Below are 57,671 nucleotides of genomic sequence, written 5' to 3' on the forward strand. Positions count from 1 at the left end.
AAAAGCAAAAGCCAGGCGCACGGCTTTGCTTAGTTTGTTATTTGTGAACATTTTGATCTCCCTGGATCACTTTGTAAAAAGTAATTCTTATTTTATAGTACTCGGTGCTTGTCTAGCCCGAACAAAAATCAATGGCAGGACGCCCTGCCATTAACCCTGTCCAATATGCATATCGATTCAGCAGGGGTCAATAAAAAGTTCAGTTGTTCGTCGCAAATTTCAGGAAACTATCTCTAAAGCCGCACTCAATTCCGCTGTTAAGCTATCTTTTGAGTCATATACTTAAAAACAAACCAAAATTTTGGCAAATAAAAGCAGTATTGTGTTGAATGTAAGCGCGCCAAGGTGTTTTACATTATGTATACAGTAGCCGCACAAACCAAACCCAAACTACACGAAATTGTTGTTGGCCCGATAACGCTAGCCGGCTTTCAGTCGCACCTCGGCATATCAGTTCAACCGGGCGTTTTCCAGGCAAAAAAAACCGGCCAGTATACTGGCCGGTGATAATAATAATCCTTGTCCTACTTAGCAGTAGGATTTCAGATATTAGAACTTCATACGAACACCCGCATACATGCGGCGGCCGATTGGATCGTACACACTGGCATTAGTCTCAGTACCGGTGCTATTTCCTGGTAAACCAGAGATAATTGGACGAGGCTCTTTATCGAACGCATTCTGTAAACCAGCATATAACTCATAGTTATTAGACGGTTTATAAGAAACGTTGATGTCATGATAAGTCGTCGCGCCTACCCCAACTGATTCCGGAGCTAAGTCATACCCAGCTAAAAATTGATCGTCTAAGTAAGAGTGACCAATAAACGTTGTATTCCAAGAAATACTAACATCGCCGATTGTATAACCCATCGTCAGATAAAACTTATCTTCCGCTGCACCTACTTCACCAGCAAACGGGTCTTTCGCTGAACCCGGTAACGGGATCTCATAGCCATCTAACAGGTGAGTGTAAGATAAGCGAGCGTTGAAACGACCGGCCAGATCAAAATCTTCCAGATTTTTACCATAACTTACTACTAAATCGACACCTTCAGTCGCTAAGCCACCACTGTTACTTACACCAGCGTCGATGAACTCAAGTGAACCGGCACTGTTTGCGCCTTGAGCGGTTGGACGACGGGTAATAAATGAACACAGTGACGGGTCACCAGCGTAGCATTGATCAAGAATAAACTGTCTTGGGGTAGAAACTATCGCATCTTCAATCTCAATGTCGAAATAGTCGACATTGAAGTCGAAGTCGCCCAGTACACCTTCTGGTGAGAAAGTGAAGCCAAACGTCCAGGACTTACCTTTTTCTGCTTCCAGATTCGGGTTACCGCGGTTGAAACCACTGACACCTTGCAGATCAGCTTGATTCAGGGTGAATGAACCATTGGCATCGATATTTGCCTGAACACCTGGTGCTGCACGACAGGCTTCCGCTGTAGCACCCGCAGTGCTATCAGTAACACCTAAACAAGGATCAGTTAAGCCGGTAGGGAAATCCTGGGTTGGCGGTGAGAACAGCTCATCTACGTTAGGTGCGCGCACAGATTGTGCACGAATAGCACGGAAACGCAGTTCTGGAATAGGCGCCCAGTCCAATGCTACGTTCCAGCTGGTGGTATTGCCTACTGTAGAGTAATCAGAAACACGCACTGCACCACGCAGATTTAACTGGTCTGCCAAAAACACGTCAGCTAATAAAGGCACATTAACTTCGGTGTAAAATTCAGTTACATCGAACTCGCCTTCAGTACGCGGTATCGCATTACCCGCATTTAAACCTGCCTGTTGTAACGGGTCAAACTCGCTACGTGAAAACTCTTCGCGATATTCACCACCAAAAGCTACACCTATCATACCAGCGGGTAATTCGAACACCTCGCCAGAGATATTAAAGCCGGCATATTTTTGTGAAGCAAAGGTTGCCAGCAAGCCAGGGGCAGCAATATAATTTACCGCTTCGTCAGACAGCGCACCTGCGCCATAAACGTTTGCAGGGACACAACCTTGCGCGCGCGCAGTTGCATCACGACACATTAGGCCGCCTTGACCATCAGGCACAACTTCTAAAGCACTGCGGAAGTTTAGTACGTTAACCTGACCACTTGAAACCTGAGCTTCTTTTGTTTGACCATAGCCAACATAAGCATCAGCAAACCAACCATCAACAATCTCACCGTCTACACCGGCTACTAAACGGAAGGTATCACGATCTGCTACGTTACCACGATTAGCAACATCAGCCAGACGACGCGTAAAGAATATATCGCGTAAACCATCACCATCTTCATCAACTGCCGCGTTAACTATCGCTTGCGGAATAAGAGGATTGACGGTGACAAACCGATCATAAGAACCTGTTGCATTTTGGACAAAAGATTCAAACTCAATCGGCATTTGACCGCCACTGTTCTGATAAAGCGCTTCAGTATCGAATGGGAATGGCTCTAATTCAGTTATCGTCTGGCTTGACGCATAGGTTCCTTCTACAAAAGAAGACCAACGGTCTGACAGCTCATAGGTGGCACTACCACTTAACAAATAACGTTCTGTAGGTACTGCAATAGTACGAACACCATTACGGTTAAAACCATCTGTAGCGGCCCACGGACGAATAGTGCCGTCATCGTTAAAGGTAAACTGGCTATCGCCAGCGAAGAACCGGCCAGCAGGTACATAGCTTGAAAACAAAGGCACAGCATTGAACATATCTTCAGCTAAGCCAGTGAAAAAGGCACCTTCAGACGCGACATCAGTTGCTGACCGTTCACGATCTCTTGAAAAAACTGCACCTTGATCGGTATAGGCAGCATGCAACATTGCATTGCCCCGGCCATTGGCAGAAGTTACGCCAGTGGTAAACTGGATTTGCGTTTCTTTCGAATCGCCTTCACTGCTTTCACCATACTGCACGTCGAATTCAACACCTTCGAACTCTTTTTTCAGAATGATATTAACAACACCCGCAACAGCGTCAGAACCGTAAACCGCCGAAGCACCACCAGTCATGATTTCCACCCGGTCAATAAACTGGGCAGGAATGGTGTTTAAATCAACTGCCATTGAGCCTGGAACACCCGTTACATAGCGACGACCATTTACCAGTACTAACGTACGTGCAGTACCTAAATTACGTAAATCTACGGTTGACACACCAGCGCCAGACGTTGAAAAGTTTGAGTTGGTCCGGCTGATTGCTGGCGCACCAAACGCAGGATTCTTCAGCAGCAATTCTTGGATATTGGCAACACTTGACGTATCAATATCGCTTCCATCAATTACCTGAACAGGCGAGAAACCTTGTAAATCGGTAGAGCGCAACCGTGAACCGGTAACTTCTATCCGTTCAACCTTTTCAAGAACATCTTCTTCAGCAGCATTAACAGCAGCTGTAAAAGACGCTGTTGACACAGCACCAAAAGCAATGGCTAAGCGCACAGCCTTGCTTAATTTATTATTTAAATACATCTAGTTCTCCTTGGAACACTATTTCTAGTGAGGCTATCTTTTTATAATGACAAGAATGTCTCAGAGTAAAATACTAACCTTAAATAAGGAACGTAATTTCCAACCGCGCGCAATAATAAACGTATCGTTTCGCCAGAGTCAATGTTTCACTAAACTTTTACAAAAGGTTGCAAATGAGGCTTTAGATGATGGGCAACTTGCAGACAAAAAAAACGGCTGGAGAACCAGCCGTTTTTACACTGTTGATAATTAACTTAGAATTTTACACTTAAGCTTGCTTTGTAAGTACGACCTAACATGTCGTAGTACGCAGGGAAGGTGTTGCCGGTATTGTAAGCAGTAGAAGCCGCTTCACCGCCGACAACTGGTGCGCTCTTGTCTAACAAGTTGTCAACACCAAAACTTACACTTATGCCATCGGTAATGAAGTAGTTGGCATACAGATCAAAATAACTGTATGAACTGATTTCACGGAATGGTTCAAAGGTAGCCGCTTGTTGCGCTGGCTCACGCTCAATCGAGCCTAAATAGCGCCACAGCACCGACACTGACAAATCTTCATAATTCCATGTAGTACGCTGAGTGGCACGCAGTTCATGCTGAGGATCACAGTTTGTACCGTAGTAACCGTTACAATCAATAACTTCAGATACCGGAGAACTTAAGCTTTCAACTTCAAGGTATTTATTAATATTACCGCTGAAATCCAGAGAACCGTAGCTATCCAAATCGAAACCGAAGTTAAATGCAACTTCAATACCGCTGGTCTGCAAGTAAGATAAGTTAGTTGTATAAGCTTCAACACCAGAACCGGATATTGTTAAGCCGCCACCAATACGATTAATTTGCGCGCATTGAGAGGCATTTCCTAACACATAACACCCGTCCAAAATCTCTTGAGGGGTATTGGTACCGATGTAACCATTGACATCAATATCGTAATAATCTACTGAAAGTTGAGCCCGCTTAACTAAATCAAACTCTGGGGTCCATACGAAGCCGACAGTCATGGTATCAGCGGTTTCAGCATCTGGTAACGCATTAGGGTTAGAGCCTGATAACACGTTAATTTGACCACTAACGATGTCATCAACTGCGCCAACCTGAGCTGCAGTCATACCAGTTGATATACAACGGGCTTGCAGTGTAGCGTCAATATTACCGGCATTAGCAACTGAACACGGATCTTGGTTTGCGTTGTCAAGACCTGAAGTTAATGGCGCAAACAATTCGCCCACGTTTGGCGCACGAGTTGCCTGTTGCTTCATTACACGAAGCAATAATTGATCTGCCGGACGCCAGGCCAGACCTAACTTCCAGCTACCAACTTCGCCGACGGTATCGTAATTAGCATGGCGATAACCAAATTCCAGCTCAAGGATGTCAACCATAGTTGTATTTTCAACTAACGGTAATTTACCTTCCGCGAAAATTTCATTTACCTTAAATGAACCACCAACAGGCAATGAGTTACCACCCGCACCACCCAGACAGCTTGCAGGGGCAAGTTTTAAACATTCATCCGGGTTAAAGTTGGCGATTTCTTCACGATATTCATAACCAAAACTCATCGCCAGTGATGACTCAGCTAATGGCGAAACAACCGACTCAAAAGGTCCGTCGATAATGGCAGAAAATACACGCTGTTGATATTCAGTTGTTGAAAATGCCGTGGCTGACGCATAAGCCGCCATCTCAGGCGTAATGGTACCAAAGCCACCAAAAATATTTAATGGTACACAAGCAGAACCACCAGTTTGACATTCAGTTTCAGACACCGCATTTAACGCATTTGCGATATTTGCCACGTTGGTATAACCGGCATTACTATTTACCCGATTCGTTTCACCGTGTTGAATTGAAACATCATATGCCCAGGTATCGCTAATAAAGCCTTCCATACCAAGCACTAACTGGAACTGATCCGTATTAAATGAGGTAGAACGGGCACCAAGTTCTGGCGTACGACGGTTTGCACTCATCAATAAGGAGTCAGCACTGTCAACGACACCATTTTCATTTAGATCACGCCAGGTTTCCAAGCCAGGTCCATTTAATGCGCCGATGTTAGCATTGGCGCCGGTCAGAATCGCATTTTGTGCCTGGCTAGATAAAAACGGGTTAGCCATCGGGATCCAGAAGGTAGAACCGAAAATACCTGACGGTGCAACCTGCTGACGAACTGATGTATTAGTAAAGTTGAACGTACCATATGCGGTATGTTCGTCAGTAATATCATAGTGCGCCATCGCAGTTGCGCTGTAACGCTTGGCTGGTGTCTGGTAGTAGTTATACGGGTTAAAGTTAAACGCACTACAGGCAGGGCCAAGCACCAGAGTATTGTCATCGCGGAACTGACCGCCTACAGCAGGCACACCCACTACACCGACCCGGGTAGGGATAGTAGTACCACTACCACCGCCAGGTGCTACCACGTTTTCTGTGCTACCACCACATAATGGGTCAGTAGGAGGAGTAGGAGCAACACCACCTAAAAAGTTAGAATAGTTTGCACCGCTCGCAGTTGCGATACCATAATTACCTAACGAACGTTGGCCAAGCAGCAAAGAATCACGATCTAACCAGCTGAATGAAACGACTGCGTTACCGCGATCGTCATCAAAATTACCGCCTAGGGTTAATGCCATGTTGTTAACAAAAGCGTCAGCTTCTGCGGTACGCGAATGAGATACGTCTAATTCTACGCCTTCAAAGTTCTTTTTCAGCACGACGTTAATCGCACCGGAGATAGCATCGGAACCATATACAGCTGACGCACCACCCGTAACGATATCGATGCGATCAATCAGCGCGGTGGGAATAGAAGAGGTATCAACACTACCGGCAGTATTGTAAGGCACCATCCGTTTGCCGTTCATCAATACTAAGTTACGGTTTGAGCCCAGTCCGCGTAAGTTAACTGTTGCTGCGCCGCCGGTTCCGTTGTTTACGTTACTGTTATCGCCTGGTAACGACGCAGGCATATTACGGAATATACGCTCAATTTCCGGCTGCTGTTGCTGCTCAATCTCAAGCTCGCCAATTGTTGAAATAGGACTGGTTGAAACCGCATTGGCGCTTCTGATCCGGCTACCTGTAATTTGAATTTTTTCGATTTGTTGCTCAGCTGCAGCGTCTTCCTGCGCGCTAACTACAGCAGAATTCATTGCGAGCGTTGACACCGCTCCGAACGCAATTGCCAAGCGCACTGCTTTCGCTATTTTAGTATTTGTATACATGTTCGCTCCCTGGATCACTATCTTGCTAGTGATTCTATTTTTCAAAGTATTTTCAAGTTGCATGGCATGCCATTTAACTCAAATCCAACACTATTTGACGCAAGATGATAATAAACAGTATTTTTCTCAACGGTCAACAGCTTTTACTGAACATTTTAGCGACAATGTTGTCGTGCCGTTGCGATGCGCAATATTTTAACAATCCTTTAATCAGGGCTGATTTGCACCAAAATGGTATCAAAAACGGTTTATCACGCCGTTTACTGGCCTATTTCCGATAAATTAGCCTGATTATCGGCCATTTAATGCCCGACCAACATCGTATTTACCGTACAAAAAGTAAACATTTTTGTACGAATTCAGTTATCCGCTACATAAGCATTTTCAATGGTGTCTGAACCATTAGGTAATTCGTCAGCATAAATCTTAAGTTTCAGGTCTGCTGAACACTTTGCTAAATCATCTAATGCTGTATAGAATCAAAAAACTGTACGTCTATACAGGCAAACTGCCAACTTATGTCAACCGAACAGATGCTCTCTGAATCGTTAAAACAGCAAATTCGAGACGCCCAACAAAAGCTGAAATCTGCTTTACCCAATTATCATAACCGGCCAGGACAAAATAAACTTATTGCCGAAATGGCTAATATTGTGGCGGGTCAATATCATCGCCACGACCGGATTGGTTTGATTGAAGCCGGCACCGGCACCGGCAAATCTCTGGCTTATTTGCTGGCAACGCTGCCGATAGCACTGGCCCGCAAAAAAAAACTGGTGATCGCCACTGCTACCGTTGCCTTGCAGGAACAGCTGGTCAATAAGGATATTCCTTTTTTTCGCCAGCACAGTGAAATTGCGTTTGAATATAATCTGGTAAAAGGTCGGGCCCGTTACGCCTGTATTGAACGTCTGAAACAACAGTTAATACAACCGGATTTGCTGACCAGAAGTGAGCGAAACAATTTCTCCATATTAGAAACACTATATCAGGCATGGCAACAACGTAGCTGGCTGGGAGACAAGGATACACTGCCGCTGGCAGTCGATGATGCTGTATGGCATAGCATCTGTGCCGATCCTTATCACTGCAGTAAAAACGACAAGCGCCATCAGCATTGCCCGTTTCATCTGGCCCGGGCAGAGATCAATGATGCCCAGTTACTTGTTGTCAATCATAGCTTGTTGCTGGCAGATTTAGCCGCAGGCAACGCCATTATGCCGCCTCCGGAAGACTGTATTTACGTGATTGACGAAGCCCACCACCTGCCGGCATGTGGACGTGATTATTTTGCCGCGTTTGCTCAGCTAAGCCAGCCAAGCATTTGGTTGGATAAGCTCGGGCAGCTAAGTAATCAGTTGATTCAAAGCTTACCCGAGACCAGTTTAAAAGATTTACTTAAACTGGACGATTATCGTAACGAATTGCTCGGCTTACTAAAGCCAGTGGTAAAAAGTCTGAGTGACTGGCAAAGCCGCTGGTTTACAGAAACCAGCCAGACAGAGTATCGGTTTGAACACGCTGCACTGCCAGCATTATGGCAAACACAAGCCGAACCTATTGCCAGCTGCGCCCTGAAAACGTTGGCTGTGCTTGATAAAGTCAGTTCTGCTGTGGGTGAGGTAGCGTTAACCCCCGGCAAACAAAAAAGTCAAAGTAAGCTTCTGCAGGAGCTAAGCCAGCTGGCGCAGCAACTGGAGCAACAACACGCGTTATGGCAACTGTATGCCCAACCTCAGGCTGAACCTGCTTATCAGGCTCGCTGGGTAGTTCGGGACGAGCAACAACAGTTAACCGCTCATGCCTGTCCGTTAAGTGTTGCCCATACCCTGGAGCAACTGCTGTTCTCTCAGGCTTATGCCGGCATTTTATGTTCAGCAACCCTGACCGTTTTAAACTCGTTCGACCATATAAAATACGAGCTCGGTCTGAACGATCACCCCGGATTACAAATGGTGCGGGTCGACTCCCCTTTTGCTTATCAGCAAAACGGCGTCATTGTGTTACCAAAAATGCAATACGAGCCCACAGCCAGCGCTTATACTGATGAGCTGATAAGCATCCTGCCTGACTACCTTACTAAGGATCAGGGGACACTGGTGCTGTTTGCTTCTTACTGGCAAATGCAACAAGTCGCTGAGGCATTACGCACGAAAGGCTTTTCATTACTGGTTCAGGGGAAAGCATCCCGCCAATCGTTACTGAGCTTACACCATGAAAATTGTCTACACGACAAAACCAGTATTTTATTCGGCACTCAGAGCTTTTCAGAAGGACTGGACCTGCCTGGTAAACTGCTGACCAACCTGATCATTACCAAGCTACCCTTTGCCGTGCCCACCTCGCCGCTGGAAGCGGCGATGAGCGAGGCGGTAACTCGTAAAGGAGGAAATCCGTTTGTGCAACTGGCAATCCCCGCAACCGCGAGGAAACTGGTACAGGCTTGTGGTAGACTGCTGCGACAGGAACAGGATCAGGGCCGGATTGTTATTCTGGACCGCCGCCTGGTAACAAAATCATATGGCAAAGCCATGCTCGATACCCTACCGCCGTTTCGGCGTCAAATTGAATACTAACTAAATTGATAGCCATAACAATGAATACAGACAGGATATCACCAGGTGCTAACTGAACTGCTGCCCGCCACCAATTTATTGCTAGTTCTCTGTGCAGTTGCTTTTGTCGCCGGCTATATTGATGCTATTGCCGGTGGCGGCGGTTTATTAACCGTGCCAGCATTATTAACGGCGGGCTTACCGCCGCACCTGGTACTGGGCACCAACAAACTGGCTGCCACCTTTGGCTCACTTACGGCATCTGTCACGTATTACCGGAAGCGATTATTTAATCCACGATACTGGCGCCGTAGTATCGGGTACACAGCGATCGGTGCCTTACTTGGCACACTGGTGGTAGACCAGCTCAGTACTGAACTTCTGGAAAAACTGCTACCGCTGCTGATCTTGCTAGCAGCAATTTACACCCTGTTTAACCGAATTCAGCCAGATGACCGACTGCAATTACCGCCACAGAACCCTAAGCTATTCTGGCAACAGCGGTTGCAAGGTTTAACCCTCGGTTTCTATGACGGTGTCGCCGGCCCTGGCACCGGTGCCTTCTGGATGGTCTCGAGTATGGCGATGTATAAAATAAACTTGTTGCTGACCAGCGGTGTTGCCAGAACCATGAATTTTGTCAGTAATGGTTTTTCACTGGTGGCTTTTATGGCGCTGGGCCATGTTAATTATGTTTTGGGCATTGCGATGGGGTTATGTCTGATGCTCGGTGCATTTCTTGGCGCACACAGTGCTATTCGCTTTGGCAGCAAATTTATCCGGCCAGTATTTATCAGTGTCGTTATCGCCATTGCTCTGCGTTTAGCCTGGCAAGCCTGGAGCAATACATGAGTGCTCTGCAGTTGTTAGCTGGCCAGCTGAACGAGTTGTATCAGCGGGCATCTGCGATAGACGCGAAGCGTCAGCCAGGCAAACCGCAAGACTGGTTTGAAAGTGGCCTGTTTAGTTGCCACTCGCCCGATCTTGCCGATTATGTTGCGGATGCGATGCGCAATCTGAAGCGGTTGAGTGATAATCAATCGACACTTTCACCGGCGAGTCAGCAGCGATTAGCCGAGCATTTAGCCGCTCAGGTGGATGCGTTGACCCGAGCTTTCAGCAACCAGCAAACCCGCAGTAAATTTCAACGCAGTATTAAATTACCTAAGCAGCAGGGCACTTGGCAATCTGCCAAGCCGGCAACAGAGCCCAGCAGCACGGTAGATCTTTATCAGCAATTGACCGATTTTCAGCAGTTTGAGCGCCGCCTGTTAGACATGATTGAACAAGCCGAGCGTTATCGTGGCGATGATACTGCTAACCGTATTCTGGCACTGCATGCCAGGCTCGGCCGCTGTCGTCGGGCGGTAAGTGAGGTAGAGCAGGCAATTTTAAAACATGAACGTCAGGCTCCCTGATGGCACTGATGTCTCCCGGCCTGATATATCACCCATGCTACAGTGCGCTCAGTCTGCCAGAGCGTCACCGCTACCCCATAACCAAATATCAGGCCTTGTTTCAGGCCTTGCTGGCCTCTGGCGTGATGCCAGAGGCATTCAGTACCCCAGAACCTATTGTTGCCTCTGCGCTTAACTGCATTCATGATAGTCATTATATCGACAGTATCTGCAATGGCACCATTAGCACGCAGGCTATGCGCCGGATTGGTTTCCCATGGTCACAAGCCCTGGTTGACCGCTCTTTGGTATCTGTGGCAGGCAGCCGGCTTTGCGCCGAGCTGGCGTTAGCACGCGGTATCGGGCTGCATTTAAGTGGCGGTTATCATCACGCCAGGCGAAGTGAAGGTGCCGGGTTTTGTGTGTTCAACGATCTGGCGTTTACCGCACAATGCATGCTGGCTCAAGGTGTAAGTAAGGTGTTAATTTTTGATCTGGATGTGCACCAGGGCGATGGAACCGCCGGTATTTTTAGTACTGAGCCAGCGATCATTACCGCGTCGATTCACTGTGAAAAAAACTTTCCGGCCCGTAAAATCAGTTCCGATTGGGATATTGGCCTGGCTAAGCATTGCAACGATACCGAATACCTTGAAACGGTTAACCAAAGCCTGGAAACCTTACTAAACTGGCATCAGCCTGAGCTGGTCATCTATGACGCTGGTGTTGATATTCATCAGCAAGATGAATTGGGCCTGCTTAATATCTCGACTGAGGCCGTTTACCAGCGGGATCTGCTGGTGCTTAGTGCCTGTCGTAATCGTGACATACCGGTCGCAGCAGTAATAGGCGGGGGTTACCAGCGAGATGTTGCCGCCCTGACCCAATTGCATTTACAGTTGTTTAAGGCGGCATTTACTGTTTGTGATTTACCGTTCGGGTCCAAAATAGAAACCTAATTTACGTTTAATCTGGTCGGGTAATAGCGGTAAGTCAGATTTTGGCAGTAAAAACGTTGCCATATTAAACAGATCGGTAAAGATTCGGTTCTTTTCAGTAGTTCGTTTTAAATAGTCGTGGCCTGAGGAACCGCCCGTTCCTATTTTTGTACCAAGCATTCGCTGAACCATCATAGCGTGCTTATAACGCCATATGGTCAGGTTTTCATCAATCTCAGTTAAACAGGTCAGCAACTGAAACGGCAAATTAAACACCGGTTCTTCCTGATAAAGACTGATAAATAATGCCGAGAGCATCGCACGTTGGCTAAGCCGGAATGTCCCCTGCTCTTGCAACTCCTGATATTTTTCTTTATCGAGTAACGCGGCAAACTTCGCTCTGGTGCGCTGAATTTCTGCCAGCTGTAGTTGACGATCCTGCTCGGCTATCTGCTCAATACCCGCCACTGTGCTGGCATCCTCATCTAACATTTGGGCGGTGGCATTGTGATACATCTGCCAGAAACTAAAATCGTCAAGCTGAAGAAACGGCATCCGTTCCAGCCATTTTTCGATCCTTTCGAATAAACTTGGCTGTGTTTCCAGTGATTCTAAAAACTGGCGGTCTTTTTCATTGAGCCGACTGTAAAAAGAGTTTTTATCAAAATCAATCCGATATTCGCTTTTCAGGCCAAGGCCTATTTCCAGCATTTTAAACTGCACGCTCTGAAAGCCTGAAGCTGGCACCAGATAATCCCGAAACGACATGAAATCTTGCGGAGTCATTGTTTCAATGACGGCTATCTGCTGATTCAGTAATTGCTGAACCGTAATCACGCGTTTTAACTTGTGAACAATACCGGTTAACTGCTGGTCTTTCACTTCCGCTTCTGCAAATACCGCCATTACTGCTTTTAACTCATGCAGAATTTGCTTAAACCACAATTCATATACCTGATGTACCACGATAAATAGGGTTTCATCATGCGCTTCGTTGCCGTACTTTAGGCTTTCTGGCGCCTGAGCGGTGAGTATTTTATCCAGTTGCAGGTAATCGCCGTAGTAACAGGGGCTGGTATTCTTTTGCATTGCAGTTATCCGCTAGTCTTGACCCGGGCATTGTAACAGCGTGCTTGGTTAACTCAATCTTTAGGTGGTGTTTTTAGCTAAAGCTGATTATGCTTTGGCCTGACACTTTAGCAGACAGAGGCCCTTATGAAACTGGATGATGATATTCATAATTATTATGAAAAACTGTTACTTGACCATATTGTGGAGCTACAACTGGACCGCAACAAAGACAGTGAATATCTGGCAGATTTATGCTGTATATCGTTAAATTTGCTGCCGCCCCGCTATATCCGGTATGAAGTGGATATGTCGTTTTACTTACCACAAAGTGAACGCTTTGAAATGCAAATGAAAGTGAAAGAAGCCGTCAACAGAGCCCGACAGTTTCTGGATGACAATAAGTGACGCGTTGCAGGTAATATCACGTGTCTAAAAACCCAGAACCTAGTCCGAATACTAACGCCGGTTTAGCCAATGCGCCGGCGCACGTTAAACTGGCCGTTGACTTAATTATGTTGTTAGAACAGCAGCAAATAGCAGACAGCGACATTTTAGCAGCGCTTGCTATTGTTACTGCAGATTATCAGAAAAAACTCAGGGTGGGTGGCAACTCCACCAGCCACATCCCGGCACCTGCATCATAAGCTGTGGCTGCTTCCTTCCGGACCTGACCAGGTTAACCTACTAGCATTGCGAGAGGACCAATGGAGTTACCATTGAATGCCGGACGGTAACACCTGACCGGCAGGCCCGCATTATGCGCAATGGCCTGCCAGGTTTCAAGTAATTTAGCCACCACCCCGCTTTGTTGCTCAATGTTTAAACAATACGGCAACTGCTCATCCGCGAATTCACTCGGAAGTTTCCAATACAGCCAGATATTTTTTTGCGACAGCGCGTAACCGCTGATGATTATCAGGACCCAAGCGGATAACTTGCTTTTCCAAATCACTTAAGCTTTCTACTGCAGGGTCAGCATAAGTGTAAGCGACTGATTTACGCACCAGCGTGGTATCAACTGACAGCGGCTCAATCGCTAAAAATGCTGATAAAGCTTGCTGTAAGCGCTGTTTAAAGCTCAATTCAGGATAACCCAGTTCACCAAAAACCTGCTCAAACAAGGGCTGGTACCGCTTAAACACCGGTAACATTTGCTGTGGATCGACACTTTCCAATAACCGTATGTAAGGTTCATATCGTTGGTAGCTTGCCGGATCGATCTGATAGGTCTGGTTTTCTGGATCGGCGATGGTGACAAGGGGCTGGTCCAGCGGAACTAATACCGGATGCTTTGCAACCAACTGTTTTTGCGCCATATTATCAATAGTAACAACCAAGTTGCGAATCATGTTTTGGGTGTTAATTAGCCCTGCCAGACCAGGCTGCCAATTAAATTTCAACACGTCTTGTTTTACTACCGGATCAGATGCTTCTAAAGGTGGCAACGGCTCAGGTTCAGTTACCGGCACGGCAACTACTGACTCAGCTTCATGCTCTGTTTCCGTATCGGCTACCTGATCGACTACAGGCTCTTCATCGGGTACCGACAACACTGGGTCATTAACCACTTCTCCTGGCACCGTTACCGGCACAATAATGTCAGGCTCTGGTTGTTGGGTTGGTTTAAATAACATCCACAGTGCCAGTAAAATAACAATAACAACTGCTGCAATGCCTGCATAATACAGCTGCTGCCCGCTACCCGATGGTTGCGCGGTCATAAGTGACTCCTTGTTAGTGGCTAAGATATATTGCAATATAACAACAAAGAGCAGTATACATCAGAAAAGTTCAATATAACTATGGTACGACAACGACCACTGAACGGAAAAAAAACGGCCCTGTTACTAACCGGTGGTGGCGCTCGTGCTGCCTATCAGGTTGGCGTACTCAAAGCGATAGCTCAACACTATCCCAGAACCAGCCCGGCACCTTTTGATATTATCAGTGGCACCTCAGCAGGGGCAATTAATGCAGCAGGTATTGCCTGTTATGCCTCCTGTTTTCATCTTGGGGTTAAAAAAATTGAATCGGTATGGCGCCATTTTCATACCAACCAGGTTTATTATTCCGACTATCCCAGAGTGTTCTGGCACTTAATGCAAAATGTTTTCGGGGCTTTTCAAGCTGACTACGCTAATAAGAAACCGGTTAGCGTTTTTGATAACAAACCATTGAAGCAACTGCTGGGCCGGATCCTGGATCTGCAAAGAATTGACCGCAATATCATGGGAGGCTATTTATCCAGTTTTTCAGTTACGTCTTCTTGCTATAACAATGGCGACTCCATTACGTTTTTCCAGTCAGATCATGCTGACGAGTGGCGTCGGGCCAAACGTTGTGGTCAGCGCACTTTACTTGGCGTACATCACTTAATGGCTTCCGCTGCCATTCCGATCATTTTTCCATCAGTCAGGATCCATCAGCAATATTTCGGAGATGGTTCGGTTAATCAGTTAGCCCCCCTGAGTGCTCCCATCCACCTCGGGGCCGATAAAATTCTGATTATCGGGGTAGAAGATCCACGCAAGGAAGAAAACAGCCGGCGTAGTTTGCATCACCCTGACTTAGCTACTGTTGCAGGCCATCTGCTAGATACTATTTTTACGGATACCCTGAATTCTGATCTGGAGCGAATGCACCGGGTGAATAAGACCGTCGAAACCCTGCATGCCAACAATATTGAAACCGAGCTTAAACCCGTGCAAAGCCTGCTAATAAACCCCAGTCAAAACTTTAATTTACTGGCAAGTGAATATTATCTCTGTCTACCCCTCGCGGTACGCACCTTGTTGCGGGGACTTGGGATCCGCCAGCATTCCGAGTCGAGCCTGGCGAGCTATCTGTTGTTTGAGCAAAAATATACCAGACGCCTGATCGAACTGGGTGTGGCCGACGGCTGCAGGCAGATGGACCAGATTGTGCAATTTCTTGCCGCTGAGGGTGAGTAGTGCGCTGTCAAAGCATTGACCTTTAAAAAACCATAAATTAAGTCACTGAAAAATAATACAATTAACATTTGGCTTGAAATTTGCTTATACCAGTTATAACTGTTTTAGAAGGACTGGTAATGGACGCTATAATGAATCGGGAACTAGCGCTTGATGTGGCGCCAAGCTATGCAGCATTAAATCGTTGTCAGCAAACCGACAGCCTACCCGATTGTACCGAGCAAACGTTGACCAGCCAGTTGCAAACCAGCCTGGACATTCAGCAGCAACTGGACATCTTTTCCATGTATGCCGGCCGGCTTCTTAGTATTACCGGCATTCGGCTCAATACCGCGTTTGGCGAACACCAGGCTGCCGGTTCAAGTAACGGCAGCCATACTTATAAAAGCCTGTTGGTATTAAATCAGCAATGTCTGGCTGAAGTGCATTACCACAGCGACCAGCCGTTTAGCCCCACACAGCAACGTGATATCGTCCTGCTGGAAAGCGAATGGTTATTTGCGCTACGCAATGCACTGGTCGTGGCACGCTTGCAGCAAATGGCCCTGAAAGACCCGCTCACAGCACTGGGCAACCGGCGGTTTTTTGACGACAGTTTTACCAAAGCTATTCAGTTGGCGCGTCGTCGCCAACAAACTTGTGCTCTGCTACTGTTAGATCTCGATAACTTTAAACAACTTAACGACAACTATGGCCATGCCATGGGTGATGAACTGCTTATTGTAGTCGCGGACTGTATGCGTGATGCTCTGCGGCAAACCGATAGTCTGTTTCGGTTCGGTGGCGATGAATTTGCAGTAATTCTTGCTGATGAGGATGCAGATAGCGCTGATTTAGTTGCCCGTCGCTTGCTAAAAGCTATTAATCAGCATCATAAAAGTGTCCAGTATGGTATCAGCGCCAGCGCCGGTTTGGCGTATTTGCAACCAATGCAAGCGACTGAGCACTTTTTTGCTGCCGCTGACAGGGCACTTTATGAAGCAAAAGCTTCAGGTAAGGCCAATTTAAAACAAACCGGCAAAGAAATACTGAAGGTAGCTGCAACCGTTAATTTCGCTCCCAGTCAAGCCAGCAATCCGCCTCTGTCGTGCTAATCGCTGTGGCATAACCCGCTACCGCAACCAGGGTTTTGCCCTGCAGCAGCAGCGGCACCTGCCCCCGCTGCCAGGGTGGTAGCTGCCACAGTTTAAACCATTGTTTCAGTGGTTTATGTTGAGGCTGATCTGCAGGTTTAAAAGGCAGGCTTAGCTGGCCAAAAACTATCGTGACCTCGGTACGTTGCATAGCCAGACGCCCTGCTAAAGGCCGATCATAAACCACAAGCTCACCCACTGCCGCTGGTAAGCTGAGATTTTGTTGCATCGTCCACCGCAAACCGCTTTCTGGTACCACTGATTTACTGTTAGGTTCAAGATACAGTTGCTGCAGGTAACGTCTCACCAGGTACCGCCCTAACACCAGTTGCGGCATGGCATCCTGACGGGCACCAATCACCTGCTCGCGCAGGGTTTGCAGCCATTGGCTTGACGGATTTAAGTGGAACCGGGCCAGCCAGCGCCGGATCACCAAATCCTGCTGCAGAGGTATCTGCTGTTGCAAGCGATCTAATTTTAACTGACGTTCATCAGCACACCGTGTCAGTGCCTGCTCGGTATAGAAATCCAGCAGCTGCTGTTGCTGAGCCAGATGTTGCATACTACGGAGCGTTGTCTGCGTAAAAGACGGCCAGCGCCCGGTTAATAGCGGGGCAACAACATTGCGAATATAATTCCGATCAAACCGATTATCCTGGTTACTGTCATCTTCTACCCATTGCAGCTGATGCGTTGTCGCGTAATTCAGGATTTGCTGACGGCTGCTGTTTAGTAATGGTCGAAGCAAGCTGCCATTGGCAAAAGGGCGATATTCAGCCATCCCGCTTAAGCCAGCCGCGCCGGCTCCGCGTTTTAATGCCAGTAATAAGGTTTCAAGCTGGTCATCAGCATGATGTCCTGTCATCAGTATAGTCGTGACTGAATCGACAAAAGCTGATAATGCCTGATAACGCCCTTCCCGCGCCGCAGCCTCAATATTGGTGGTGTTATCAATGGTAATCTGCCGGCTGAAAAAATCGACTTTGCGCACCAGACAAGCTTGTTGACAATGCTCACTCCAACGCTGCGCGTCAGCACTCAGGCCGTGGTTAACGTATACTGCCTGCAACTGAAATGTTTGTCGCTTCCTTGCCTGATATAGCATGTCAAGCAGTACCATGGAATCCAGGCCACCACTAAGCGCCAGAACGACCTTTACGGCACCATAATCGCTAATTTTTGCGCTCAGTTCAGGTATGCTTATCATCGATGTTCAAGATGCCTCTGCTCATTGTCGCCATGGTTAGCTATCGTCTGTTATCTGGTGCTGTGACAGATGACGCTATTATCCGGAAAAAAAAACCAGCGACAAGCGCTGGTTCTCTGTTGCGGCTATCCGGTTTAGCAGTAGCCAAAGGACATCAGCCGCTTATAACGATTATCCAGTAGCGTTTTAGTATCAAGCTTTTTCAAATTATCCAGATCTTTTAACAAGGTTTTTTTAAGCGTTTGGGCCATTTGCTCCGGGGCGCGATGCGCGCCACCCAGCGGCTCTGGAATCACAGCATCAATCAGATCCAGTTCTTTCAAACGCTCGGCAGTAATACCCATTGCATCAGCCGCTAAGGGGGCTTTTTCAGCGCTCTTCCACAATATAGAGGCACAGCCTTCCGGTGAAATAACCGAATACGTACTGAATTGCAACATGTTAACCCGGTCGCCAACACCTATGGCCAGCGCACCGCCAGACCCACCTTCACCGATTACCGTACAAATTACCGGTACCTTTAACCCGGCCATTACTTTCAGATTGCGGGCTATCGCTTCAGACTGGCCGCGCTCTTCTGCACCTATTCCAGGGTAAGCGCCAGGGGTATCAATAAAAGTAATAATAGGCATGTTAAAACGTTCAGCCATTTCCATCAGACGCAACGCTTTGCGATAACCTTCTGGCCTTGGCATACCAAAATTACGACGAATTTTTTCCCGGGTATCGCGGCCTTTCTGATGCCCTATAACCATAACGGTGTGCTCGCCAAGCCGCGCTGTACCGGCAACAATAGCATTGTCATTGGCATAAGTACGGTCGCCTGCCAGTTCGTCGAAATCGGTGAAAATATGCTTCAGGTAGTCCAGCGTGTATGGCCGGCGTGGATGACGAGCCATTTGGGCAACTTGCCAGGCACCCAGCTCAGAAAATATTTTCTTGGTTAATCCCAGACTTTTTTCTTTTAGTTTGTTTATCTCTTCTTCTAAACCAAGATCGTAGTCGCCATTACGACTGACGTTACGCAATTCGTCTATTTTTGCTTCAAGTTCAGCAATCGGCTGCTCAAACTCTAAATAATTCAGCATCATCGACTATCACTACCTAATTAATTAAATTCCAGTTCTATTGTTGCTAATTGTTTTAACTGATGCAACAAAGCGTCGGCGGGCGTCACCCACCAGGCTGTCCCTAACTGCAGTGTTACCTGCCCTTCCTCTCGTTGATACCTGATTGTTACCGGTACCGTACCAGCTTTGAATTCATCGAGCACTTGTTGCAATCTTTGCAGGTAATTGTGGTCTATTTGCGCCGATTGTACAGTGATATTCAAAGATTTCAGCGATTTTTCCCGTACAGCAGTTATTTCACTGACATCACGGCCCGACATTGTAAGGCCACCATTAAAATCATCAAAGCTGACCTGTCCGGTTATTACCAGAATACGGTCTTTTTGCAGCAATTCCTCAAACGTTTCCAGTTGTTCCGGGAAAAAGCGCACATCTAAGCGGGCAGATTTATCGTCCAGAGTAACAATGGCCCAACGTCGGCCTTTTTTGTTTATCATTACCCGTACTGACACCACTAAACCGGCTACCTGCACACTTTGGTCTTTTTTGGTAGGCTGCAGCTCCACTAACCGGCACGAAACATAATGGCGGATTTCTTCTGCATAACGATTAATGGGGTGACCGGTTAAATACAGCCCGAGCGTTTCCCGTTCACCATCGAGCCAGACTTCATCTGGCCACTGCGGCACCTGTTTAAACGCGCCGGCAGCATGTTCTGGTTCCGGACTAAGCAGGCCAAATAAGTCATCCTGGCCAACGGCCTGCGCTTTGGCATGCTGCTCGGCCTTTTTCATGGCTTCTTCCAGGCTGGCCATCAGCGCCGCCCGGTGTGGCCCGAGTTTATCCATCGCACCGGATAAAATAAGCTTTTCCATCACCCGGCGGTTCAACCGCTTTAAATCGACTTTGGCACAAAAGTCGAACAGATCAGCAAAGCTACCGTGCTCATTGCGCGCCTCAATAATGGCGTCTATCGGGCTTTCACCCACCCCTTTTATCGCACCAATGCCATAAACGATATGGCCCTGTTCGTTGACCGTAAATTTATACTGCCCTGAGTTAACATCTGGCGGATTAAGCTTTAGCTTCATCCGCTCGCACTCATCCACCAAAGTAACAATTTTATCGGTGTTATCCATATCAGCCGACATTACCGCTGCCATAAACTCTGCCGGAAAATGAGCCTTCATCCACAGCGTTTGATAGGATACCAGTGCGTAAGCGGCAGAGTGCGATTTATTGAAGCCGTAGCCGGCAAACTTTTCTACCAGGTCGAATATCTTGATCGCCAGTTCGGGGTCGATACCATTTTTAGCCGCGCCTTCCTGAAAGGTATCGCGCTGCTTGGCCATTTCTTCCGGTTTTTTCTTACCCATGGCCCGGCGTAATAAGTCAGCGCCGCCCAACGAGTAGCCGGATAACACCTGGGCAATCTGCATTACCTGCTCCTGATACAGGATAATGCCGTAAGTAGGCTCTAAAATAGGTTTTAATGACTCATGCTGCCAGGTTGCATCCGGAAACGATATTTCTTCACGGCCGCGTTTACGGTCAATAAAGTTGTCTACCATGCCAGATTGCAGTGGCCCGGGCCGGAATAATGCCACCAACGCTATCATATCTTCGAAACAGTCGGGCTGCAGGCGACGGATTAAATCTTTCATACCGCGCGATTCTAACTGGAATACCGCCGTGGTATCGGCTCGTTGCAGTAAATCGAAGCTATGCTTGTCAACCAGCGGTATGCTGTTTATATCAACCGGCTTACGGCCCTCTTTTTGCAAGCGACTGTTGGCCATATTGACGGCCCACTGCAAAATTGTCAGGGTTCTTAAGCCCAAAAAGTCAAACTTGACTAAGCCGGCATACTCCACATCGTTTTTATCAAACTGGGTAACCGGGTTATTGCCTTCATCATCGCAATACAAGGGCGAGAAGTCGGTAATTTTGGTAGGCGCGATAACGACGCCACCAGCATGTTTGCCTGCATTGCGGGTCACCCCTTCCAGCTGGCGAGCCATATCAATTAAATCTTTTACTTCCTGGTCCTGTGCATACAGCTCAGGCAGTCGAGGCTCTTCTTTAAACGCTTGTTCCAAGGTCATACCTGGCGTCGGCGGGATCAGTTTGGAGATCCGGTCAACAAAACCGTAAGGGTGACCGAGCACCCGGCCGACATCGCGGATAACCGCTTTGGCCGCCATGGTACCAAAAGTAATAATTTGCGATACCGCTTCACGACCATACATTTCAGCGACATGGTCAATCACCTCGTCGCGGCGGTCCATACAGAAATCGACATCAAAATCAGGCATCGATACCCGTTCCGGATTTAAGAACCGCTCAAACAGTAAATCAAACTCAAGCGGATCAAGATCGGTGATCTTTAATGCGTAAGCTACCAGCGAGCCGGCACCCGAACCTCGTCCCGGCCCTACAGGTATATCGTTATCTTTGCTCCACTGAATAAACTCCATTACTACCAGGAAGTAACCCGGAAACCCCATCTGGTTAATCACGTCCAGCTCAATCTGCAGCCGCTCATCATAAGGTGGCCGTTTGGCGATACGCTCTGCTTCATCCGGAAATAGCTGCAGCAGACGCTGCTCCAGGCCTTCCTGAGATTTTAATACCAGAAAATCGCCATCGGTCATGCCGCCAGTAGGAAAGGCAGGTAAAAAATACTCACCAAGCCGGATCGTAACATTGCAGCGCCGGGCAATTTCGACACTATTTTCCAGGGCTTCAGGAATATCAGCAAATAACGCCGCCATTTCCTGCTCTGTACGCAAATACTGCTGCTCGGAGTAATGCTTCGGTCGACGTTTATCGTCCAGGGTAAAACCGTCATGAATGGCGACCCGGATCTCATGCGCCGGATAGTCTGTCGCTTTTAAAAACACCACTTCGTTGGTGGCGACAACCGGCAGTTGATGTTGCTCGGCTAATAGCACCGCCTTTTGAATATAACGCTCTTCGTCAGGGCGATCCGTACGAATCAATTCCAGGTAAAAACGGTCAGGGAAATACTGCTGATAAAACCCCACTAATTCCGTTACCGATTGCGGGTTTTCTTTTACCAATGCTTTGCCAAGCGGGCCATCTTTACCCCCTGACAGTACAATAAGACCGCGGTTATGTTCTGCCAGCCATTGATGGTCAAGCTGCGGCCTGCCAGCGACATGTCCCCGCAGATAGGCTTTGGAAATCAGCATCGTCAGGTTCTGATAACCCTCATTGTCCATTGCCAGCAATAACAAACGGGCGCTTTCAGTGCCAAGCAGCGGATGCTGCACCCAACAATCGACACCAATTAGCGGTTTAATACCGGCATCATGGGCGGCGCTGTAAAACCGCACCAGACCGCAGAAGTTCATTTGGTCTGTTAATGCCAGTGCCGGCATCTGTGCCGCTGCCGCAGCTTTAACAATCGGCTTAACTTTAGCGACACCATCAATCATCGAAAAGTCGCTATGAACCCGCAGGTGAATAAATGCCGGATGATTCATCAGAATAATTGCTCAGCGATTAGGCGCACTGGTTTAAAGCTACGACGATGCTCAGCCAAAATACCGTACTCCTTGATTGCCGCCAGATGCTGTACTGTCGGATAGCCCTTATGGGCAGCAAAACCGAACTGCGGATAGCGCCGGGCTAATTCTGTCATTTCTGCATCGCGGGCCACTTTGGCTAAAATGGAAGCAGCACTGATTTCAGCAACCAGAGCATCCCCTTTGATCACCGCTGTAGCTGGCATGGGTAACGCCGGGCAGCGGTTACCATCAATCATTACCCATTCTGGCTGAATCGGTAAGGCTGCTACGGCGCGCTGCATCGCCAGCATAGTGGCATGCAGAATATTCAATTTATCAATTTCGGCCGGCTCAGCCCGACCCAGCGCCCAGCAAAGGGCATTGGCTTTTATGTGTTCTGCCAGTGCTTCGCGCCGTGTTGCGCTAAGTTTTTTTGAGTCGGTCAGGCCGCTGATAGGCCGGGTAGGATCGAGAATTACCGCTGCCGTAACCACAGCGCCAATCAAAGGGCCACGGCCAACTTCGTCTACACCACATAATAGTTTTACATCGGGTCTATGCCACTGCATCAGAACCTGCTACCTCCAGAATGGCCTCAGCAGCGCGGGCGCTGGCATTACATTTAATTTGTTGATGTATCGAACGATACTCTGCCAGTAAAGCGCTATTGTCCGCTTGAAGCAAAGGCGCCATCTTGGCGACCAAAGCAGCGGGTGTTACCTGATGTTGCAGCAGTTCGGGTACCATCGACCTGCCTGCTAATAAATTGGGCAGGCTAAAATGCGCCAGCTTAACCATACGCCGGCCAATCTGATAAGTTAACCAGTTTGCCCGGTACGCCACTACCATTAAGCATTTTGCCAGCATCGCTTCCAGCGTAGCGGTACCGGAGGTAATAAAAGTGGCATCGGCTGCCAGCAGTACCTGGCGGGCCTGACCAATATAAACAGTTATCGCTAAATCAGGAGCGTACTGCTGTTTAATTGCCGCAAACTGCGCGGCCTTTTGCTCAGTAACCATATTGGTGATTAATTGCAACTGCGGTTGTTGCTGCTGCAACAAGGTAGCTGCAGCCAAAAAGTCAGGCGCGAGCAGTTTAATCTCATTGCTACGGCTGCCAGGCATCAGCGCAAGTACTGGCCGGCTGGGGTCAAGCTGCAGGGTCAATTTATGCTCAGTTTTATCGACCATTATCGGCATAGTGTCCGCCATGGTATGCCCAACAAACGTACAGGGCACCTGGTATTTATCGTAAAACGCTTTTTCAAAGGGTAATAACGACAGCACCATATTAGTGGCTCTGGCTATCTTATAAATACGTTTATGACGCCAGGCCCACACTGATGGGCTGACATAATGCACGGTTTTGATACCTGCCTGTTTTAACTCCAGTTCAACTGGCAGGTTAAAATCCGGGGCATCGATGCCAATAAACACATCGGGTTTATCTTTAAGCAATGCGGCAACGATGTCGCGTTTAACTTTTAACAATCGAGGTAGTCTGCCCAGCACTTCAACAATGCCCATTACGGCCAGCTCCTCCATATCAAACAAGGCATTGAATCCCAGGGCTTGCATCCGCGGGCCGCCAATACCATAAAAATTCGCATCAGGGTGGCGCTGGCGAAGCGCTTCAATTAAATCGGCACCGAGTATATCGCCAGAGTGTTCACCAGCTATTATGGCAATATTAAGATGTGGCAAAGCGGCTCTCATTTATTAACTAATGTTTGTTATAATTTATTGATTCTATCACAGGAAATAGCGCTGACTTCAAGCCTTTAAATCATTGAAATAAGCGCAGGTGCAACGACGGGCAGTGCAACAAGATATCGCGCTGTAAAAAAAGGAGCCTGCTGGCTCCATTTCATTATTTGTGAACCTAACATCATGCTTAGCGTACGATACCGCGGCTGGCGTTAGCGATAAAATCAGTAAAGGCTTTCAGCTCCGGATACTCGGCTGATTTTGTCTCTAGTGTCGCTAAGGCCTCCGCCACAGTTTGGCCCTTGCGATAAACTTCTTTGTAAGCCCGGCGTATTTCTAACAGCGCATCACTGCTAAAGCCACGACGTTTTAACCCTTCTACGTTAATACCGGCTGGCTGGCAAGGCGCCCCATGCACCATCACGTATGGAGGTACATCTTTGAGGACAATAGAGCCACCGCCACAAAAACTATGCGCGCCAATATGCACAAACTGATGCACCCCGGTCATTCCGCCCAGTATAGCCCAGTCGCCAATATGAACATGGCCGGCAGCCTGAGCGCCACTGGCAAAAATAGTATGGCTGCCAATTACGCAATCATGGGCAATATGGGTGGTATTCATAAACAGATTGTGGCTGCCAATGATGGTTTTACCCTGATCCTGCACGGTACCCCGATGGACAGAACATCCTTCACGAAACACGTTGAAGTCGCCAATAATTAGCTCTGTTGCTTCTCCCTTATACTTCTTGTCCTGGCAGGCCTCACCAATACTGGAGAATTGAAAAAAATGATTGCCTTTGCCAATGGTCGCCGGGCCTTTAATAACCACATGAGGTTCGATGATGCAATCATCGCCCAGCACGACATTATGGCCAATATAGCTAAAAGGCCCCACTGTTACATTCTGGCCAAGCCTGGCGCTACTTTCTACAACCGCTGATGGATGAATCACGTTATAACTCTCTTCTGGCACACATTAATTCAGCTGAGCACACTATAACGCCATCCACTTTGGCTTCTCCGTAAAATTTCCACATATTACGGCGCTCTTTTAAAAACTTGACTTCCAGTATCATGGTATCGCCCGGCACTACTGGCTTTTTAAAACGGGCATCATCAATTGCTGCAAACAAATAAAGCTCATTTTCCGAACGTTCCGTGACCGTTTTAAAGCCAAGGATCCCGGTTGCCTGGGCTAACGCTTCGAGGATCAATACCCCTGGGAAAATAGGCATTCCAGGGAAGTGCCCGGTAAATATCGGTTCGTTAATCGTCACATTTTTAAGCGCTGTCAACGATTCACCTGGCGTATAGTCCAACACTTTATCAATTAATAAAAACGGATAGCGATGCGGTAATAACGCCATAATTTCCTGAACTTGCAGACTATTAAGTTGATTGGCCAAAATTAATCCTCTGTCGATGGTTCTTTTCCATCATGACTTATATGCTCTAATTGTTGCTCCAGCTGTTTTACCCGCTGAAACAATTGCTCAACCTGCCGCAGCCGCGCGGTATTGCGACGCCACTCCGCATTAGTTGCCGCTGGGATACCCGATGAGTATACCCCTTTCTCCGTTAAAGAGCGGGTTACCATCGACATACCGGTTATCTGCACGCCATCAGCTATTTCAATGTGGCCATTAATACCCACTCCACCGCCGATAATGCAATAACGGCCAACTTTAGTGCTGCCCGCAATACTTGCAGAGCCAGCCATAGCCGTATGATCACCAATTTGTACATTGTGAGCTATCTGGCACAGGTTATCTATAATAACGTTGTTACCCACCGTAGTGTCTTCTATTGCGCCACGATCAATTGTGGTATTGGCGCCTATTTCACAATTATCACCAATAATGACAGTACCTGTCTGGGGTATTTTCACCCAATTTCCTGCTTTATTTGCAAAGCCGAAACCATCGGAACCAATTACCGCACCACTATGAATTAAGCAATCGCTACCAATTTGAACGTTGTGATAAATCGTCACATTTGCCCACAGCCGACTGCCAGCTCCGATGCGTGCCGCTTTACCAATGACGGTACCTGAGCCAAGCTGCACACCATTGCTCAGCACGACACCCGCACTTATCACCACATTTGGCCCAATAGCGCACCGTTCGCCTATAATCGCTGAGGCATCAATTATAGCAGAGGGATGAATGCCATTGGCGATGGCAGGGGTACTGTCTAGTAGTTGCGCGATATGCGCGAAAGCAACATAAGGGTCGGCTACCACTAACGCATTAACGCCAGATGCCACAAATGGCAAATCTTCGGCTTTAATTAATACCGCGCTGGCACTGGTTTGACTGAGGAATTTTCGATATTTGCTATTTGCCAGAAAACTAATGGTGCCTTCGCCGGCGTTCTCCAGGGTAGCAACGGCAGAAACGCCGCAAGCGGCGTCTCCGACAACCTGAGCATTCAGTTGCTCAGCCAGCTCTGATAATAACTTCACCCTATTACTTCTTAGCTTTACTTACCTGAGCTGCCACCGCGTCAGAGATATCATACTCTGGCTTGGCATATACTGCAGCACCGGCATTTAATACTACATCAAACTTTTCACGCTCTGCTACCACATCAATGGCAGTTTTAATCATCGCTAAAATTTTATTGCGTTCTTCGTTTTGACGGGCACGAATTTGCTCATCCAACGGCCGTGCCGTTGCTTCATACTGTTGGCGTTGCTGTTGCACTTTAGTCGCCAGTTCCTGCTGTTGTTGTTCGCTCATTGTCGGACCATCGCGGCGCAACTTTTCGATATTAAAGTTAATATCTTTTTCTAACTGGCTCATTTCATCAATTTTAGAGGCAAACTCAGTCCGGATATTTTCCTGAATGGTTGCAGACTGCGGAATTTGTGCCGCAACAGCCTGAATATCAACAAATGCAATTTTCATCTCTTTCGCAACTGCCGTACCAGCCATCATCATAGCGGCTACGAATACAATGGCGGTTTTAGTTACTGTATTTTTAAACATCATTTTCCCTATACCTTTGTTAGAAAGTTGTACCAATATTAAAACTAAAGTTTTCCTGTAAATCACCTTCCTGCTTTTTGATGATTTTAGCCAGGCTGAACGTTAACGGGCCCATCGGTGAAATCCATTGTAACGATACACCAGCTGACGCACGAATCAAACTGGGGTCTGCATAATCAATCAGAAAAGGTTGTACCCCCCGTCCTGCTGACGATGCCCGATCCTGAGTTAAATTAGCGTATCTATCTAAGTCGAATTCGGTATCCCAGACATTACCGGCATCGACGAAGAAGCTGGTTCGCACTGAGTTACGGTTTTCATCACTGATAAACGGCGTCGGCGTAATAAGTTCCAGGGTTACTACCCCCATGGCATTACCACCGATAGACCGCGCCGACACAATATAATTATCGCCATTAGGGTTTTGCGGAAAACTGATACCGCCATTCACCGGATCGGGAATACCCGGCACTACATCGGGGAATCGGAATATCGCATGAGGGCCGATAATCCGGTTTTCGAAGCCACGCAGGTTAGAGCCCCCTGCATAGAAGTTTTCGGTAAATGGCAGGGTATAATCATAGCCATTCTTGTCACCGTAACCATTGCCGTAGCCTAGTTCCAGCTTGCTTCGGAACGACCAGCGATGATCATTACTCAATGGAATATAATTCTGTGCTTCAAACTGCACTTTATAATACTGCAAATCAGAATTTGGGGTCGTCGCCTTTAACACCAGGTTTAGCATGCGGCCTGCAGTAGGAAATAAACCGCGGTTTAACGTGCTGTGCGTCCAGCCGGTACTAAACTCATAATTCGTAAAATTGTAGCCGCCGTCCGGGTTTTGCGAATCGAGCAATACGGCCCTGAAATGACGTAACTGGTCATATTCCTGAATAGAATTTATTTTATTAACCACATAGTTGGCACCAAAATTTAAGCGGTTAAATTCATTTATCGGATAACCAATATTTGTGCCAAAACCATAACGACGCTGGTTATAAGCTTCCAGGTTAGATGACGCACTACTGTAATCGATATCTGAGTAAAATAGCTGGCCCCCTAAGCTCACACCATCCAGCGTATAGTACGGATCGGTATAGCTCAGGTTAATACTTTTCTGGTACTTATTCGTGCTTAAGCTGATGCCAGCACTGTTGCCGGTACCAAAAAAGTTTGCTTGCTGGACGCCAACTTCAAACGATAACCCCTGATAGCTGCCATAAGAAATGCCGGCATTAAAACTACCAGAAGGTTGTTCTTTGACGTTAAATACTACGTCAACCTGATCATCACTGCCGGTTACCGGCATTGTCTCAAACCCAATATCTTCAATATAGGGTAAACGCTGAATCCGGTTCTTAGATAACTCAAGATAGTCATTTGATAACCAGGCTCCTTCCATCTGCCGCAGTTCACGGCGAATAACTTCGTCCCGGGTGTTGGTATTGCCTTTCACATCAATCCGGCGCACATAGACCCGTTTGCCGGGATCAACGCTGATGGTTAAATCGACCTGGTTATTTTCTTCATCAATTTTCGGAATGGTTCGCACTTTTGAGTTAGCATAACCAAAACGTGCTAATAATTTCGCAATGCTCTCTTCGGTATAAGTAACCAACGCACCGTTATACAGCTGACCTTCTTTTAACGGCAGGATAGCCTCAATATAAGCCTCCTGACCAATCAGATCACCGACAAAGCTAACATCACGAATATTGTATTGTTCACCTTCAGTAACATTCAACGTAACATATACCGACGTTTTGTCTGGGCTCACTGACACCTGAGACGACTCTATCTCAAACTGCAGATAGCCACGGTCGAGGTAATAACTATTGATGGTCTCAAAATCGCCCTGCAAAGTTTGCTTCTGATAGCGATCAGAGGCTAAAAAGCGCCACCAGGGTAAATCTTGTTTCGATTCGATTTGGTTCAGTAATTCTTCATTAGAGAACAGCTCGTTGCCCACAATGTTAATTTGACGGACTGAAGCGGCATCGCCTTCGTCAAACTCCAGTTTCAGGTTTACCCGGTTGCGCGGTAAATAGGTTACTTTAGCTTCAACCTTTGCCTGATACTTACCCACACCATGATAAAATTCAGTTAAGCCATTTTCGATACTTTTCAGAATCGTTTTATCCAACGGCTCGCCAACCTGAACTTTATTACCAGCCAGGCTTTCGTTCAGTTGCTCTTCTTTGATGTCTTTATTGCCATCAAATTCGATATTACTGATGGTTGGCCGTTCTTTTAAGCGATAAATAACCGTGTTGCCATCGCGAAACACTCTGATATCGTCAAAATGTCCTGCTCCATATAAAGTTTTAATACTACGAGACAAGCTGTACTCAGTAACAGTGTCACCAATAGTAAACGGCAGGTTATTCAGGGCGGCACCGAGCGCAACGCGCTGCAAGCCTTCAACCTGAATATCCTGAACGGTAAATGATTCTTCAGCGAGCACCGAGTTACTGCCAGTGGCCAGTAACATCGCAGCTACTAATCGTTTAATTGTCATTATTTGAACTACTTATGATTAGTTTATTACAAACGAGAAATATCGTTGAGCAGCGCAATTCCCATTAACATCAGCAGGACTAAAGCTCCAAAGCGAAAACCTATTTCCTGCGCCTTCTCAGAGACAGGTTTACCGCGTATTAGTTCCACCACAAGATACATTAAATGGCCGCCATCCAAAATGGGCAACGGCAATAAATTTATAACTGCCAGATTAACGCTTATCAGCGCCAGAAACGCTAAAAAGGCTATCAGACCCATACTGGCCGTATCACCCGCGCCCTGCGCAATAGAGATAGGCCCGCTTAAATGTTTAACCGAGACATCACCTGTCAGCAGTTTTGCAACCATGGCAAAACTTAAACGGGTTAATTGCCAGGTCTGGCTAACGCCTTCACCAACTGCACCTACCACGCCATACCGTTGGGTATATAACATACCCTCAGGCCAGGGCGTAAATACCGGGTGCACACCAAGCATTCCCTGGGTAAAGCCATCTTCCCGGGTATATAACTCAGGAGTAGCAACTAACACCAGGCGTTGTCCAGCCCGGGCTACTTCCAGCTGCAAATTTTGCTCTGCATTTTGCTGGATAAGACGTTCCAACGCCGGCCAATCGTTGATTGACTCACCGTTAATCTGTTTGATGACATCACCGGCCTGCAGGCCCGCCCGTTCTGCCGCAGAATCTGGCAGCACCACTGCCAATTCGGTAGTTGGTTTGGGCTGCATCAGTTCGATACCCAAACTGGCAAACACGGTTTGCTGCTCGGGGTTAAACTGCCAGTCTGTCAGATCAAGCTGAACTTCGCGTTGCTGGCCACTATCTACTGCCTGCAACCCCAGCGTTAACTCAGCGCGCCCTAATTGCTCTACCAGCAATAAATTGGTACTGCGTAGATCTCTGGCGCCGTGACCATTAATACTTATAATCTGCTCATTGTCGCGCACACCGGCTTCAGCAACAATTGACTGCGGTTGTACTGCGGCAATAACTGGCTTTGCCTCCTGCACCCCAATCAGATACATCAGCCACAACACAAAAATGGCAAAGATAAAATTTGCAGCCGGTCCTGCCGCTATAATCGCCATCCGCTGCCATACCGTTTTATGATTAAAAGCCAGATCAGCAAACTGAGGCAACACCGGATCGATGCGTTCGTCTAGCATCCGCACGTAACCACCCAGCGGAATAGCGGCAACAACAAATTCAGTACCCTGGCGATCCCGCCAGCTGAACAACGCTTTGCCAAAACCAATTGAAAACCGCTTCACCAGCACACCGTTTTTCCGGGCTACCCAAAAATGACCAAACTCATGCACGGTAACCAATAACCCCAGTGCAACGACAAAGGTAAAGGCATTCCACAAAAATACCGCCATTAATTTAGGGTCCTTAGCAACTGCTGCGCATAAGCGCGGGCTTCAAAATCGAGCGCTACTATATCATCCAGCGAGCGGGTAGCATAGTTAAGGAAATGTGCCAGACAATTTTCATTTACGCGACAAATGTCAGTAAAACGAAGTTGGCCAGCGATAAATGCGGCTACCGCGACTTCATTTGCCGCATTTAGCGCCGTGGTCGCGCCTTGTCCAGCAGCACAGGCTGCGATTGCCAGATACAAATTAGGATAGCGTTCTGGTTCTGGTTTACTAAAACTGAAATTGGCAAGCTGACTAAAATCAAGTGGTGGTACCGGGCTACTGATCCGTTCAGGGAACGCCAGGGCATGAGCGATAGGCGTGCGCATGTCGGGTTGACCGAGCTGGGCCAATACTGAACCGTCGGTGTACTGCACCATAGAATGAATAATGCTTTGCGGGTGAATAACCACTTCAATATCCGCAGGAGCGCAGTTAAACAACCAGCGGGCTTCAATAAATTCCAGCCCTTTGTTCATCATAGTTGCGCTATCGACCGAAATTTTTTGCCCCATGCTCCAGTTAGGATGAGCCACCGCTTCGGCTACCGTTACTGAGGGCAGACTATTTATTGTCCTGCTGAGGAACGGCCCGCCACTGCCGGTTAATAATAGCTTGGCAACCCCTAACTCAGCGAGTGCCGGACGCTTTTTCGCATGCTGGAACGCCGGTGGCAGGCACTGAAAAATGGCATTGTGCTCGCTGTCAATGGGCAACAGGGTTGCGCCGTGGCGCACCACTTTATCCATAAACAACTCGCCTGACATAACGAGCGCTTCTTTGTTGGCCAGCAATACGGTTTTACCCTGCTCCACCGCAGCTAATGTAGGCAAAAGCCCTGCAGCGCCTACAATCGCGGCCACTACGATGTCAGCATCGGGGTGAGCAGCCAGCTCGTTTAATGCCTCTGGGCCCGCCATCACTTCAGTAGCACAGCCATGTTGTTTTAACGCTGTTTTCAGCTCAGCAGCGGCATTAGGACATAACATGGCCGCGAAGCGTGGTCTGAACTCAAGACACTGGGCCAGCAATTTACTGGTTTGGCTGGCAGCAGTAAGCGCCAGCACTTCAAATTGCTGCGAGTGCATTGCCAATACAGATAAGGTGCTGCAACCAATTGAACCCGTAGACCCCAGAATAACAACGTGTCGCATCAATTAAAGCCACCAAATAATGCCAGTAGTAAGGCGTATAAAGGAGCTGTAGCCGTCAGGCTGTCGATCCGGTCCAGAATGCCGCCATGTCCCGGTAAAAAAGCACCACTGTCTTTCTTGCCCGCAGCACGCTTAAACATACTTTCCGTTAAATCTCCGAATACCGACAGCGCCGTTAAAATGACAGCAGCAAGATACCAGTATAAAATTTGGTCAGGCCAGTCTTGCCAGTAGCCCACTGCACTTACCAGCAGTAATACCATTCCCATACCACCTAGCATGCCCTCCAGGGTTTTACCCGGACTGACTTTAGGCAGTAACTTAGTTTTACCAAATGGCTTACCAACAATATAACCGCCAATATCAGCAGCCCATACCAGACCGAGTAAACCAAACAATAACCAGGCCCCGGTAAATTCAGCCTGAGGGTATTCCAGCCCCCGCACAAACACAATCGCGCTCCAGGCAGGCAGTAGCGTCAACCAGCCCATCAGTGCCTTTAACCAGTCACGACCGGCCCACAATCCCTGACTACGGGGGAAAGTCAGCACCAGCACAACCGCCAGCAACCACCAAATCACCCCGGCCATCACCAGGGTTAACGTATAGGTATCCGCGAATAAAGACTGTAATGCAATCGGCTGAATATAATATATCGCCAGCAATATTGCCGCGGTAAGCCCAGTATACACCGCCCGCATCGTGCGATTAGCCAGCCCGCAAAAACCACTCCACTCCCAGGCTCCGAGCAGAAATGCCACAGAGACAAACAACGCAAAGCCGCTAAGCGGCAGATAGAACACCGCCAGCAAAGCCAGAGGTGCCAGCAATAATGCGGTAAGAACTCGTTGTTTAAACAATATTGTTATCCTTTATTGTGCAGCAAAGCCTGAATTTGCTCACCGGTGCAGCCAAAGCGGCGTTCCCGGTTCACAAATGCCGCTATCGCATCAGCAAATACATTTTTATCAAAGTCAGGCCACAACGTTTCTGTAAACCACAACTCGGCATAAGCAGCTTGCCACAATAAAAAGTTGCTGATCCGTAAATCACCACCCGTGCGAATAAGTAAATCAAGTTCCGGCTGGTCATGCAACTGCATATGTTCAGCCAGCATATGCTCGGTAATCGCTTCAGGCAGCAGTTCGTTTGCATGGACTTTAACAGCGAGCTGGCGCGCTGCGTTCAGCATATCCCAGCGCCCGCCATAATTTGCTGCAATATTTAATGTCATAGCGGTATTGCCGGCAGTCAATTCCTCGGCAGCGTTAATACTGGCCCGGAGCTTTTGATCAAAGGCTGACAAATCGCCTACTATTTGTAACTTAACATTATGCTTGTGCAGGCTTTTAACTTCTTTGTTTAACACCAGCATAAACAGTTGCATCAGGGTATCGACTTCCGTTTGTGGTCGACGCCAGTTCTCACTGCTAAAAGCGAATAAGGTAAGCGATGGGATACTTAATTGCCGGCAAAAACTCACTGCACGGCGCACCGCTTCCGCACCTTTTTTATGTCCCCATACCCTTGGCTTCCCTTGACGTTGCGCCCAGCGTCCATTGCCATCCATAATGATAGCGACATGGCGAGGTAACGTCTGCTGCCCGATCTGCGACTCTACAGTCATAGAATAAGACCTGTCCTTTTGAATTGCTTTTATACTGCGTTATGGTTGAACAACACCGTTATCAAACCATAATAAAAAGCGCCGCACAGCTTAGCCGATACGGCGCTATTACCCGATAGTGGTTAGTTAACTTAAACCTCCATCAGTTCCTTTTCTTTGTCAGCCAGCACTTCGTCAATCTTTTTAACATAAGTATCGGTTACTTTTTGTACTTCGTCAGCTGCCCGGCGTTCATCATCTTCGCTGATGTCTTTATCTTTTAACAGCGCTTTTAATTCAGCATTGGCATCACGACGAATATTGCGAACGGCCACCCGACCACCTTCTGCTTCAGCGCGTACTACCTTCACCAAATCGCGACGCCGCTCTTCGGTCAAGGCCGGTAAGGGTACCCGGATACTGGTACCCGCTGACATGGGGTTCAGGCCTAAATCCGACGACATAATAGCTTTTTCAACCGCTTGCACTAAACTCTTGTCGAACACGCTGATACTCAGGGTACGCGCATCTTCAATAGAAACGTTAGCCATCTGACGCAAAGGGGTATCAGCACCGTAGTAAGAGACCTGAATGCCATCCAGTAAGCTGGGGTGAGCGCGACCGGTACGTACTTTGTTTAATTGTGATTTCAGCGCATCAACGCTTTTTTCCATTCTTACTTTACTGTCTTTAATAATGTCGTTTATCACGATCGTTATCCTTATATTTCATATAGCCGCAGCCAAGATGGCAGCTAGTTTACTGTAAATTCTCGGCGTGGTCGATAACGGTACCTTCCTGTTCGCCCATTATCACCCGTTTTAAGGCACCTGGTTTATTCATATTAAACACCCGGATTTGTAAATTATGATCCCGCGCCAGGGTAAACGCCGCTAAATCCATTACTTTCAATTCTTTATCTAACACTTCAGTATAGGTTAACTGAGAATACAGCGTGGCTGCAGGGTCTTTTACCGGGTCAGCGGAATAAACGCCCTCGACTTTAGTGGCTTTTAACACCGCATCGGCTTCAATTTCGATGCCCCGTAAGCAGGCCGCAGAGTCAGTAGTAAAAAACGGATTACCGGTACCGGCTGAGAAAATCACTACCCGGCCCGATTTTAAATAGCTGATCGCTTCAGCCCAACTGTAGTTATCACAAACACCATTTAATGGAATGGCACTCATCATCCTGGCGTTAACATAAGCCCGATGCAGCGCATCACGCATCGCCAGACCGTTCATAACCGTTGCCAACATCCCCATATGGTCACCCACTACGCGGTTCATCCCGGCTTTTGCCAGGCCTTCACCGCGGAAAATATTGCCGCCGCCTATCACGATGCCAACCTGCACCCCTAACTCAACCAGCTCTTTAATTTCCTGTGCCATCCGGTCCAGTACTTTAGGGTCGATACCAAAGCCTTCGTCGCCCATCAGGGCCTCACCGCTTAATTTTAACAGAATGCGTCGGTAGGTTGGTTTTGGATTGATACTCATAGGTGCCCCTAGTGCTGAAAAGTGCTGGATAAAAGACATAAAAAAACCGCGACCTTAGGTCGCGGTTATTCTAGCGGGTTTTGCCAATTTGCTAAAGCGCAAATTACTTTTTCGCCGCAGCGATCTGTGCCGCTACTTCAGCAGCAAAATCTTCTTCTTTCTTTTCAATACCTTCACCTACTTCTAAGCGGATAAAAGATACTGCTTTGGCGCTGTTTTGCTTTAAGAATTCGCCGGTGCTCATTGACGGATCTTTAACAAAAGGCTGTCCGGTTAAGCTTACTTCACCAGTAAACTTGCTCATCCGGCCGGCTACCATTTTCTCAGCGATTTCTTTCGGCTTGCCGCTGTTAATCGCGATATCGATCTGGATTTGACGCTCACGTTCTACAACTTCAGCAGATACGTCTTCCGGGTTTACATAGCTTGGGTTGTTAGCTGCAACGTGCATGGCTACGTCTTTTGCCACGTCTTCGTTACCGCCTTCCAGCACCGCTAATACACCAATACGGCCAGAGTGCACGTACTGACCAATTACGTCACCTTCAACAACAGCAGCGCGACGTACATTGATGTTCTCACCAATTTTGGCAACCAGCGTCGCGCGGGTATCTTCAACTGAAGTACCATTTAAATCAGCCGCTAGTATCGCTTCAGCAGTGAATAACTTATTAGCATGCGCCAAATCAGCAACACTGTTAGCAAACGCCAGGAAGTTCGCATCGCGAGCAACAAAGTCAGTTTCACAGTTGAACTCTACGGCTAAACCGTAACCGTCAGCAACGCGAGTGATAATAACGCCTTCCGCAGCAATACGGCCTGCTTTTTTGGCCGCTTTTGCTAAGCCGCTTTTACGCATGGCATCAATGGCCGCTTCAATGTCGCCGCCCGTTTCTTCCAACGCTTTTTTACAATCCATCATGCCAGCGCCAGTGCGCTCGCGAAGTTCTTTTACTAAAGCCGCAGTTACAGCCATGGGAGCTTCCTCGTATTAATTCCGGTTGGACAAACAGGGGCAAGAGTTGCCCCTGTTGCAAAGGTCTTCTGTTTTAAGCGTTAAAACTTAAATCTCAGAAAAATTATTCTGCTTCAACAAAGCTTTCGGCTTCTGCCTGAACTTCGATGTTTTTGTCACGACCTTCCTGGATAGCCTGACCTACCGCTGCCAGATATAACTGGATAGCGCGGATAGCATCGTCGTTACCTGGGATCACATAGTCAACACCTTTAGGATCAGAGTTAGTATCAACAACTGATACTACCGGGATACCCAGGTTGTTGGCTTCTTTGATCGCGATGTGTTCATGGTCAGCGTCGATCACGAACAGCACGTCTGGTAAGCCGCCCATGTCCTTGATACCGCCTAAGCTTTTTTCCAGCTTATCCATTTCACGGGTACGGTCTAAAGCTTCTTTTTTGGTCAGCTTGTCGAAAGTACCGTCCTGGCTTTGCGATTCCAGGTCTTTTAAACGTTTGATTGACTGACGAACTGTTTTCCAGTTGGTCAGCATGCCACCTAACCAACGGTGGTTAACATAGAATTGGTCAACTTTCGCTGCCGCTTCTTTGATGGCTTCAGACGCGGCACGCTTGGTACCAACGAATAAAATTTTACCTTTCTTGGCAGATACCTGTTGAATAAACGCTAACGCGTCATTCATCATTGGTACGGTTTGCTCAAGGTTAATGATATGAACTTTATTACGGGCGCCAAAAATGAACGGTTTCATTTTTGGATTCCAGTAACGGGTTTGGTGACCGAAGTGGACGCCCGCCTGGAGCATGTCGCGCATAGAAACTTTTGCCATGATAATATTTCCTGTTTGGGGGTTAGGCCTCCATGCATCCCATACCCCGACCCTCGCTGTCGCGCAGGCACCCCGGCATATGTGTCGATGCATGTGTGTTATTTAAAATTTAAGTTTGTTTTTCGCAAACCAGTGCATCGGCTTTTTATAACTAAGAACCAGAAGTTATCAAAAATAAGCTTCGGTGCCCGGAAAAGAAAAGTACAATGCAATTTGCTAATTTGCGGCGCGCTTTATACCATAGTAAGCTGCCAAACACAATGAAATGTGTATTTTTCAGGCGGTCATAGTAACCGTAATGATTACCGTAACAGCAGTAACCGAGAGAGAGTGATGACAGCAAATATTAAAACCGCAGCCGAAATTGAAAAAATGCGCGTCGCTGGCCGCCTGGCAGCAGAAGTGCTCGAGATGATAGGGCCGCACGTAACCGCCGGCATCACAACAGACGAACTCAATACCATCTGTCATGACTATATTGTTAATCAGCAGCACGCCATTCCTGCACCGCTTAATTATCACGGTTTCCCCAAGTCAATTTGTACCTCAGTCAATCAGGTAATTTGCCACGGCATTCCAAATGATAAAGCATTAAAAGAAGGTGATATCGTTAATATCGATGTTACTGTTATTAAAGATGGTTACCATGGCGACACCTCTAAAATGTTTGTCGTTGGTAAACCAAGCATTATGGCTGAGCGCTTAATCAGAATTACCCAGGAATGTTTATATCTGGCATTAAAGCTGGTTAAAAACGGCGTACGCTTGGGCGATATTGGTCATGCTATTCAGCAACACGCTGAAAAACACAGCTATTCTGTGGTGCGTGAATACTGTGGTCACGGTATTGGTGCAGTGTTTCATGAAGACCCCCAGGTGCTGCACTATGGCAAAGCAGGCACGGGTGAAGTGCTGAAAACCGGCATGTGCCTGACGATAGAACCGATGATCAACGCCGGCGGTCGCCATAGCAAAATGTTAAAAGATGGCTGGACCGTGGTGACCAAAGATCGCAGCCTATCCGCTCAGTTTGAACATACCCTACTGGTCACCGATGATGGCTGCGAAATTCTGACCTTACGCAGTGATGAGACACTGGAACGCCACTTGATAGCAGAGTAACCGCTCACTAACCGTTCAGCAGGAAGTCGCATGACGCAAACATTACAATTTAACCGGTCATTGCCCGCCAGCTTTACCCTGGAAAATTATAAAAAGCATTTTAACGACTTCCATGACTGGCTGGTCCGCAGTTTTGAACACCAGCCGATCAATGGCCTGGTAAAAGCCAGGGCTCGCTTTGTCGATACCGTCCTAAGCCAGTTGTGGCAACATTTTGCACTGTCTAAGGAACACAACCTAAGCTTAATTGCCGTAGGCGGATACGGCCGCGGTGAGCTTCATCCTTATTCCGATATCGATTTACTGATCCTGTCAGACCGGCGCCTGACCACTGAGCAACAACACGCTATTGCCAGCTTTATTACCAGTTTATGGGACTTGCGTCTGGAAGTGGGTCACAGCGTCCGCACGTTAAAAGAAACCATTAAACTGGGTAAAGACGACATTACCATCGCCACTAATTTATTAGAGATGCGCCTGCTTACCGGTAACAAGCCCTTGTTTGAACAATTACAGCAGGAAATAAACGGTGACGATTTCTGGAGCAGTCAGCAATTCTTCCAGTCTAAAAGGCACGAACAACAGCAGCGTCATGCTCAGTATCACGGTACAGCTTATAATTTAGAACCTAACCTGAAAGCTAATCCTGGTGGTCTGCGCGATATTCAGACCATTGGTTGGGTAGCCAAGAAGCACTTTAATACCCGCACGATGCGCGAACTGGTCGCTTATCAGTATCTGACGGAAGATGAGTACCAGGAGCTGATGGAATGTGAAGCCTACCTGTGGCAAATGCGCTTTGCTTTACATATTGAAGCCGGACGCAATGAAAACCGGATCCTGTTTGACTATCAGCCAGCTGCGGCTGAGCGGCTGGGATTTGGCGCTGATGGCAAAGCGTCAGTAGAACGGATGATGAAGCGCTTTTTCCGAACCGTGCAGCGGGTTAGTGAATTAAACGAGATGTTGTTGCAGCATTTTGAGGGCAGTATTTTAAATCAGGGTAGCAAGGTAAAAGTTCAGCAACTGGACGATTATTTTGAACTGAGCGGCCATTTAATTAAAGCACGTGACAATGCCATTTTTGCTCGTCGCGACAACCTGTTGCGCTTGTTCTGGCATATTGCTAACAATTCGAATATTACTGGTATCCATTCCACCACGCTGCGCTTAGTGCGTCAGGTTCGCCGGCGCTTAATGGGCGATTTACAGGATTATGAAGCCTGCCGCCAACTCTTTCTGGCGTTGCTGCGCCACCCCCGGGGCATGGACAGAGCCATTACCTTGATGCATCGTTATGGGGTACTGGCGGCTTACTTACCGCAATGGCGCAATATTGTCGGCCAGATGCAATTTGACTTATTTCATGCTTACACGGTAGATGAGCATACTCACCGCTTGCTGAAGAACCTGTACAAATACACCCAGCCTGAACATGAAAGTGAATTCCCGCTTTGTACCGATATTGTTAAGCGGATGGAAAAACCCGAGCTTTTGTATCTGGCAGGTATTTTTCATGACATTGCCAAAGGCAGGGGTGGCGATCACTCTGAACTGGGCGCCATGGATGTGCGTGAATTTGCTAAGTTGCATAAGCTCAGCGAGTTCGACAGCAAACTGGTCGCCTGGCTGGTAGAAAGCCACTTATTGATGTCTGTTACCGCCCAGCGCCGCGATATTCACGATCCGGCGGTAGTGACCGAGTTTGCAGAGAAAGTGCGTGACGAAACCCGCCTTAATTATCTGTACTGTCTGACCCTGGCCGATATCCGGGCCACTAACGATAATCTTTGGAACGACTGGAAAGGCTCGTTGCTACGCGAGTTATTTCTGGCCACCCAGAAAGCGTTTCGCCGGGGCCTGGAAAAACCAATGGATTTACGCGATTTAATTCGCGAAAACCAGAGCGAAGCAATGCCGCTGCTGCTAAAACAAACCTTTAGTGAAACGGAAATTCTGCACTTGTGGAGCAGAATTAAAGCCGACTATTTTGCCCGCTATAGTGCCAAACAAATCGCCTGGCATTGTGAACATATTCTGCGCCATAAAGACCGTACCGAGCCTTTGGTATTGATCAGTAAAACCCCGATCCGCGGCGGTACTCAGGTATTTATCCATACCCCGGATCAACCAGGATTATTTGCGCGCTTAGTGGCAGCGCTTGACAGTAAAAAAGTCAACATTTTTGATGCTCAGATCATGACCAACAAAGATGGTTATGCTATGGATACCTTTGTTATTCTTGAACAAAATGGTGAACCTGTCAGTTCACCTTCAAGATTAACCAGCATCAAGCGGGCGCTGGAGTTGTATATTGCGGGCAAACCGGATTTATCCCGGCAAAAACCGCGACTGTCCCGCCAGATGCGCCAGTTTAATGTGCCACCAAAGGTGGTATTTTTGCCGGGCAACACCAAAACACGCACCATGATTGAAATAGCCGCCCTTGATACGCCTGGTTTACTGGCAGATATCGGTGAAGTATTTCAACGCTGCGGGGTTAATATTCACGCCGCCAAAATTACCACCATCGGCGAGCGGGCCGAAGATTTTTTTATGTTATCAAATGCCCAGGACCAGGCATTAAGCAGCGATGAACAAAGCCAGCTTAAACGGGTACTGATTTCACAACTCTCACAGGAAACAGAAGGCTGAACAATCATCATGTCTGAATTAAAAAGCATTATTGAAAATGCATTTGAGCTTCGTGCCGATATCACCCCCAGCACGGTATCGCCGCAAATAAAGCAAGCGGTACAACAGGCCATCGCGCTGCTTGATAGCGGCGAAGCACGGGTTGCCGAAAAAATAGCAGGCGAATGGGTGGTTCACCAATGGCTGAAAAAAGCGGTTTTGTTATCTTTCAGAATTAACGACAACGCCGTTATGGACGGTGCTGAAAACCGCTTTTTTGACAAAGTGCCAATGAAGTATGCTCATTATACCGATGCCATGTTCCGCGCCGACGGCGTGCGGGTGGTACCGCCTGCAGCAGCACGTCAGGGCAGTTATATCGGCAAAAACGTGGTGTTGATGCCAAGCTACGTTAACATTGGCGCTTATGTTGGTGAAGGTACTATGGTTGACACCTGGGCCACCGTCGGCAGCTGCGCTCAGATCGGCAAAAACGTCCATCTGTCAGGCGGTGTCGGTATTGGTGGCGTACTGGAGCCATTACAGGCGAATCCAACGATAATCGAAGACAACTGTTTTATTGGCGCCCGTTCAGAAGTGGTTGAAGGTGTCATTGTTGAAGAAGGCGCCGTATTATCGATGGGCGTTTACATCAGTCAGAGCACCCGGATTTATGATCGGGAAACCGGCGAAATCAGCTATGGCAGGGTACCTGCTGGCGCAGTGGTGGTGCCAGGCACCCTGCCGGCAAAGGACGGCAGTCATAATCTGTACGCCGCTATCATTGTCAAAAAGGTGGATGCACAAACCCGCGCTAAAGTAGGAATTAATGCCCTTTTGCGCAGTGTGGAATAAACTGTAGCGGGTTCTGCCAATTGCTGGCAGAGCGCTCTGACAATAAAAAAACGGCAGGATTTTCCTGCCGTTTTTTTTATTCGCTAACTGTCGTTAGCCAAATATCTGCAATACGGTAAAGCAAACCAGTCCGGCTACTGCGAAGATGCTATATTCCAGCCGTTTTTCAAAACGTCGCTCTGGCCCGACGTCAGCCGGCACCAGCAACGCCGATATCAAACAGGTTAATCCTGTCAGGAAAGAGAGTGTGGTTAAACCAAATACCAGCGCTGAGCCCAACATTGCCATATATTACCCTTAGTTAATAACCGAACCGGTGAAGCCGCTTAGCGACAAAAAGCAGGTCGCATTCTAGCATAAAAATCCAGCGGTTAGGCCAGCACTCTGTGGTGTTGGTTTAATTCTGTTGCCGTTAATATATTCTGTTACCATATTAACGCTCTGATTTAATCAAAATTTGTGGCCGAACCGTTATACTAGCTGCTATCAACAGAGCGGTGGGAATAACGGAGGGCAAGTGCATTATTTTTTCCAGGGCGCAACACTCATCGGTACCAAAGGGCTAAAGCGCTTTGTTCTTATCCCTTTGCTAATTAACTTAATGTTATTTTCGCTGGCTTTTTATGTGCTGTTACAACAAGTTGCAGCAATGGTTGCCGCGGTGCAAGCCTACCTGCCCTCCTGGTTACACTGGTTGGAATACCTGCTTATTCCGCTTGGCGTAATGTCGCTGGTTATTGGCCTGGCGTACAGTTTTACCATGATGGCCAATTTTATTGCCGCGCCTTTTAATGGCCTGCTTAGTGAGAAAGTAGAAGCGCATTTAACCGGTAAACCATTGCCCGAAGTGGGTCTGAGTGGTTTTTTCAGAGACGTGCCCAGGATGCTAATGCGCGAATGGCAAAAGTTACGCTACGCGCTGCCCCGGGCTATTATTTTATTTATTTTATTTTTATTTTTGCCGGTTATCGGCCCGGTGCTGTGGTTTCTGTTTACCAGCTGGTTAATGGCAATCCAGTATCTGGACTATCCTTTTGATAACCATAAAATTGACTTTGACACGATGCGAGGTCAGTTACGTGGCCAACCCGCCAGTAGCTACAGCTTCGGCATCATGGTAAATATTGGCTGCATGATTCCGTTGTTTAATTTATTTGTCATGCCCATTGCTGTCTGTGGCGCAACCGCGATGTGGGTCGATAAGCTGGCACTGCAAAATGATCCGGAGCAAAACCGCCCTGGGCAGGCCCAATACCGTAAACTCGACAAATACTGTTAAGAGCTGCTTATTACATGAATGCATTTGATTTTGAGCTGGTTCAGAAATTTCTTATTGCCCTGCTGCTTGGCGCTCTGGTCGGCATGGAACGCGAAAAACACCGTCGCAATGTGCAGCCAGCCAGTTTTGGCGGCTTGCGCACCTTTATTCTGGTGGCGCAGGCAGGGGCAATTTCTGCCTGGTTGTCATTGCATCTCCAGGCACCCTGGCTATTTATTATGGTGATCCTTGTCGTTGGCGGGGTGGCTGCGGTCGCTTTTGCTATGCAAAACCGCCATCGCAATGAGTTTGGTGGTTTAACCAGCGAAATTAGTGCAATTACGGTCTGCCTGCTCGGTGGCGCGGTAATGTATGGTTATACCGAGCTGGCGGTAATGCTGGGTATTTTAACCTCAGCCGTTCTGACATTTAAGCAGCCGTTGCATGGCTTGGTCGACAAAATTGGCAATGAAGATCTGTACGCCATTATGAAACTGTTAATCGCCAGCTTTATTGTCCTGCCTTTACTGCCACAAGAACCCGTTGATCCATGGCAGGCATTGAATCTTTACCGGTTATGGCTGTTGGTCGTTCTTATCTCTGCAATGTCACTGCTGGGTTATGTCGCGGTTCGTTGGCTCGGCGAAGCCCATGGTACCGTAGTGACCGGTATTACCGGCGGTCTGGCATCATCCACCGCTACCACCCTTAGTTTTGCCCGCAACAGTAAAACTCAAGGTAACAGCATGGCTGCTGACACTCAGGCTACCGGCATTCTGCTGGCCTGGCTGGTGATGTTTATCAGAGTACTTGTAACGATAACGATCGTGTTTAAACCTTTGTTACCGTTGCTACTGATTCCGTTCGGAGCCATGGCAACAACTACCGCAGCACTGGCCGCCATGTACTACTGGCGGGGCAATAAAGAGCAACTTGCCGTTCCGGAAAAAAGCGAAGTGTCGGTCAAGAATCCATTTAGCCTGATTGCCGCGATAAAATTCGGTCTGTTTTTTGCCGTGATTCTGATCATGGTAAAATTTGTTCAGCTATATACACCCAGTGAAACTCTGTATTTGCTGGCCGCAGTTGCCGGGTTGACCGATGTGGATGCCATCACCTTATCAATGGCAGATTACGCCCGGTCAGCTACCGGTAGCCTGACCCTGGCAGCTGGTGCGATTACGGTAGCAGCGTTAAGTAATACCCTGGTGAAATGCGGAATGGTTGTGTTTTTGGGAAGCAAGCCACTTGCCAGAAGTCTGATAATATCCACAGTACTTATCTGCCTGACAGGCGGCATTAGCATTGCCCTTCTCAGATTTCTTTAGCGTGTTGTTCTAGCCAGGGTAAGGCGACAGTCTCCGGTTCCAGGGTCTCGCACGCATCAATTCGCAGCATGGGGGCAAGTTCATTGCCCTGGATTTCTACCAGTAACTCACGCATCTGTTCTCCGGCACTACAAAAAGTATCATAGCTGCTGTCGCCTAACGCAATCACCGCAAACTGCTTATCAGTTAATAGGGGAAAGCGATTTTTCACATCAAGATAAAATGGCAGCAAATTATCAGGAATATCTCCCTGTCCGGTAGTAGAAGTGATGACCAGCCACACCTGCGGTTCGAATACCATTACCTCATCCAGTTTGGGTTCTTCATATAAGGCGACGTCGTGACCCAGTTCAGTTAATAAAGGCAACGCTTGCTCAGCAACATACTGTGCGCCGCCATATACCGAACCTACAATCAGGGCAATTTTTGCCATTTTTCCTCCAGAAAGTGTGCAGCGAATTGCTGCTGAAAATAACGCTCATCCACGGGCCAGCCAAATTGCTCAAACAGCGGCTCAAGTTCGTTCAGACCGGCGTTTAACACTAAAGTTTCGCCTGTAACCGGATGAGGCAACTGGAGCTGTTTGGCCAGCAAGAGCAGACGGCGGCAGTTAAAGTGCTTTTTGAACAAAGCATTATGCTTGCCATCACCGTGACTGGTGTCGCCAACAATGGGGTAACGTAAATGTGCCAGGTGCCTGCGCAGTTGGTGTTTGCGTCCGCTGAGCGGTTGTAATGCCACCAGCGAGTAACGGGCCGCCGGATACTTACTTACCGGAATCGGCAGCTCTACCTGCTGTAACGGCTGATATCGGGTAATAGCTTGTTGCGGTGCTTTGTCATCCCGGCTGTATTTATCAGCAATTTTATCCAGCTGCTCTTTTAACGGGTAATCCAGTTCCCCCCCTTGCGCTAAAAAACCGCGAACGACCGCCAGATAATGCTTACGCCATTGTTTCTGTTCTTGCTGTTCACCCAGCAAACGTGCGATGTCCGACGATAGCGCGAACAGCAATACGCCAGAGGTGGGCCTGTCTAAGCGATGCACCGGAAAAACATGCTGGCCAATTTGATCGCGCAATGTTTGCATCACAAAAACGGTTTCATGTTTATCTAAAAATGAGCGATGCACCAGCATACCACTGGGTTTATCCACCGCGACAAGGTACTGATCCTGATACAAAATTTTAAGTGGCGAATCAAGCACAAAAGGTTCGGCTGAACTCATTGCTCAGCCGTCAGTACGTTGTCAATGCGTTTAATCAGCTGGAGCAAGGGCAGTAAACGGTCCTTCTGAGCCTTAAACGCTTCTTCAGCATAGGGCAACACACTGACGTTACCGGGCAAGGCCTGCCTGGTTTGCAGCAACATCCTGATCCTCGGCAAAAAAATAAACTGCAACCATTGCTCCAGACGAAGCGTGTCACAACAAAAAGGCAATGTACTTGCCAAAGCGACAGCGCCTGGCGACGAATCACGCCACAACTGTTGCTGTTTTAATTCGGTTTCAAGCTGATCAAGTAAAGATTTAACCGCATCTGACATAACGACCTCTTTGTAAGACTCGCAGTTTACCACAAGCTTTAACGCCAGCCAGCTCTTGTAAAAGAGCAATTTCGCCAGCATTATCAACCAATCATTTAAGGAGACGTTTATGGGCCCGGTATTATTGCTGCTGTTAATCAGCACTATTTGTTATTTGTTCTGGTTACAACGTAAGCAAGATGAACGCGCCAGACTGCTGGCAAAGCAGCTTTGTCAGCAGCAGGAGCTGCAAATGCTGGACTGCGGCCGCAACGGCCACAGCTTCCGTAAAATTAATGGCAGAATGCGTTTTATTACGTTGTATCAGGTCGACTTCAGCGCGGATGGCGAAAGCCGCTACCCCGCCGAACTGTTGTTAACGGGTATGCGTCTTGCCGCGTTTAACCTGCCGGCACATCGCATTTAACGCAAATTAGTTAAAGGGGCGGCATTTTGTGTTTAAGCTGACCGGTTATAAAGTCTTTCAACATAACCCAGTCAGCCAGCAGGCTATACAACGGGTGTTTAAACGTCGCGGGTTTATTGTGTTCAAAGATCAAATGTCCCAGCCATGCAAAACCATAGCCTATAAGCGGTAGCAGCCAAAGCCAGCGCCATTGCCCGGTCAGCACACTAAACAGCAACACGCCAATAACCAGTGTACTACCGATATAATGTAACGTTCGGCATTGCGGATGGCGATGCTCACTCAGATAGTAAGGATAAAACGCCCGAAAACTGTTAAACCGCGACATCATTGCTTTTCCTATCATTTACAACGGCCGGCGCTTCAGCCTGCCGGGGGCGGAACATCAGGCTACCACTGACAGAGCCAAATGCCAGCTCCGTGACTTTCTGATACTGATCGTCGGCAAAAAAAGGTTGATATTTGGCAAACGTAACAAAAACACCTATACCGCTTGAACTTTCATCTTCGTCGACAATGCTATCAACAGCATGAATAAGATAGTGGCCAAGGCCAAGATGCTGATATTTGGGTGAAACAGCAATAAACGCCAGCATATGATAACGCTCATAAGGCATGGCGGCATGAATACGCTGTTCTTTTTCGAGCATTTGCCGGGTAGAGACGAAACCAGCCGTTAATAACATCTTTAAACGCCAATGCCACAGCCGGTTACTACCAATACCAGAATCAGGCCCGACAACACAAGCTACACCGAGTAATTGCTCAGCATGAAACAACCCGACCACTGGCTGGCCGGCCTGCCAGAATGTGTTCAACTCCTCGCGTATCGCAGAGCGTAGCCGTTGCTCATAGTCAGGCGTATCGCCGCGGAAAATTATTAAAAAAAGCGGATCATCGTGGTACGACTGATAAAGTAAAGAAGCGGCCAGTTTCAGCTCTTCTCCGTTAAGTAATGCTGCCTTTAAATGGTCAGGATCAAATGTACTCAGTATTGCACTCATCGCTGTTCTCTTATTGTTGTTTTTTCAATCACAATAGCAGCCAGTTATGACGTTGCCAAGCTGCATTTTTGCCATGCTGCCGGCCGGAATTAGCCATATTGCAGGGTACTGACTATGCTTAATGGTATATGGGTAGACAATAACAGGAGCAACGATGGATACCTCTGAGCACAATATGGCTAACTTATTTATGCAATTGGGACTGGACAATAAACCTGACGATATTAAGCGCTTTATCAGCAATCATAAGTTGCCGGAAAATGTGGCACTGGTCGATGCGCCATATTGGAGTCAGGCCCAGGCCAACTTTATCCGGGAGTCGTTTAAACAGGATGCCGATTGGGTAATGACGATAGATGAGTTGAATGCCCAGCTGCACAATTAATCCGGGGGAAGAGCGACAGTACGATCCGGTGTGCACGCTGGGAACAGATAATTCAAAGTAGCCGTGTTACAACTGCTGATACGCTTTGTCACCCCAACTATGCAATTGACCATCAATAAAAACCAGCGGGGTACACTCGTCTTTTGTGGTTTTACCATCACTGCGCTTATGTTGGGTCCGGTAAAATAATACCTGTACCTGCTGCGTGTCTTTCACCAGATATTCGGTGAAATCCGGATTGCCCATACGTGACACGACTTGACTAAACGCGATGCCAGGCTGCAGCTGATTAATTTGGGTCAGATTTGCTTGCTGGGTGCTTCGCCATTCGCTGTCTGCACTGTCGCCATCCTCATAATCTTTATCACCGATGGCCACCACACAACCAGTCAACAGACTAGCCGCAATTAATAAGCTAAGAGATTTTACTATCATGTTACTACTCCAATAATTATTGTTTTATGTTGATATTGTATCAGCTCGGGTAACCAATACTTTAAATTATAAAGCAAATACGATACCAGTTTTTTTATCATTTAAAATCATAGCGTTAAACTTAACGCTCTATCTATCTGATGTTGAAAATGCTAAATTTCACCAAATAGTAGTCAAAATAAGTACCTCACATGCCATCAGTAACTGATTTACTCAACCAGGTCGCCATTCGCTTGCAGCAAGAGGGCAAAACTCCCAGTCTGGCTTTATTTAAAGCCCGACTGAGTGGCCAGCTTACTGCGCCAGCGCTATTTTCGGCTTATCAGCAATGGCGTAAGCAACCTGCATTACCTGACATCGCTGAATTGCCAGCAGAGGATAAGCGGTTAACAGAGTCGGTGCCTGACGATGCCGCCTCACAATTACAACGGATAGAAGCCAAGCTTGATAGAATTCTGGCGTTGTTGGAGCAGCAGCATGTATCTGGCTGAACTAACGTATAAAGTAATTGCCGATACCAGTTTCAGCCAGGCTGAAGCCGCTATTCGCAATTTTAGTGAAGCCCTTATTTTCAATGGCAATATTCTTGGCCGGGAATTCCCAACTGCCTGGCAGCAGGACCGTTTCTGCTGCAGGCTGGTTATTCCATCCCCAGAGGCACTGCACCGCTCAACCCTAAGCGCCAGAGTATTGCAGGCCGAGCAGCAACTGATGAGCGCCGGTTTAGCCTATCCACAGATACAAGTGCTGGGAATGGACATTATGTCGCAGCATAGTAGCGAACAACTTGCAGAGAAACTTGTCCTGTTTACCACCTTTAGTGATAACTGCTCGCCACTTCGCAATCTGGCTGATCTGGCGCCGGTACCACTTTATCAATTACAACCAGCAGAAGGTGTTGACCATGAGAGCCTGATCCGCTGGCAAATACAGTTTCAGGCGCTGGATGAGGTGCAGCAACAGCAGCGGCGGGTGTTGCAGAAAACTGCCGAGAACAGTTTGCAGCAATTTAACAGCGCGCTGAACCGCCAAGGCCGCCAGCTTGCAAAAAAAATAAGCCAGCACAATGCTCTGCCGGTTTATTACGCCCTTTACAGTGGCAGTAGCAACAACTGTAGTGCTGAAACTGCTAAACGCTGTCCGGGCTGTGGCGCTGCCTGGCGATTAACAACACCACTACTGGAGCTGTTTGATTTTAAATGCGACAGCTGCCTCCTTGTTGGTAACATTGCCTGGGAATGTCAGACGCCCTGATATGCGGCTGGCTGCAGTTGCTTAAAAAATTCGACTAGTGAATCTGCCAGCTTTTCGCTGACATCTTTTCCGACCGTTTCCAGATATACCTCTCCGCTGCGGTTCAGCACCGACAACACAATACTATCATCATCAGTTAAGGCAAAAAAAACGGTCTCAGGTTGCTTTAGTTTCCGCTTCATTAAAATGTGGCCGATAATGTTTTCCTGTAATCTGGCCAGATCAGCCTCATCCCAGACCATCAGCAGTTGCAGCGGCCCACGGTTATGGTTAGCGCCCAGGCCCGCACCATAATATAAACTGTAAAATTGCTTAATATCCGAATGCAGCTGCAGCTCAAGAGCTTGCTCTACATTGCTGAAATCAGCTGGCGGTTGCTGCAGTACCGGCTGCCAGCTTACGTAATTATCATCCAGTACATTTAACTGACAGGGTGCCGGATTAGCTGGCTCTGCGGACCATGCCTGCAGCGTCAGGTTATGTTGCTGGTGCCAGCTCAGGGTTTGGCTAATAAAATTCTGATAGCTTTCTGCTAATGACAACACGGACATCCTCTCTACTCTGACATGAAGTTATGCTAAGATCGGCGCATTCTAACCGGATTACCAGCCAAATGACAAAAAGCCACTCAGAAATTATGGCCGGGTTAACCCTTGGCAAAACGACGGCCTATGCCGAACAATATGATCCCAGCCTGCTGCAACCAGTGCCGCGCACGTCTGGCAGAGACACCCTCGGGCTTGACCAGTCTGATCCTCTGCCTTTTATCGGCGAAGATATCTGGCATGGCTATGAATTGTCATGGTTAAACGCTAAAGGCAAACCTATGGTGGCGCTAGCCACCTTCGTAGTGCCGGTAACGTCAGCAAACCTGATTGAATCTAAATCTTTCAAACTATACTTAAACAGCTTTAACCAAAGCCGGTTTGACGATTTGCGTCAGGTTTATCAGGCGCTCCAACGGGATTTAGCGGCCTGTGCTGGCAGCACTGTCAAGGTAACACTGCATAACGTCAATGAAATCATGGTTTTTCAGCCAACCTGGATACCTGGCCACTGTATTGATGATCTGGATATTACTATCGACAGCTATCAGTATGATCCCAGCCTGTTGCAACTGACAGCGGCTGCAGAGACAATTGAAGAAAAAGTACATTCGCATTTACTGAAATCGAATTGCCTGATCACTTCCCAGCCTGACTGGGCCAGTGTGTATATTCATTACCGCGGCAACGCCATTGATCATGCAGCTCTACTTCGTTATCTGATTAGCTTTCGCAGTCACAACGAGTTTCATGAGCAATGCATCGAGCGTATTTTTCTGGATATCTGGCAACGCTGTGCACCAGAATATTTGCTGGTGTATGCCCGTTACACCCGTCGTGGTGGCCTGGATATTAATCCAGTAAGAGCCAGTGCCAGTTATCAGTTACCCAATTTGCGGCTGAGCCGACAGTAAACGGTAACCTTTCAGGGCAGCTTTCAGAAATTCAGCGCAAACAGGCTGATTATGCCTGTAAATAACACTCTACAGTTGCCAGACCTGTAACCCGGCGTGTAATGCTACATGCTGACTTTCATAATGAGCGACATTCTGCTTTAATAAAGCACCAGGTTAGACGGACTAACCTGGTGCAATAACAAGAAGGACCGCCTGTTATGCAACATCTGACTTCTGACGAAGAAACATCCTGGTTGCCTTATTATCTTTATAAGTAAGCTGTACAAGCACCAAAGGCTGAGTTAACAATGTACCCTCCCCTGCAGCGAGCTTAGGCTCGCTGTTTTTCTTTGCGGATAAAATATTGAAACAGTGATCGCATTTCCGTTGTTTACAGATATACTTAAAACTAAACCGCTTTTTTAACATTTAAATGTTTAAGGTGCAGCCATTGCAAGACGATGTAAAGCAACAACTGGCTAACGCGATTAACGCGCGCAAAAAGTTAGAAAATGCCTATGAAAGTCAGTTTAAGATTTTGGCCCAGTTTGTTGTTCGTTTATCGCTGGTTTGCAAGGGAACCGACCTGGAGCTGGACAACCGGCTGGCTAAATTACGCACTGAATTAACCAAGGGCACCGACCTTGAAAAGCTTATCCCGTTTATTACCGATACCAGCCAAAGCCTGCAATTGCTCGATAGCAAACAGCAACGTGAAATTAAAGAAATTCAGCAACAGTTAAATCAGGCCGGCAAACTATTACAGCAACAAAAAGGTTTACCTGACCAATTGCGCCGTGATTTGCGACTACTACTGAGCAACGTGGCTGAACCACCATCAACAGTGCAGGCTTTTTTGCCTCATTTAACCAGCCTGACCAACCTGTATCAAACGGCGCTGCACTCTAAACAGCAATTTTATAATACTGGCGAGGCTGACGACGTTCGCTACGGCCATATTTGTCGTCAAATAAGTGTAGAGTTAACTAATTTGCTAAGCGAATTAGCTTTTGCTGAAAAGAGTGCCCCCCAGATCGCTGTGATCCGGCAAAGTTTATTGGACACGCTGTCCATCGAAGCCCTGCTTGATGCCTGTCTGCAGACCATTACCATAATTGTTGCCAGCATCAACGAAGAACGGCTGTCAGCAGAACATTTTTTGCTGCAGCTTAATGACGCGCTATCTTCAGTTCAACACGCCGTAAGCCTGTCGTTAAAAAATACCGACCAGCTTCACTTAAAACTGGACAAGCTCAACCAACAAATTGAGCAGCAAATTGATCAACTTGGTCAGAGCACCAGAAATGCCACATCATTGGAGCAACTTAAACAGCTGGTCACCCAGCGTCTTGGCAACATAAGTGATGCATTAAAGACAAAAGAACAACTTGAAACCCAGGAACGCCATACCATGTTGTCAACCCTAAAAGACATGGAGCTGCGTTTAACAGAACTGGAAACCGAAGCCCAGACATTCAGAACCAAACTGGCAGAACAAAACTTCCGCAGTTTACAGGATTCGCTCACTGAAATTCCTAACCGTGCTGCTTTTGACGAACGGCTTGCCCTGGAAATTAAGCGCTGGCAACGTTATAAAAAACCATTATCTATCGCGCTGGCTGATGTGGATAACTTTAAAAGTATTAATGATAATTATGGCCATAGCGCAGGCGATAAAACCTTAAAAGTCATCGCCAGAGCGTTGCAGCAAGGTTTACGCGAGACTGACTTTATTGCCCGTTATGGTGGTGAGGAGTTTGTTATCCTGTTTCCGGAGACGTCGCTGGATGAGCTGACCGCGCCGTTAAATACGCTCAGAGAAAAAATAAAAAGTATTGTTTTTACTTTTAAAAATCAGAAAGTCCCTATCACCATTTCTTTTGGGGCTAGTCAATTAACCGCTGAAGATACCAGCCGTCAGGTTTTCGACCGGGCCGATGAAGCACTTTATGAAGCTAAAAAAGCCGGCCGCGATCGGGTTATTTTAAAAATCTGAATTTGCTGCAGCATACAATCAGTATTGGAGTTACCTATGCAGGTGCATTTAAACCCGTTAGGCGCCATGGATTTACTGTCTCAACTTGAAGTTGAACGTTTAAAACATAATACCGAATCAGAAGCGTTCGCCCTATTTCGTAATTGCTGTCTGGCCGTCCTTAATGTTGGCAGCCATACCGACAGTTCAGCCGAAATATATGAGCAATATAAGGACTTTAGCGTCAATTTGCTAGCACGAGAGCGCGGCATTAAAATTGAACTTACCAATCCGCCTGCCAGTGCTTTTGTTGATGGTGTTATCATTAAAGGCATCCACGAGCACCTGTTTGCAGTGCTCAGAGATATTTTGTTTTATCATACCCGGCGCTCTGCTGAAACCAAGGCCAGGGAGCTGCTCGAACCCCGGCAACTCACGCATACCGTATTTGATATTCTGCGAAACGCCAGGGTAATTGACGCCACATATGTTCCAAGCATGATCGTCTGCTGGGGTGGCCACTCTATCAACGAGATAGAATACGATTACACCAAAGAAGTAGGTTACCAGCTGGGGCTGCGCGGTTTGGATATCTGTACCGGCTGTGGCCCGGGTGCGATGAAGGGCCCGATGAAAGGCGCCACCATTGGCCATAATAAGCAGCGGATCCGCAGTGGCCGTTATCTTGGCTTAACCGAGCCGAGCATTATTGCTGCCGAGCCGCCAAATCCGATTGTTAACGAGCTGGTGATCCTGCCTGATATTGAAAAACGGCTGGAAGCTTTTGTCCGGGTGGCTCACGGTATTATTGTGTTTCCTGGTGGCGCGGGTACCGCAGAAGAGTTGCTTTATTTACTGGGTATTATGTTGAAAAAGAGTAATGCTGAACAACAGCTGCCGATTATTCTTACGGGTCCCCGCCAATCTGAGGCCTATTTTAATGAAATTGCCAATTTTATTCAGAGCACCCTGGGCCATGAAGCGTTACAGTTAATCGATATTATCATTGATGATCCGGCTGGTGTTGCCCGCAAACTAAAACAAGGCTGTGCCGACGTAAGACAGTATCGTAAATCTGTTGGCGATGCTTACCACTTTAACTGGACCTTAGATATTGATCCGCAATTCCAGCAGCCTTTTGTCCCAAATCATCAGAATATGGCCGCACTTGACTTGCACCTGGAACAAGACAAAGCGAAACTTGCCGCAAATTTACGCCGGGCATTTTCAGGTATTGTGGCGGGTAATGTAAAAGACGAAGGGATTAAGGCAATTCGCCAGCATGGGCCTTTCCAGTTATCAGGAGAACCGATATTAATGCAAATGATGGATACTTTGCTGCAAGCCTTTGTTGATCAAGGCAGAATGAAATTGCCTGGTACAGCGTACGTGCCGTGCTACCGGATTATTCGTTAGTATGATGCATCTTGTTCTGATTGATGCACTTAACCTGATCCGGCGCCTTTACGCCGTACAGGAAAGACCCTATTTGCCATTACCAGAGCAGGTGACCGATGGCACCAGGCAGCAAATTATTAGTAATACCCAAACCATGCTGCTGCAGGCATTGCAACGATTGCGCCATGAGTTGACGCCAAGCCACGCCCTACTGGTGTTTGATGGTCGTGACAGCCAATGGCGCCAGCAACGTTGTCCAGAATACAAAGCAAACCGTAAACCGATGCCGGCGATATTAGCGCAAGCGCTGCCCGCGTTAGAACATGCAGCACAACAACAGGGGTTTCGCTGCTTTATTGACAACAGTCTGGAAGCTGACGATGTGATTGCCAGTATTGCCAGTAAACTCAGTCAACATCAACAACGGGTTTCTATTGTCTCTACCGATAAAGGCTTTCTGCCCCTGTTAAGCCAAGGCATCAGGGTATACGACCCTTTTGCCCGCCAGCAACTCAGCCCTGATTATGTGAAAAATAAGTTCGGGGTTGCACCAGAGCAACTGGTTCGCCTGTGGAGCCTTACAGGCGACAGCACCAATAATATAGCCGGTGTGAGTGGCGTGGGTCCGAAAACCGCATTAGAACTGATGGCATTAGGTGAAACACTAACTGACGCCCTGGCCCATGCCGATTGCCCAAAAAAACTTCGTGATAAAATTGTCAGTCACAAAGATGCCATAATGAATTATATGCAGGTACTAAGTCTGCAGACAACGTTAGATCTCGGGCTTAACCTGCAGGATTTAAGGTTGCCCGAACCTGAACAGGACCCCTCATGAAACTAAAGCCTGTTGTGTTATTTATTACTGGTTTTGTGGTTTATTTGCTGCTTACGCTGGCCGTTCTGGTACTTTATCAGGATGATCCGGCACAAATGAGCTGGCAACATCGCGAAAATTTTAATGCCAAGGTGATCAGTCGCTATAAGCTGGGCGCTGCACATTCACAAGACGATGTAACAAATAGGCTCGGCGGGCCGGATATTACCCAGGCAGTTAAAGTAAAAGACGAAATATATCAGCTACTTTATTACCGTACCCATCGTAAATTGCCTGATGGTATTACTACCGAAGACGAATGCACTGCGTTGTTGTTTATCAACCGACAACTGGTTGCGATTGGCGATACTGCGGTCGCTCAATATCAGCAACATGCCAACCATGGTAACAGCTGATTGTCAGTGGCCACTGTTTTATCAGGGCTTACAGCGTTTTGATCCCAAGGCAGACCAGCCGTTGGCCACAAGTGACATTGCCAGCGTGTTGCAACATAGCAGTGATCTTACTCTATTATTCTTAACGTTAGCAGACCAGAATTTCTCGACGGTCGTGGCGCAACTGAATCTGACACCACGCCAATTATCGCTTCAGCATGCCCGTGTCATTAAAATGATGGCGCTGGGGCTGATACTCAGCCGCGGTTTTGGCTGGCAACCCCAGCGGAGTCAGCATTTTCTGCAAGCCATTTGTTTACACGCTGCTGCAACACCGGATACTAATGCCATCCCATTGCAAACAACGTTAACAATGGCAAAGGCATTGCAGCATTACAACAAGCAACATCCGTTACTATCGCTACTGATTGCCTACTGCAACGCAAAGCGGCAACTTGCCTGGCAATGCCATCCCGATGGGCCATTGATGGCAATGCTCAACCAGCTGGTGGTACAAATGTTACCGAAGCCTGGCAGCCAGGCAGGTTTAGAGCAATTATTACTGCAATACCGCAGTGGTCAAACGGGTATTGCTGCCGCAAAATGGTTTGGTATATTGCAGCAGCTGGTTGCATACCACGCGTTGCCGGGACGTTTTGGCAAAGACATCCAAACCACCGGTAACCATCAGCAATATTGGTTGATCTGCGGCAGGGTTGCTGCACAACATCCGCCCACCGTGGTATATGTACGCAAATTTGACCCGAGCACAAAAGCCCTGGACAATACATTAAGTGAACTGCCGCTGGCTCAGTTGACCCTGTTAAGCCCGCAATATTTTCGGGATCCCTCGTGGCTGGCGACACTGGAGCAGGACGATATGCAGTTGCCTGCGCCCCCTGTTGTTACCCTGAAGCGCTGTCTAGAGCAGTCGATATTTAATCAGCTACACCCGTTAAGTATCAGCAGACAAGTGCAGTTACTAAAAGCCCAGCCGCTGGTAAGCCGCTTTTTAGAGCAGGCAGCCGGTAACATCAGTCGGCAGCAGCTCCCGGTGACTCAGTTACGGCATGCCATAACGATGCTCGGCCAGGATGCGTTAAGCGATTGGGTCGGGCAGGCTGAGTTGTACCAATATTGCCAGCAACAGGCTCACCCTCATCATGACTGGCTAGAACAACTGCGTCATTGTTTGAACAAAGCACTGCTACTGCTAAGTGACGCGGCAAAAGTGCCGCTAGCAGCTTGCACGGCGGGGTTGGTTTCGCATTGCGCCACGTTAAGCTTATGGCAGCATGCTGCCTTACCTCAGCTGGCCCTGGCAAAACAACTACAGCAAAAACTTGTACTTGGCCTGCATATTCAGCAGCAGATCTGGCAAAACAAACACTATCCAGCCCAGCTTAAGTTGTTGCTACAACACTACCAGCATCCTGACTGGGCAACTGCAATGGATGACTGGCAGAGTAAGCAGCCACCATTACTAACCCTGTTACTGACTATGAGCTGGCAGCTGACCCTGGCGGTATTTTGCCCTACTGACGCCAATACTCAACGGCTGACGACACTGCTACCCGCCGCCTCTGCCAGGCTTCACCTACCCAGTCATCCAGCCGAATACTGGCAACAACTGCTAGTAGCAGCCAGCCACTGTTATTACCCTTTACCTGAATCTAGCCCTGTATCCGAAATCTAGTTTTATTACACCATTCACCGCCGTTATAGCCACTATAACGCTAACTTCTACGGTAACTTTTCACCAAACTGGCGAAATTTGGCTAAAACTGCTATATTCCGGCGGTTCCAGGCGGTTAGCGTCTGCCCGAATTCTCCCTTTAAAACCCTGAGGATCCCCATGAGTAAGCAAACCATTACTGTCATTAAAGGTGATGGCATTGGCCCGAGTATTGTCGAGGCCGCCATTGAAGTGTTAACCAAAGCCGGTTGTGATTTTGACTACGAATATGTTGAAGCGGGGCTAACGGCCCTGGAGCAAACGGGTGAGTTGTTACCACAAACCACCCTAGATGCCATCGCCCGAAATAAAATAACGTTAAAAGGCCCGTTAACCACTCCGGTGGGTGACGGTTTTACCTCCATTAACGTTACCCTGCGTAAGCAATTCAGCTTATA

At 47.7% G+C, this 57,671-nt stretch carries 54 protein-coding genes, 1 other RNA gene and 1 pseudogene (2 of these 56 cut by a window edge); 24 read left to right on the forward strand and 32 right to left on the reverse strand.

All coding sequences use genetic code 11. From position 1 onward, the window contains the following. The 3 genes from B2Q61_RS16910 to B2Q61_RS16920 form a co-directional block, all read right to left on the reverse strand. On the reverse strand, window positions 1-51 hold the 5' end (the start) of the coding sequence (locus tag B2Q61_RS16910) for a TonB-dependent receptor plug domain-containing protein (protein ID WP_290617903.1). It extends 2,922 nt beyond the left edge of the window; the window shows 51 of its 2,973 coding nt (coding positions 1-51); it begins with the start codon at window positions 49-51; its stop codon lies off the left edge, out of view. A gap of 498 nt (window positions 52-549) precedes the next feature. Continuing rightward, window positions 550-3,480 carry a TonB-dependent receptor domain-containing protein gene (locus B2Q61_RS16915; RefSeq protein ID WP_290617905.1) on the reverse strand — a complete coding sequence of 977 codons (2,931 nt, stop codon included), beginning with the start codon at window positions 3,478-3,480 and terminating at the stop codon, window positions 550-552. 254 nt (window positions 3,481-3,734) lie between these two features. Continuing rightward, window positions 3,735-6,719: a TonB-dependent receptor domain-containing protein gene (locus B2Q61_RS16920; RefSeq protein WP_290617907.1), complete on the reverse strand. Its 2,985-nt coding sequence runs from the start codon at window positions 6,717-6,719 to the stop codon at window positions 3,735-3,737. A gap of 518 nt (window positions 6,720-7,237) precedes the next feature. Here B2Q61_RS16920 and dinG point away from each other — a divergent pair. The 4 genes from dinG to B2Q61_RS16940 are packed head-to-tail and all read left to right on the forward strand — an operon-like array spanning window position 7,238 to window position 11,630. Then, the gene (dinG, locus tag B2Q61_RS16925) at window positions 7,238-9,295 is read left to right on the forward strand and encodes an ATP-dependent DNA helicase DinG (protein ID WP_290617909.1); all 2,058 of its coding nucleotides are present in this window, start codon (window positions 7,238-7,240) and stop codon (window positions 9,293-9,295) included. Window positions 9,296-9,340: 45 nt separating this feature from the next. Then, window positions 9,341-10,126, forward strand: a complete 786-nt coding sequence (locus B2Q61_RS16930; RefSeq protein ID WP_290617911.1) for a sulfite exporter TauE/SafE family protein — start codon at window positions 9,341-9,343, stop codon at window positions 10,124-10,126. After that, window positions 10,123-10,692, forward strand: coding sequence for a primosomal replication protein PriC (gene priC, locus B2Q61_RS16935; RefSeq protein ID WP_290617913.1), 570 nt, complete (start codon window positions 10,123-10,125; stop codon window positions 10,690-10,692). The genes B2Q61_RS16930 and priC overlap by 4 nt, the downstream gene beginning before the upstream one ends. After that, window positions 10,692-11,630: a histone deacetylase family protein gene (locus B2Q61_RS16940; protein ID WP_290617915.1), complete on the forward strand. Its 939-nt coding sequence runs from the start codon at window positions 10,692-10,694 to the stop codon at window positions 11,628-11,630. Before priC ends, B2Q61_RS16940 begins: the two co-directional genes overlap by 1 nt. Here the strand turns inward: B2Q61_RS16940 and B2Q61_RS16945 are convergent. After that, on the reverse strand, window positions 11,601-12,698 hold the full coding sequence (locus B2Q61_RS16945) for a tryptophan 2,3-dioxygenase family protein (RefSeq protein ID WP_290617917.1): 1,098 nt from the start codon (window positions 12,696-12,698) through the stop codon (window positions 11,601-11,603). The genes B2Q61_RS16940 and B2Q61_RS16945 overlap by 30 nt on opposite strands. Window positions 12,699-12,824: 126 nt before the next feature. On the opposite strand from B2Q61_RS16945, the gene B2Q61_RS16950 reads away from it, so the two are divergent. Both B2Q61_RS16950 and B2Q61_RS17820 read left to right on the forward strand, forming a co-directional pair. Further along, window positions 12,825-13,085, forward strand: coding sequence for a late competence development ComFB family protein (locus B2Q61_RS16950; protein ID WP_290617919.1), 261 nt, complete (start codon window positions 12,825-12,827; stop codon window positions 13,083-13,085). A gap of 20 nt (window positions 13,086-13,105) precedes the next feature. Next, window positions 13,106-13,261: pseudogene (locus tag B2Q61_RS17820) on the forward strand (DUF2496 domain-containing protein); the annotation flags it as partial. Window positions 13,262-13,290: 29 nt separating this feature from the next. Here the strand turns inward: B2Q61_RS17820 and ffs are convergent. Both ffs and B2Q61_RS16965 read right to left on the reverse strand, forming a co-directional pair. Further along, an RNA gene (gene ffs / locus B2Q61_RS16960) (signal recognition particle sRNA small type) lies at window positions 13,291-13,387 on the reverse strand. Window positions 13,388-13,531: 144 nt separating this feature from the next. Beyond that, complete coding sequence (locus B2Q61_RS16965) at window positions 13,532-14,401, reverse strand: DUF3014 domain-containing protein (protein WP_290617921.1); 870 nt, start codon at window positions 14,399-14,401, stop codon at window positions 13,532-13,534. 81 nt (window positions 14,402-14,482) lie between these two features. Here B2Q61_RS16965 and B2Q61_RS16970 point away from each other — a divergent pair, with 81 nt between their 5' ends. Further along, complete coding sequence (locus B2Q61_RS16970; RefSeq protein WP_290617923.1) at window positions 14,483-15,631, forward strand: patatin-like phospholipase family protein; 1,149 nt, start codon at window positions 14,483-14,485, stop codon at window positions 15,629-15,631. A 131-nt stretch (window positions 15,632-15,762) separates the two neighbouring features. Next, complete coding sequence (locus tag B2Q61_RS16975) at window positions 15,763-16,725, forward strand: GGDEF domain-containing protein (protein ID WP_290617925.1); 963 nt, start codon at window positions 15,763-15,765, stop codon at window positions 16,723-16,725. On the opposite strand, the gene tilS is transcribed toward B2Q61_RS16975, so the two are convergent. From tilS to rpsB, 18 genes are all read right to left on the reverse strand, one after another. Then, window positions 16,679-17,971, reverse strand: a complete 1,293-nt coding sequence (gene tilS, locus B2Q61_RS16980) for a tRNA lysidine(34) synthetase TilS (protein ID WP_290617928.1) — start codon at window positions 17,969-17,971, stop codon at window positions 16,679-16,681. The two genes, B2Q61_RS16975 and tilS, sit on opposite strands and share 47 nt — an antisense overlap. Window positions 17,972-18,105: 134 nt before the next feature. After that, window positions 18,106-19,062, reverse strand: a complete 957-nt coding sequence (gene accA, locus B2Q61_RS16985) for an acetyl-CoA carboxylase carboxyl transferase subunit alpha (RefSeq protein WP_290617930.1) — start codon at window positions 19,060-19,062, stop codon at window positions 18,106-18,108. A gap of 17 nt (window positions 19,063-19,079) precedes the next feature. Further along, a complete protein-coding gene (gene dnaE / locus B2Q61_RS16990) occupies window positions 19,080-22,550 on the reverse strand; it encodes a DNA polymerase III subunit alpha (protein WP_290617932.1) in 3,471 nt (1,156 codons plus the stop codon). Further along, the gene (rnhB, locus tag B2Q61_RS16995) at window positions 22,550-23,143 is read right to left on the reverse strand and encodes a ribonuclease HII (RefSeq protein ID WP_290617934.1); all 594 of its coding nucleotides are present in this window, start codon (window positions 23,141-23,143) and stop codon (window positions 22,550-22,552) included. Before rnhB ends, dnaE begins: the two co-directional genes overlap by 1 nt. Then, entirely contained in the window at window positions 23,130-24,278 is a 1,149-nt protein-coding gene (lpxB, locus tag B2Q61_RS17000) for a lipid-A-disaccharide synthase (protein WP_290617936.1), read from the reverse strand. The genes rnhB and lpxB overlap by 14 nt, the downstream gene beginning before the upstream one ends. 190 nt (window positions 24,279-24,468) lie before the next feature. Continuing rightward, on the reverse strand, window positions 24,469-25,239 hold the full coding sequence (gene lpxA, locus B2Q61_RS17005; protein ID WP_290617938.1) for an acyl-ACP--UDP-N-acetylglucosamine O-acyltransferase: 771 nt from the start codon (window positions 25,237-25,239) through the stop codon (window positions 24,469-24,471). 1 nt (window position 25,240) lies between these two features. Next, complete coding sequence (fabZ, locus tag B2Q61_RS17010; protein WP_290611223.1) at window positions 25,241-25,693, reverse strand: 3-hydroxyacyl-ACP dehydratase FabZ; 453 nt, start codon at window positions 25,691-25,693, stop codon at window positions 25,241-25,243. Between the two features lie 2 nt (window positions 25,694-25,695). Further along, window positions 25,696-26,751 carry a UDP-3-O-(3-hydroxymyristoyl)glucosamine N-acyltransferase gene (gene lpxD, locus B2Q61_RS17015; RefSeq protein WP_290617940.1) on the reverse strand — a complete coding sequence of 352 codons (1,056 nt, stop codon included), beginning with the start codon at window positions 26,749-26,751 and terminating at the stop codon, window positions 25,696-25,698. Between the two features lie 4 nt (window positions 26,752-26,755). Beyond that, on the reverse strand, window positions 26,756-27,280 hold the full coding sequence (locus B2Q61_RS17020) for an OmpH family outer membrane protein (RefSeq protein WP_290617942.1): 525 nt from the start codon (window positions 27,278-27,280) through the stop codon (window positions 26,756-26,758). A gap of 16 nt (window positions 27,281-27,296) precedes the next feature. Then, complete coding sequence (bamA, locus tag B2Q61_RS17025; RefSeq protein WP_290617944.1) at window positions 27,297-29,798, reverse strand: outer membrane protein assembly factor BamA; 2,502 nt, start codon at window positions 29,796-29,798, stop codon at window positions 27,297-27,299. Between the two features lie 26 nt (window positions 29,799-29,824). Then, window positions 29,825-31,180: a sigma E protease regulator RseP gene (gene rseP, locus B2Q61_RS17030; RefSeq protein WP_290617946.1), complete on the reverse strand. Its 1,356-nt coding sequence runs from the start codon at window positions 31,178-31,180 to the stop codon at window positions 29,825-29,827. Then, entirely contained in the window at window positions 31,180-32,373 is a 1,194-nt protein-coding gene (gene ispC / locus B2Q61_RS17035) for a 1-deoxy-D-xylulose-5-phosphate reductoisomerase (RefSeq protein ID WP_290618123.1), read from the reverse strand. Before ispC ends, rseP begins: the two co-directional genes overlap by 1 nt. Further along, complete coding sequence (locus B2Q61_RS17040; RefSeq protein ID WP_290617948.1) at window positions 32,373-33,233, reverse strand: phosphatidate cytidylyltransferase; 861 nt, start codon at window positions 33,231-33,233, stop codon at window positions 32,373-32,375. Before B2Q61_RS17040 ends, ispC begins: the two co-directional genes overlap by 1 nt. Window positions 33,234-33,238: 5 nt before the next feature. Next, complete coding sequence (gene uppS, locus B2Q61_RS17045) at window positions 33,239-34,000, reverse strand: polyprenyl diphosphate synthase (protein ID WP_290617950.1); 762 nt, start codon at window positions 33,998-34,000, stop codon at window positions 33,239-33,241. Window positions 34,001-34,131: 131 nt separating this feature from the next. Next, window positions 34,132-34,689: a ribosome recycling factor gene (frr, locus tag B2Q61_RS17050; protein WP_290617952.1), complete on the reverse strand. Its 558-nt coding sequence runs from the start codon at window positions 34,687-34,689 to the stop codon at window positions 34,132-34,134. A 49-nt stretch (window positions 34,690-34,738) separates the two neighbouring features. Then, window positions 34,739-35,479 (reverse strand): UMP kinase, encoded by a 741-nt coding sequence (pyrH, locus tag B2Q61_RS17055; RefSeq protein ID WP_217667330.1) that lies wholly within the window; start codon window positions 35,477-35,479, stop codon window positions 34,739-34,741. A 103-nt stretch (window positions 35,480-35,582) separates the two neighbouring features. After that, window positions 35,583-36,455, reverse strand: coding sequence for a translation elongation factor Ts (gene tsf, locus B2Q61_RS17060; protein WP_290617954.1), 873 nt, complete (start codon window positions 36,453-36,455; stop codon window positions 35,583-35,585). A gap of 103 nt (window positions 36,456-36,558) precedes the next feature. After that, window positions 36,559-37,287: a 30S ribosomal protein S2 gene (gene rpsB, locus B2Q61_RS17065; protein ID WP_019674885.1), complete on the reverse strand. Its 729-nt coding sequence runs from the start codon at window positions 37,285-37,287 to the stop codon at window positions 36,559-36,561. Window positions 37,288-37,620: 333 nt separating this feature from the next. Between rpsB and map the strand changes: the two genes are divergently transcribed. Genes map through dapD form a run of 3 tightly spaced genes read left to right on the forward strand, consistent with a single transcriptional unit; the run spans window position 37,621 to window position 41,898 of the window. Then, window positions 37,621-38,409, forward strand: a complete 789-nt coding sequence (gene map, locus B2Q61_RS17070; protein WP_290617956.1) for a type I methionyl aminopeptidase — start codon at window positions 37,621-37,623, stop codon at window positions 38,407-38,409. Between the two features lie 30 nt (window positions 38,410-38,439). Beyond that, window positions 38,440-41,064 carry a bifunctional uridylyltransferase/uridylyl-removing protein GlnD gene (gene glnD / locus B2Q61_RS17075; protein ID WP_290617958.1) on the forward strand — a complete coding sequence of 875 codons (2,625 nt, stop codon included), beginning with the start codon at window positions 38,440-38,442 and terminating at the stop codon, window positions 41,062-41,064. 9 nt (window positions 41,065-41,073) lie between these two features. After that, window positions 41,074-41,898, forward strand: coding sequence for a 2,3,4,5-tetrahydropyridine-2,6-dicarboxylate N-succinyltransferase (dapD, locus tag B2Q61_RS17080; protein WP_290617960.1), 825 nt, complete (start codon window positions 41,074-41,076; stop codon window positions 41,896-41,898). Window positions 41,899-41,991: 93 nt separating this feature from the next. Here the strand turns inward: dapD and B2Q61_RS17085 are convergent, their stop codons facing one another. Next, a complete protein-coding gene (locus B2Q61_RS17085) occupies window positions 41,992-42,186 on the reverse strand; it encodes a hypothetical protein (protein WP_290617962.1) in 195 nt (64 codons plus the stop codon). 229 nt (window positions 42,187-42,415) lie between these two features. On the opposite strand from B2Q61_RS17085, the gene cysZ reads away from it, so the two are divergent. Continuing rightward, the gene (gene cysZ / locus B2Q61_RS17090) at window positions 42,416-43,177 is read left to right on the forward strand and encodes a sulfate transporter CysZ (protein WP_290617964.1); all 762 of its coding nucleotides are present in this window, start codon (window positions 42,416-42,418) and stop codon (window positions 43,175-43,177) included. A gap of 14 nt (window positions 43,178-43,191) precedes the next feature. Next, entirely contained in the window at window positions 43,192-44,484 is a 1,293-nt protein-coding gene (locus tag B2Q61_RS17095; protein WP_290617966.1) for an MgtC/SapB family protein, read from the forward strand. Here the strand turns inward: B2Q61_RS17095 and B2Q61_RS17100 are convergent. Genes B2Q61_RS17100 through B2Q61_RS17110 form a run of 3 tightly spaced genes read right to left on the reverse strand, consistent with a single transcriptional unit; the run spans window position 44,471 to window position 46,028 of the window. After that, window positions 44,471-44,917: a flavodoxin gene (locus B2Q61_RS17100; RefSeq protein WP_290617968.1), complete on the reverse strand. Its 447-nt coding sequence runs from the start codon at window positions 44,915-44,917 to the stop codon at window positions 44,471-44,473. The two genes, B2Q61_RS17095 and B2Q61_RS17100, sit on opposite strands and share 14 nt — an antisense overlap. Further along, window positions 44,899-45,711, reverse strand: coding sequence for a tRNA pseudouridine(65) synthase TruC (gene truC / locus B2Q61_RS17105; protein WP_290617970.1), 813 nt, complete (start codon window positions 45,709-45,711; stop codon window positions 44,899-44,901). The genes B2Q61_RS17100 and truC overlap by 19 nt, the downstream gene beginning before the upstream one ends. Beyond that, window positions 45,708-46,028 (reverse strand): YqcC family protein, encoded by a 321-nt coding sequence (locus B2Q61_RS17110; RefSeq protein WP_290617972.1) that lies wholly within the window; start codon window positions 46,026-46,028, stop codon window positions 45,708-45,710. Before B2Q61_RS17110 ends, truC begins: the two co-directional genes overlap by 4 nt. A gap of 109 nt (window positions 46,029-46,137) precedes the next feature. Here B2Q61_RS17110 and B2Q61_RS17115 point away from each other — a divergent pair, with 109 nt between their 5' ends. Next, entirely contained in the window at window positions 46,138-46,434 is a 297-nt protein-coding gene (locus tag B2Q61_RS17115; protein ID WP_290617974.1) for a DUF3301 domain-containing protein, read from the forward strand. Between the two features lie 10 nt (window positions 46,435-46,444). Here B2Q61_RS17115 and B2Q61_RS17120 read toward each other — a convergent pair whose 3' ends face one another. Both B2Q61_RS17120 and B2Q61_RS17125 read right to left on the reverse strand, forming a co-directional pair. Continuing rightward, window positions 46,445-46,765: a DUF962 domain-containing protein gene (locus B2Q61_RS17120; RefSeq protein WP_290617976.1), complete on the reverse strand. Its 321-nt coding sequence runs from the start codon at window positions 46,763-46,765 to the stop codon at window positions 46,445-46,447. Next, window positions 46,749-47,438 (reverse strand): GNAT family N-acetyltransferase, encoded by a 690-nt coding sequence (locus B2Q61_RS17125; RefSeq protein ID WP_290617978.1) that lies wholly within the window; start codon window positions 47,436-47,438, stop codon window positions 46,749-46,751. Before B2Q61_RS17125 ends, B2Q61_RS17120 begins: the two co-directional genes overlap by 17 nt. A 154-nt stretch (window positions 47,439-47,592) precedes the next feature. Between B2Q61_RS17125 and B2Q61_RS17130 the strand changes: the two genes are divergently transcribed. Then, the gene (locus B2Q61_RS17130) at window positions 47,593-47,823 is read left to right on the forward strand and encodes a DUF2789 domain-containing protein (protein WP_290617980.1); all 231 of its coding nucleotides are present in this window, start codon (window positions 47,593-47,595) and stop codon (window positions 47,821-47,823) included. Window positions 47,824-47,889: 66 nt separating this feature from the next. On the opposite strand, the gene B2Q61_RS17135 is transcribed toward B2Q61_RS17130, so the two are convergent. Further along, complete coding sequence (locus B2Q61_RS17135; RefSeq protein ID WP_290617982.1) at window positions 47,890-48,258, reverse strand: DUF3192 domain-containing protein; 369 nt, start codon at window positions 48,256-48,258, stop codon at window positions 47,890-47,892. Window positions 48,259-48,449: 191 nt separating this feature from the next. Between B2Q61_RS17135 and B2Q61_RS17140 the strand changes: the two genes are divergently transcribed. Together B2Q61_RS17140 and B2Q61_RS17145 are read left to right on the forward strand one after the other, a co-directional pair. Further along, on the forward strand, window positions 48,450-48,749 hold the full coding sequence (locus B2Q61_RS17140) for a hypothetical protein (RefSeq protein ID WP_290617984.1): 300 nt from the start codon (window positions 48,450-48,452) through the stop codon (window positions 48,747-48,749). Beyond that, window positions 48,736-49,512 (forward strand): DUF2310 family Zn-ribbon-containing protein, encoded by a 777-nt coding sequence (locus B2Q61_RS17145; protein WP_290617986.1) that lies wholly within the window; start codon window positions 48,736-48,738, stop codon window positions 49,510-49,512. The genes B2Q61_RS17140 and B2Q61_RS17145 overlap by 14 nt, the downstream gene beginning before the upstream one ends. Here the strand turns inward: B2Q61_RS17145 and syd are convergent. After that, the gene (gene syd / locus B2Q61_RS17150; protein ID WP_290622842.1) at window positions 49,500-50,057 is read right to left on the reverse strand and encodes a SecY-interacting protein; all 558 of its coding nucleotides are present in this window, start codon (window positions 50,055-50,057) and stop codon (window positions 49,500-49,502) included. The two genes, B2Q61_RS17145 and syd, sit on opposite strands and share 13 nt — an antisense overlap. A gap of 68 nt (window positions 50,058-50,125) precedes the next feature. Between syd and queF the strand changes: the two genes are divergently transcribed. From queF to B2Q61_RS17185, 7 genes are all read left to right on the forward strand, one after another. Next, window positions 50,126-50,971 carry an NADPH-dependent 7-cyano-7-deazaguanine reductase QueF gene (queF, locus tag B2Q61_RS17155; RefSeq protein WP_290617990.1) on the forward strand — a complete coding sequence of 282 codons (846 nt, stop codon included), beginning with the start codon at window positions 50,126-50,128 and terminating at the stop codon, window positions 50,969-50,971. A gap of 424 nt (window positions 50,972-51,395) precedes the next feature. Further along, window positions 51,396-52,949 (forward strand): GGDEF domain-containing protein, encoded by a 1,554-nt coding sequence (locus tag B2Q61_RS17160; RefSeq protein WP_290618125.1) that lies wholly within the window; start codon window positions 51,396-51,398, stop codon window positions 52,947-52,949. Window positions 52,950-52,985: 36 nt separating this feature from the next. After that, window positions 52,986-54,344: a nucleotide 5'-monophosphate nucleosidase PpnN gene (gene ppnN, locus B2Q61_RS17165; RefSeq protein WP_290617992.1), complete on the forward strand. Its 1,359-nt coding sequence runs from the start codon at window positions 52,986-52,988 to the stop codon at window positions 54,342-54,344. A 1-nt stretch (window position 54,345) separates the two neighbouring features. After that, window positions 54,346-55,164 (forward strand): flap endonuclease Xni, encoded by an 819-nt coding sequence (gene xni, locus B2Q61_RS17170; protein ID WP_290617994.1) that lies wholly within the window; start codon window positions 54,346-54,348, stop codon window positions 55,162-55,164. Further along, entirely contained in the window at window positions 55,161-55,559 is a 399-nt protein-coding gene (locus B2Q61_RS17175) for a DUF3192 domain-containing protein (RefSeq protein WP_290617996.1), read from the forward strand. The genes xni and B2Q61_RS17175 overlap by 4 nt, the downstream gene beginning before the upstream one ends. Beyond that, window positions 55,546-57,234 (forward strand): hypothetical protein, encoded by a 1,689-nt coding sequence (locus B2Q61_RS17180; protein WP_290617998.1) that lies wholly within the window; start codon window positions 55,546-55,548, stop codon window positions 57,232-57,234. Before B2Q61_RS17175 ends, B2Q61_RS17180 begins: the two co-directional genes overlap by 14 nt. 159 nt (window positions 57,235-57,393) lie before the next feature. After that, window positions 57,394-57,671 carry the beginning of an isocitrate dehydrogenase gene (locus B2Q61_RS17185; RefSeq protein WP_290618000.1) on the forward strand. The gene runs 730 nt beyond the window's last position, so 278 of the gene's 1,008 nt are visible here — the first part of the coding sequence; the start codon lies at window positions 57,394-57,396; its stop codon lies beyond the right edge, outside the window.

Origin of the sequence: Arsukibacterium sp. UBA5043, assembly GCA_002415085.1 — a bacterium.
Classification (GTDB): domain Bacteria; phylum Pseudomonadota; class Gammaproteobacteria; order Enterobacterales; family Alteromonadaceae; genus Alishewanella.

What these genes read in the sequence shown, in the direction of transcription:
- B2Q61_RS16915 (WP_290617905.1), bottom strand. Translation starts at nt 3,480, where the DNA reads ATGTATTTAAATAATAAATTAAGCAAGGCTGTGCGCTTAGCCATTGCT.
- B2Q61_RS16920 (WP_290617907.1), bottom strand. Translation starts at nt 6,719, where the DNA reads ATGTATACAAATACTAAAATAGCGAAAGCAGTGCGCTTGGCAATTGCG.
- dinG (WP_290617909.1), top strand. Translation starts at nt 7,238, where the DNA reads ATGTCAACCGAACAGATGCTCTCTGAATCGTTAAAACAGCAAATTCGA.
- priC (WP_290617913.1), top strand. Translation starts at nt 10,123, where the DNA reads ATGAGTGCTCTGCAGTTGTTAGCTGGCCAGCTGAACGAGTTGTATCAG.
- B2Q61_RS16940 (WP_290617915.1), top strand. Translation starts at nt 10,692, where the DNA reads ATGGCACTGATGTCTCCCGGCCTGATATATCACCCATGCTACAGTGCG.
- B2Q61_RS16945 (WP_290617917.1), bottom strand. Translation starts at nt 12,698, where the DNA reads ATGCAAAAGAATACCAGCCCCTGTTACTACGGCGATTACCTGCAACTG.
- B2Q61_RS16950 (WP_290617919.1), top strand. Translation starts at nt 12,825, where the DNA reads ATGAAACTGGATGATGATATTCATAATTATTATGAAAAACTGTTACTT.
- B2Q61_RS16965 (WP_290617921.1), bottom strand. Translation starts at nt 14,401, where the DNA reads ATGACCGCGCAACCATCGGGTAGCGGGCAGCAGCTGTATTATGCAGGC.
- B2Q61_RS16970 (WP_290617923.1), top strand. Translation starts at nt 14,483, where the DNA reads ATGGTACGACAACGACCACTGAACGGAAAAAAAACGGCCCTGTTACTA.
- B2Q61_RS16975 (WP_290617925.1), top strand. Translation starts at nt 15,763, where the DNA reads ATGAATCGGGAACTAGCGCTTGATGTGGCGCCAAGCTATGCAGCATTA.
- tilS (WP_290617928.1), bottom strand. Translation starts at nt 17,971, where the DNA reads ATGATAAGCATACCTGAACTGAGCGCAAAAATTAGCGATTATGGTGCC.
- accA (WP_290617930.1), bottom strand. Translation starts at nt 19,062, where the DNA reads ATGATGCTGAATTATTTAGAGTTTGAGCAGCCGATTGCTGAACTTGAA.
- dnaE (WP_290617932.1), bottom strand. Translation starts at nt 22,550, where the DNA reads ATGAATCATCCGGCATTTATTCACCTGCGGGTTCATAGCGACTTTTCG.
- rnhB (WP_290617934.1), bottom strand. Translation starts at nt 23,143, where the DNA reads ATGCAGTGGCATAGACCCGATGTAAAACTATTATGTGGTGTAGACGAA.
- B2Q61_RS17020 (WP_290617942.1), bottom strand. Translation starts at nt 27,280, where the DNA reads ATGATGTTTAAAAATACAGTAACTAAAACCGCCATTGTATTCGTAGCC.
- bamA (WP_290617944.1), bottom strand. Translation starts at nt 29,798, where the DNA reads ATGACAATTAAACGATTAGTAGCTGCGATGTTACTGGCCACTGGCAGT.
- rseP (WP_290617946.1), bottom strand. Translation starts at nt 31,180, where the DNA reads ATGGCGGTATTTTTGTGGAATGCCTTTACCTTTGTCGTTGCACTGGGG.
- ispC (WP_290618123.1), bottom strand. Translation starts at nt 32,373, where the DNA reads ATGCGACACGTTGTTATTCTGGGGTCTACGGGTTCAATTGGTTGCAGC.
- uppS (WP_290617950.1), bottom strand. Translation starts at nt 34,000, where the DNA reads ATGACTGTAGAGTCGCAGATCGGGCAGCAGACGTTACCTCGCCATGTC.
- pyrH (WP_217667330.1), bottom strand. Translation starts at nt 35,479, where the DNA reads ATGAGTATCAATCCAAAACCAACCTACCGACGCATTCTGTTAAAATTA.
- tsf (WP_290617954.1), bottom strand. Translation starts at nt 36,455, where the DNA reads ATGGCTGTAACTGCGGCTTTAGTAAAAGAACTTCGCGAGCGCACTGGC.
- rpsB (WP_019674885.1), bottom strand. Translation starts at nt 37,287, where the DNA reads ATGGCAAAAGTTTCTATGCGCGACATGCTCCAGGCGGGCGTCCACTTC.
- map (WP_290617956.1), top strand. Translation starts at nt 37,621, where the DNA reads ATGACAGCAAATATTAAAACCGCAGCCGAAATTGAAAAAATGCGCGTC.
- glnD (WP_290617958.1), top strand. Translation starts at nt 38,440, where the DNA reads ATGACGCAAACATTACAATTTAACCGGTCATTGCCCGCCAGCTTTACC.
- dapD (WP_290617960.1), top strand. Translation starts at nt 41,074, where the DNA reads ATGTCTGAATTAAAAAGCATTATTGAAAATGCATTTGAGCTTCGTGCC.
- B2Q61_RS17085 (WP_290617962.1), bottom strand. Translation starts at nt 42,186, where the DNA reads ATGGCAATGTTGGGCTCAGCGCTGGTATTTGGTTTAACCACACTCTCT.
- B2Q61_RS17095 (WP_290617966.1), top strand. Translation starts at nt 43,192, where the DNA reads ATGAATGCATTTGATTTTGAGCTGGTTCAGAAATTTCTTATTGCCCTG.
- B2Q61_RS17100 (WP_290617968.1), bottom strand. Translation starts at nt 44,917, where the DNA reads ATGGCAAAAATTGCCCTGATTGTAGGTTCGGTATATGGCGGCGCACAG.
- truC (WP_290617970.1), bottom strand. Translation starts at nt 45,711, where the DNA reads ATGAGTTCAGCCGAACCTTTTGTGCTTGATTCGCCACTTAAAATTTTG.
- B2Q61_RS17110 (WP_290617972.1), bottom strand. Translation starts at nt 46,028, where the DNA reads ATGTCAGATGCGGTTAAATCTTTACTTGATCAGCTTGAAACCGAATTA.
- B2Q61_RS17115 (WP_290617974.1), top strand. Translation starts at nt 46,138, where the DNA reads ATGGGCCCGGTATTATTGCTGCTGTTAATCAGCACTATTTGTTATTTG.
- B2Q61_RS17120 (WP_290617976.1), bottom strand. Translation starts at nt 46,765, where the DNA reads ATGATGTCGCGGTTTAACAGTTTTCGGGCGTTTTATCCTTACTATCTG.
- B2Q61_RS17125 (WP_290617978.1), bottom strand. Translation starts at nt 47,438, where the DNA reads ATGAGTGCAATACTGAGTACATTTGATCCTGACCATTTAAAGGCAGCA.
- B2Q61_RS17130 (WP_290617980.1), top strand. Translation starts at nt 47,593, where the DNA reads ATGGATACCTCTGAGCACAATATGGCTAACTTATTTATGCAATTGGGA.
- B2Q61_RS17135 (WP_290617982.1), bottom strand. Translation starts at nt 48,258, where the DNA reads ATGATAGTAAAATCTCTTAGCTTATTAATTGCGGCTAGTCTGTTGACT.
- B2Q61_RS17140 (WP_290617984.1), top strand. Translation starts at nt 48,450, where the DNA reads ATGCCATCAGTAACTGATTTACTCAACCAGGTCGCCATTCGCTTGCAG.
- B2Q61_RS17145 (WP_290617986.1), top strand. Translation starts at nt 48,736, where the DNA reads ATGTATCTGGCTGAACTAACGTATAAAGTAATTGCCGATACCAGTTTC.
- queF (WP_290617990.1), top strand. Translation starts at nt 50,126, where the DNA reads ATGACAAAAAGCCACTCAGAAATTATGGCCGGGTTAACCCTTGGCAAA.
- ppnN (WP_290617992.1), top strand. Translation starts at nt 52,986, where the DNA reads ATGCAGGTGCATTTAAACCCGTTAGGCGCCATGGATTTACTGTCTCAA.
- xni (WP_290617994.1), top strand. Translation starts at nt 54,346, where the DNA reads ATGATGCATCTTGTTCTGATTGATGCACTTAACCTGATCCGGCGCCTT.
- B2Q61_RS17175 (WP_290617996.1), top strand. Translation starts at nt 55,161, where the DNA reads ATGAAACTAAAGCCTGTTGTGTTATTTATTACTGGTTTTGTGGTTTAT.
- B2Q61_RS17180 (WP_290617998.1), top strand. Translation starts at nt 55,546, where the DNA reads ATGGTAACAGCTGATTGTCAGTGGCCACTGTTTTATCAGGGCTTACAG.